Origin of the sequence: Novosphingobium sp. MBES04 (assembly GCF_000813185.1) — a bacterium.
GTDB classification, from domain to species: Bacteria; Pseudomonadota; Alphaproteobacteria; order Sphingomonadales; family Sphingomonadaceae; genus Novosphingobium; species Novosphingobium decolorationis.
This window is the reverse complement of record NZ_DF850488.1, coordinates 709,128-761,460: the sequence shown is the minus strand read 5'-3', so window position 1 is coordinate 761,460 and position 52,333 is coordinate 709,128. Positions and strand designations below refer to the sequence as shown.

Sequence of the window (52,333 nt, the reverse complement as noted above, 5' to 3'; positions counted from 1 at the left end):
GTATGTGTTCATCGACGACCCGGTGACGTCGCTGGATGAAAACCACCTGATCCAGCTCGCCGTCGATCTGGCCGCCCTGATCAAGCGGGCACCGGAAGCTCTGAAATTTGTCATCACGACGCACAGCCCGGTTTTCTATAATGTCATGCACAATGAGCTGGGAAACAAGTCGTGTTACCTGCTCGGGAGGCTGGACGATGGCAATTTTGAACTGGTGGAAAAGTCCGGCGATTCCAATCTGAGCTTTTCCTATCACCTGCATTTGAAGGGCCTGCTGGAACGTGCTGTCGCCGACGGCCGTATCGAACGCTTCCATTTCACGCTTCTGCGGAACCTGTACGAGAAAACCGCGAGTTTCCTGGGCTATCCACGTTGGGCAGAGCTATTGCCGGATGACAAGCAAGCCTACATGAATCGTGTCATACAATTCACCAGCCACAGTACCGTTTCAAATGATGCAATCGCCGAGCCCTCGCTTGAGGAAAAGCAGATCGTTCCGTTTCTGCTCGAGCATCTGATCGAGAACTACAGTTACCGGCAGCAAGGTCCGCAAAATGCTTGAAGTTACAACGCCCATCGCAGAGTCGAAGAACTTCATCGTTCTCGACAGATACGCCAGCGAATGGACGAGCAGCGACCGCTACCAGAGCGAAGACGAGCTAGAGCGCGAGCTGATCAAGGATTTGTGCAATCAGGGCTATGCGTTCCTACCCGATATCACATCGATGGATGCCATGTTCGCGAACGTCCGCGAATGTCTACAAGACCTGAACAACGTCGCTTTCACCGAACACGAGTGGTCGCGCTTCGTCGAAACCTTTCTCGACAAACCCAGCGATGGAATCATCGAGAAGACCCGCAAAGTTCACGATGACTACATCCACGACTTTGTGTTCGACAACGGGCGCATCCAGAACATCTACCTGTTCGACAAGACGAATATCCCTCGCAACAGGCTCCAGGTTATCCGGCAGTTCGAACTGACTGGCCTTCATGCCAACCGCTATGACGTGACCATCCTCGTCAACGGCCTGCCTTTGGTGCAGGTCGAACTCAAGAAGCGCGGTGTCGCCATTCGCGAGGCGTTCAACCAGATTCACCGTTACAGCAAAGAGAGCTTCAACAGCGATAATTCGCTTTATAAGTTCTTGCAGTTGTTCGTGATCTCGAACGGTACCGACACTCGCTATTTTGCCAACACCACGAAGCGCAACAAGCACAGCTTCGACTTCACGATGCACTGGGCAAAGGCCGATAACGGGTTGATCCGGGACCTCAAGGATTTCACGGCCACGTTCTTGCAGAAGCACACGCTGCTCAATATCCTACTGCACTATTCCGTCTTCGATGTCAGCGAAACACTGCTGATCATGCGGCCGTATCAGATCGCGGCAACCGAGCGCATCCTCTGGAAGATCAAGAGCTCGCATCATGCGAAGACATGGAGTAAGCCCGAAGGCGGCGGGTATATCTGGCACACCACCGGGTCCGGCAAGACGCTAACGAGCTTCAAGGCAGCTCGCATGGCCACTGAACTCGATTTCATCGATAAGGTGTTCTTCGTCGTGGACCGTAAGGACCTCGACTACCAGACAATGAAGGAATATCAGCGGTTTTCGCCGGACAGCGTCAACGGTTCTGAAAACACGGCGGCGCTCAAGCGCAATCTGGCCAAGGATGATAACAAGATCGTCGTCACCACGATTCAGAAGCTCAACAACCTGATGAAGAGCGAAGCCGACTTGCCTGTCTATGGCAAGGAAGTGGTGTTCATCTTCGACGAATGCCATCGCAGCCAGTTTGGTGAGGCACAGCGGAACCTGAAGAAGAAGTTCAAGCGCTTCTACCAGTTCGGGTTCACCGGAACTCCGATTTTCCCCGAAAATGCTTCAGGCGCTGAAACAACCGCCGGTGTATTTGGGCAGCAACTGCATTCCTACGTGATCACGGACGCGATCCGCGACGAGAAGGTGTTAAAATTCAAGGTTGACTACAACGACGTTCGGCCAAAGTTCAGGGCGATCGAACGGGAACAGGACGAGGACAAGCTCAGCGCCGCCGAGAACAGGAAGGCCCTGCTGCACCCGCAGCGAATTCGCGAGGTATCGCAATACATCCTGAACAACTTCCGCCAGAAAACCCACCGCTCGAACCTGGGCGGTGGCGGCTTCAACGCGATGTTTGCGGTAAGCAGCGTGGAGGCAGCAAAGCTGTATTATGACGCGCTGAACGACCTCCAGAGTGGAAGTAAGAAGTCGCTCAAGATCGCCACAATCTTTTCATTCGCCGCCAACGAAGAGCAGAACGCGATTGGTGAAATCCGGGACGAAAGCTTCGATGTTTCGGCACTGGAAAGCAGCGGCAAGGAGTTCCTGAACGCTGCAATCCGGGATTACAATTCGCTGTTTGCCACCAATTTCAGCACGGACGGAAATGGCTTTCAGAACTACTACCGCGATCTCGCCAATCGGGTGAAATCGAAAGAGGTTGACCTCCTGATTGTGGTCGGAATGTTCCTGACAGGTTTCGACGCGCCATCGCTCAACACGCTGTTTGTGGACAAGAACCTGCGTTTCCACGGCCTGATTCAGGCTTATTCCCGGACCAACCGTATTTTCGATGCTACCAAGACGTTCGGCAACATCGTCGCATTCCGCGATCTGGAAAAGGCAACGATTGATGCCATCACGCTGTTTGGGGACAGCAACACCAAGAACGTGGTCCTGGAGAAGAGTTTCCAAGAGTATATGGAAGGCTTCTCGGATGTCGCCTCCGGAAGGGCCTGCCGTGGCTTCCTCACCATCCTGGACGAACTGGAGCAACGCTTTCCTGATCCGACTGAGATATTCAAAGAATCGGACAAGAAAGACTTCGCCAAGCTGTTTGGCGAATTTCTCCGGGCAGAGAACGTGCTGCAAAACTTCGACGAGTTTGTTGCATTGAAGGCCTTTCAGGATTTGGACCAAAGTGATCCGGAAGCCGTGGCGGCGTTCAAGAAGTTCCATCAGCTTAGTGACGAGGACATGCAAAAAATTGTCGCCGTGAAACTTCCAGCCGAGCGAAAAGTCCAGGACTACAAATCAACCTACAACGACATTCGTGACTGGTTGCGGCAACAGAAGGTGGCGACAGAACGGGAGGAATCAAAGCTTGATTGGGATGATGTCGTATTTGAGGTTGATCTGCTGAAGTCGCAGGAGATCAATCTGGACTACATCCTGGAGCTCATTTTCGAGAAAAACCGCTATACAAAGAACAAGGGCGATTTGATTGATGAGGCTCGCCGCGCGATCAGGGCAAGCTTGGGCAATCGGGCAAAGGAAGACCTCATTGTTGATTTCATCAATCGAACCGACCTCGATGAAATCGAAGGCAAAGATGGCCTGATCGAGGCATTCTTTGCGTTTGCACAGGAACAGAAGCGCCGCGAATTTGAAAAACTTGTGGCCAAAGAAGATCTCAACCCCGACGCCGCAATTCGCTACATGACAAACGCCATCAAGCGCGAGTTTGCGAGTGAAAATGGCAATGATTTAAAAGACATGCTACCAAAAATGAGCCCTCTCAATCCGGAATACCTCAAAAAGAAGGGTGCTGTTTTTCAGAAGGTTTCGGACTTTGTAGAAAAGTTCAAAGGCGTAGGCGGGCACCTGTGAAGGCCTTGTCCGATTGCTTCTCCCAAATCGCTAGCGCTGCCGATAGGTAACACTCAAAATGCCTTCCAGCTTATCCCCCCGGCAGCAATAGACTGCAGTCCCCATAGAAGGGCAGCTATCCACCAGCTGCACCTTAATACCTGCCGTTCCGGATCGTCCAGAAGCTGACATGACGGTCGGCCAGGCAAGGATTCGGTGACGTGACCCCGACTTTAATCCCCACTGGAGGAAAGCTCGGGGTCACGTCACTGCCAGCTGAAAAAGAATTCCGGCGCGACTTGATCAGCCTCGGACGATATCCATCTCGTAGCGCCAGCGATGGAGCAAAGAATGATTCCAGGAGCCACTAACCGGATTTATCGCCGACCTCCGCAGCTGAAACTGGCCATGGACCTGACTCCTGAACAGACCTGTGCGATGCAGGCCTGGGCCGAGGCGGTTCCGACACTGCATTTTCTCGACATCTGTGTCGCCGCCATTCCCAAGCTCTCTCCCAAGGCGATTGCCCACAGCACTCGAAAGGCCACCTGGCGCAGGCGCCTGCGGAGACTCGATCGCCCTCACAACTCGGTGTCCTATCTTTTCGCCCTCATCGAGAGGGCTAGTGAGATACAAAGCAAGCTTGACGGCGCTGATCTGGAAAGGGAAATCCTGAAGGACGTTGCGGCGCTGCGATCGTTTTTCAAGCATGCCCGTGTCCTGGAGTCGGACGACTTTGTGATCGGCTATCTCCGGGAACTTCGAGGAGTGCCTCATGAGCTCTCTCGTCCCAGCTATCTGGCGTTTCTCGAGGAAATGAATGGGCACCACCAACTTTGGAATTCGGTCAAACCGAGCGAGCGGTTTCATAAGGCACAAGAAATCGTCGAGATGGCAGAGTCGCTGTCGATCGCCAAAAACCACCCGGTGGTGACGATTACGCTTGCGTGTCTTTATGGTAATGGGGCCGCAAAGCACATGATGAAGTTCAAACAGAACCCCGACAAATTCAACGTGCAGAATGCCCTGTCGGATATCATGGTCATATCTCGCTTTGCCCGTCACAAGCTGGAAATCGAGGAAGATGCGAGGAAAGGCTCGGGGCGCTACGCGCAGACCAGGTTCATGACCGACGACGATGGCCTGATCGAGGTTCTCAGTTGCTTCGAGGCGATTTCCGTCAGGTTTGAAGACGCGGACGACGCCCAGAACATCTCGACTGAGATGACGGTCCATCTGCAGCGGTTGCTCAGCGACCTCACGGTAGTAAATGATGATGTCGAAGGCGGCCTTAGTCCCGATGACCAAGACAAGGTCACGGAATATAACAGAATTTGCGAACTCGTGGGGCTCGCCTAGAGCGTTTTCCGATCATGTTGGATCGTAGCCGCACGAACTGAAGTAGTTGGCACATTCGTCGGGTTGGAAGGTCAAAATCGAGCCCTGAATGGCTGAGAAGGGTGATTTTGTCCGGCCCGAACCAAGCAGCCTTCATGTTTGATAACCGCGTATCAACATCAAACCACCTTGATGTAGGCAAGTCGCCTTTTCACGATCATCAAGAATGGGGCCCCCACGGCTTCATGTGGTCCGGAGAATGACCCGTGCCCGTCCTGTACCATGAAGGCCGCTTCCCTGATCTGCAAAAGGGAGCTGCCCGGCGGCTATAACTTGGTGTCGGTCATTTGCTCTCGATCACCTCTTTGTGACGGGCAAAGGCAGCGCGCAGTTTGTCGGTCGGCGCTGGGGGGCGATCCAGCGCGGCAAAAAAGGCTTCGTGATCGACTGCGCTTAGCGTCGTGCGTTCATGGGTCGAGATCGTCTCCATTGCGGCGCGATACGCGGCGTTCATCGTGAAGACGCAATCATCCACCCCCGAAAGCGTGGCGGCTTTTTGGATGGCGTCCTTGATGCACAGCTTGGTTCGAAAATACATGCGTTCGGTGCTGCGTTCGTCGATTGAGCTCGTCGCGTCGTGGTGCGGCAGCATGGCGACCTCCTTTGAGAAGGTTTATCTACGCTGATGTGCTACAGATGCCAATATTGTAGGCTGCAGCGGCCTACATCATGCTGAAAATTGGCGGTCAGATGTGGTGCTGAGAGGTCGTTGGCGAATGGCTCTGGACATGTTCATGAACAATCTACATACTCACTAAGTCACCGGAAAAATTAGATGTTCTGGCTGCGTGAGGTAATAAATGTGGGAAATCTGCGCGAGGTAATTTGAATAGGCGAAAGCTTTCAGGACCTTATATTTTGTCCTGCAAATCCCTCCCGCTCCGCCATTTCCCTGATCGTCGATGTTCGCGATTGCCCGCCAAAGGGCAGGTTTGTGCGAGCTTTTCCCTTGTTCGATTGCCGCGCGCGCGAGCGCGGCGGCAGGCGGTCTCCACTTCGTTGCCGACCTCATGGGGGCGTGATCTCGGCGATGGTCGGGGCGTCTGGCGTGTCCCCTCAGTTTGCGGAGAGGGGATCAAGGACGAAGGCGACCCGTTCGGCCAGCGTCTCGATCTGTGCCAGATAGTCCTGGAAATGCGCAGTTGCGCGGTGGGCGCCAACCGCATCCTGTCCGGTGTAGAGCTCGTCCAGCACGAAGCGGGCCGGCTCGCCCTGGTCTTGCCAGAGATCGTAGCGCAGATTTCCCGCTTCGGCCCGGCTCGGCGCGAGCATGCCTTCGAGAAGCTCGCGGAGCTGGTCGGTCGCGCCGGGGCGGGCGGTCAGGATGGCGATGATCTTTACGGGCGTGGTCATGGTGGTGGTCCTATCTGATGGGGTGGGGGCGGTGGTGCGCATGCGAAGCGCACCACCGGTCTTGCGCGTGGGCATCATGCGGCGCGCGAACCGCCAAGCGCTTCGATCATGGCCTTGGCAATGGCGTGATCGGAAGCCGGGTTCTGGCCCGTGATCAGTTCGCGGTCGACGACCACATGCGGGGCAAAGTCCTCGTTCGCGGCGCTGACCTCGCCGCCCGCGAGGCGCAGGGCCTTGGGCATGTCGAAGTGCAGCTCGCCCTTGAGCAGATGTTCTTCGGCAATCCTTTCCTCGCTCGCCGAGAACACCGTCATGCGATAGCCCGCGTAGATCCAGTCCTGCGCCAGGCGGCTTGCCCGGGCATCGTCGCCTTCGGTCAGGGCTGCCCGGTACGTGGGCGCGTCGCTGAGTGCCGCGATAGTCGCTACGGGGCCGTGGCAGAGCAGCCCGGTTGGCTTGGCTGCGGCATGGAAGTGGCTCAGAATCATGCCCACCTCGCGATCCTCCATGAGGTCGACTATCGGCGCATGTCCCCCGGGAACGAAGACACCGGCAAATCCATCCAGCCCCTCGGCAACGACCGAGGACAGCGAGCGCACCGCGTTCATCGCCGGGTGCTCGGCAAAGAACTGCCTGGCGCGTTCAAGCGCGGCCTGGTCGCCGCCAAAATGCTCGGCCGTGTCCGAGTCTGCGTCGATATGTGGCCGGGTGCCATTGGGCGTGGCGAGTACGACATCGTAGCCAGCCTCGATCAGCGCCATTGCGGGCACGACAGTCTCGTTGAGGTACTGGCCGGTCGCGGCCGAGCCTCCGCCGCGCAATTCGATCTGCGTGGCATTCGAGCCGAGAAAGAGCACTTTCGCCTGCGTCATCTGAACCTCCTTGGTCACGTGCAGCAGTTGCTGCGGATGCCTGCAAGGTGGTCTCTTTTTACATATTCGAGAAATTTATTATGTTGATCCTGGATATACTCCTGACAGTATGACTGGATGCGCTACGATCTCAACCTGCTTCCCATCTTCGTTGCCCTGATGGAGGAGCGCAATGTCACGCGGGCCGCCCAGCGGGTCGGGATGACGCAGCCCGCGCTGTCCAACGCGCTTTCGCGCCTGCGCGTGATGTTGCAGGACCAGCTCTTCATTCGCGAGCGCTATGGCATCCAGCCCACGCCCATTGCTCTTGAACTCGCGCCGACGATTGCGGAGTCGCTGGCCAAGCTCGATGATGCCGTGCTGGGCCAGCAGGCCTTTGATCCGGCGAAGGCCGAGCGGGTCTTCACCATAGCCCCCAACGGGTATGTCGAGTTCGTGCTGGTGCCCGCGGTGGTGGCCCGGCTGCAGAAGATCGCCCCGGGCATCAAGTTGCGGCTCACGCCCTATGGCAACGATCTGGCCGAGACGGGCGTCGTGTCCGGCACGACGGCACTGGTCCTGGGGCGTATCGTCGATCCGCCCGACAACCTTGTCGTCCAGCACCTCATGGAGGAAAGCCTTGCCTGCGCCGTGCGGGCAGACCATCCCACGGTGGCCGACACGATGACGCGTGCGCAGTTCGAGGCGCTCAAGCACGTCAACATCATGCCTCCGGGGCGAATGCGTGCGGGTCTGTTCCAGGCGCTCGCCCAGCAGGACCTCAAGCGCGAGGTGGCCATCTCCGTGACCAACTTCTTCGCGGTTGCCGAAATGGTGGCCGCCACCGACTATTGCGCAACGCTGCCCTCGCTGATCTGCCAGCGGCTGAGGCAGGATCCGCGTCTGAAAGTCCTGCCGACCCCAGTGGACCTTGGCACGTTTCCCGTCGAAATGGCCTGGCATGTCCGGTACCGGCAGGACCCGGCTCATCGCTGGCTGCGGGGATTGATCGCCGATGTGGTTCGGGACCTGTCTGCTTCCGCGTGAAGCGCGCCGTGCCACCCAGGTCGGCCGTGAGGCCTATGCCTGAGACAAGATCGCCCCGGAGAGATCAAGCTTTCCGGGGCGATCCCGGTTGGGAGCTCGTGGAAGGGGGCAAGGTGCCCCGGTGCCGCGCGGATCAGGCCGCAGTGGGGACCTTGGCGAAGTAGGTCTCGACCAGCATCTTGGAGGCGTGCCGCGCCAGCGCCTGCGTGGGGGCGTTGGTGTTGCCGCTGATGATCTGGGGCATGATCGAGGCGTCGATGACGTGAAGGTTGTCGATCCCCTTCACCTTGAGGCGGGCATCGACGACGCTCATCGGGTCCTCGGGCTTGCCCATCGCGCAGGTGCCGACCGGATGCCACATGGTGGTGGCGACCTGCTTGACGAACCCGCCGATGTCCTCATCGCTCTGGACGGCCGCGCCGGGGACGAATTCCTCCTCGATGACTTCGGCGAGCGAGCGCTGCGCCATGACCTTGCGCAGGGCCTTGACCGCGGCGATGCCGACCTTGAGATCGTAGGGGTCGCCGATGAAGTTGGGATTGATCAGTGGCATCGAAGTGGGATCGGCGTCGGCAAGGCGGACCCAGCCCCGGCTCCGGGGCTGAAGCACGACCGTGGCGAAGGTGACACCCGAGCGCGAGCCCGAGGGGTTGAGGCCGTCCTCCGAAATGATCGGCTCGTGGTAGCACTGGACCGTGGGTTCCTGGCTCTCCAGATCTTCGGGGTCGAAGTAGGACACGGTCTCGATGCCATTGCCCGAGGCCGGGCCATCGCGGGTGACGAGATAACGTGCGCCCGAGGCCAGCATCCCCACCCCTTGCGCGGCGGCCTGGTAGCCCATCTTGCCCTTCACGAAGGCGGCGATGGGGATGATCGGGTGGTCCTGCAGGTTCTCACCGACGCCGGGCAGGTCCTCGATCACGGGAATGCCGAACTTCTCGAGCTGCTCACGCGGCCCCACGCCCGAATGCATGAGCACCTTGGGGCTCTGCACGGCGCCGGCCGAGAGGATGACGAGATTGGCGCGGATCTCTTCCTCGTTCGACCCGTGGCGCACGCAGACGCCCACGGCCTTGCGATCCTCGATCAGGACCCGGGTCACGGTGCGCGAGGTCAGGAGGTCGACGCGGCCGGCATTCACCTGCGGGTGCAGGTAGGCGACCGCCGCACTGGCCCGCTTGCCATTGTCGGTGTTGGCCTGGACCGGAGAGACGCCAGTCTGGGTCTTGCCGTTATAGTCCGCGTTGTACTCCAGGCCGAACTCCTGAAACGCCTTCATGCAGCGCTGGTTGAGCTCGTTGATGCCCTTGGGCAGTTCAACCGAGAGAGGGCCGTCGATGCCGTGATGCTCGTTGTGGAAGGTGTCGTTGCGCTCCTGCTCGATGTAGGTCTTGCGCATCGTGTCCCACGACCAGTCGCCGGTTTCGCCCACGGCCTCCTGCCAGGCGTCGAAATCCTGCTTCTGGCCGCGCACGTAGCACATCGCGTTGACCGAGGTGCCGCCACCCACGACCTTGCCCATGCGGAAGCGGCGGCGCTGGCCGTTCACGGGCACGGTGTCGTAAGGCCAGACCGCAGTATCCTTGGCGAGAAGCTTGGAATAGCCCGCCGGAATGTGGATCATCGGGTTGCGATCCATCGGCCCGGCTTCCAGCACGGCAATCGATTTGTCGGTGTGCTGCGCGAGGTAGTCGGCAACGACGCAGCCTGCCGCGCCGCTGCCCACGATGAGAACGTCGTAGTGCTTTCCAGACATCAGGTGACCTTTCTTTTTGTTATGTCGTGCACCGGCCTCAGAACGGGTAAGCCGGTGCCTCTCCCTTGATCGTGACCCACTGCCACTCGGTGAATTCTTCCCAGTTCGCCGGGCCGCCGATGGCGCTGCCGTTGCCCGAGGCGCCGACCCCGCCAAAGGGATTGACCACCTCGTCGTTGACCGTCTGGTCGTTGATGTGGAGGAGGCCGGTCTGGAGCTGCTCGCCGATCGCCATGGCCCGCGACACATTGCGCGACTGGATCGCGGCCGAGAGGCCATACTCGGTCTGGTTGGCAAGCTTCACCGCCTCGGCATCGTCGGCAAAGGTGGTGACGACCGCAACGGGCCCGAAGATCTCTTCGCGAAAGGCGCTCATCTCGGGGGTGACGCCTGCAAGGACGGTGGGCGTGTAGAACAGCTTCTCACCCTGGCCGCCCGTGACCAGCGTGGCGCCCGCATCGAGGCTTTCCTGGACGACCTTGGCGACGTGGTCGGCCTGGCGCTGGTTGATCAGCGGGCCGATGGCGACGTTCTCGTCGGTGGGGTCGCCCATCGGGAGTGCTGCGGCCTTCTCGCCCAGGGCCTTCACGAAGTCCTCGGCAATCGCTTCGTGGACGAGCACACGGCCCGCCGACATGCAGATCTGCCCCTGGTGCAGGAACACGCCCCAGGCGACGTTGCGAAGTGCAAGGTCGATATCGGCGTCGTCGAGCACGATGATCGAGTTCTTGCCGCCCAGTTCCAGGCTGACCTTCTTGAGATGGCGGCTCGCGTTCTGGCCGACCATGCGGCCCGCGCCGGTCGAGCCGGTGAACTGGATCATGCCGACCTCGGGGTCCGAGCACAGCGCTTCGCCCGCTTCGCTGCCGCCGGGAAGGACGTGCAGGAGGCCGGAGGGCAGGCCCGCCAGTTCGAACAGGCGCGCAATGACAAGGCCGCCGCAGATCGCGGTGCGCGGGTCGGGCTTGAGGATCACCGCATTGCCGACGGCCAGCGCGGGCGCGACCGCGCGCATGGCGAGGTAGAGCGGGAAGTTGAAGGGGGAGATGATGCCCACAACGCCAATCGGGCGGCGCCGCGCCATGTTGATGCGCCCGGGCGTGGTGGGCAGGACGAGGCCCTGCGCCTGGTGGGGCATCGCGGCGGCAAGTTGGATGGACTTCAGCGTGACAGTCAGCTCGAAGGCCCCTTGGCACGGGCTGAGCCGCTTTCGCGGACCAGCCAGGTGACGATATCTTCAAAGTGCGTCTGGCCGATGGAAAGCGCCTTCAGGAACACCTCGGCGCGAGCGTCGGGGGTGAGGGCGGCCCATTCGCGCTGGGTGCGGCGCGCGGACTTGGCCGCTTCGGCAACGTCTTCGGCGTTGGCAAGCGCGATCTGGCCCAATTCCTTGCCGGTCGCGGGCTCGATCGCCTGCGTGGTGTCCTCGCCGGCGGTCCAGCCATTGCCGTAGAACATACCGGAAAGATACTTTTCGGGGAGAAATCCGGCTGCGTCCTGCGCGCTGGTCTTCGTCATGCCCATCTCCGTTCTCTTGTTTTTTATCGCGTATTGGCGACCTGAATGGAGCCGGAGGTAAGTTTTCTCCCCGAGGATGCAAAGACCATATAGGTTCCCTCACATATCAGTTTGGTATATCGGGCGTCGGGGCGCAAAGAGAGGAACCATGGCGGACATTCGGCGTTTGCGTTATTTCGTGGCGGTTGCCTCCGAGCAGAGCTTCACCCGCGCGGCGGCGCGTCTCAACATCGCGCAGCCCCCGTTGAGCCGCCGTATCCAGGAAATCGAGGAAGAGCTTGGCACGAAGTTGATCGAGCGTTCCTCGCGCCCGCTCACGCTGACCCCCGCAGGCCAGCTGTTCTACGCCCACGCCCTTCAGGTGCTGGAGCGGCACGATACCATGGAGCGGGCGATGGAGCGCTTCATCAAGGCGGAGCGGCCGCGCTTCACGCTGGGGGTGCAACCGTCCGAGTTCTACGTCCGCCTCCCGCAGATCGTGCGGCGCTTCCGCACGCAGGACCCGGGTACGGACCTGGTCCTCACCGAAATGAGCAGTTCCGAGCAGATCGCGGCCCTGAAGGAAGGTCGGATCGATGCGGGACTGGGGCGCGTGCGCATCGATGATCCTGCCATCGAGCGCGAAGTGCTGCGCGAAGAACGCCTTGTCGCCGCGCTGCCACCGGGGGCGGGACCTGCGAACGAGCCCATTGGCCTCGACCGTCTGGCGCGCATGCCCCTGCTGCTCTATCCCCGTGAGCCACGGCCCAGCCACGCCGACGTGGTCCTGTCCGTCTTTCGCGATTCCGGCCTGGCTCCTGAGGAGGTGATCGAGGTGCGCGAACTGGAGACGGCGCTCATCATGGTCTCGGCCGGGGTCGGGGCCTGCCTCATACCGGCTTCCTCGCAGTGGCTGGCCCATCCCGAGGTTATCTGTCGCCCGGTGCAGCCGCGGGCCGTGTCCCCGATCATTCTTTATCACCGTCCCGGCGAGGCTTCGCCCCAGTTCGCCACGCTCCTGCGGACATTCGCCTCCCTGTTCCAGGAATGGGGCTATCCGCTCTCGGCGCGCCTGTTGCAGGCGTGACAGCTACAGGGGCGCGGGAAGGCCGCTTGCAGGTAGACGGATCGGACGCTTGACCCGTGCGCGCCTCGCCTATCATAACAGGTGGTAAGGTGGCGTCCTGAAGGGCGCGGGGCGACAGATTTCGGGGGAGAGAGACATGTCACGTGCCATATTCGGGCTGACCGCGCTGCTGTGCGCGGGGATCGCAACACCGGCCCTGGCCAGGGCGGAAGGGGCCGCGTCCAAGGCGGATGAAGCGCGCTGCACACGCATCGCGCACGAGCGTTTCGGAGAGGATGTCACCCTGACTCGGGTCGTGCATCTGGACGTGACCCCTGCGGCGGCCGGTGACGCGCAAGGCACGCCGCGCATGTCTGCGCTGCCCGCCCACTGCCGGATCGAAGGCATCGTCAACACGCGCAAGGGCGCCGATGGCAAGGACTACGGCATCGGCTTTGCCATGGCGCTGCCCGATGACTGGACGGGGCGCTTCCTGCTCCAGGGCGGCGGCGGGCTCAACGGCAGTGTGAAGCCTCCGGTGGGGCCTGTCGCGAGCGATGGCACGCCGGCACTGGCGCGCGGCTTTGCCGTCATCAGCCACGATAGCGGGCACAAGGGCGCTGTCTTCGACGACAGCTTCCTGGCCGACCAGCGGGCTGCGCTCGACTTTGCGGAGGCTTCGGTGGAACGGGTCGCGCTGCTCGGCAAGGCGATCGCGACACGCTATTACGGCACGCCCATCGCGCACAGCTACATGACCGGCTGCTCGACGGGCGGGCGCGAGGGCATGCTCGCCTTCCAGCGCTATCCCGAACTGTTCGACGGCATCGTGGTCGGAGCTCCGGCGATGCGTTCGGCGGATTCGAACCTCGGGGTCGAATATACCCAGGTCCTGTTCAACCAGGCCGCGCCCCAGGACGAAGATGGCCTGCCCATCCTCAGCCAGGTCCTGACCGACGCCAATCGCAAGGCGATCCTGGCGGGTATCCTCAACCAGTGCGATGGCCTGGATGGCCTCAAGGACGGCATGGTGGAGAACGTCGCGCAGTGCCGCTTCCAACCGGCCCGTATCGGCTGCGAGGAGGCGCCGGGCGAGGGATGTCTTTCGGCTGGGCAGGTGCGCGCGCTGGAACTGGGTCTGGCGGGGCCGAAGGACAGCGCGGGCTATCCGCTCTACGCGCGCATGGCGGCCGATACCGGCATCGTGGCAAGCCCGATGGGCTATCTGCCGACCGGACTTCCTGGCCCCTTCGGCCCGCCCAACCGCGCGACGAAGATCGACCTTGATGCGCGCATCCACGCGATCCGCAACACCGCCTGGCAGCGCCTGACCGACACCAACTACTGGACCAATCTCAGCACCTATCTGGGCCGCGGGGGCAAGATCCTGTTCTACCACGGCGTCTCGGACTTCTGGTTCTCGCCCTTTGCGACCTGGGACTATTATCAGCGCGCGGCCGAGGCGAACGGTGCCGCCTTCACGCAGGCAAGCCGGTTCTACATGGTGCCCGGAATGCTGCACTGCTCGGGCGGCAACAGCTTCGAGGAGTTCGATCTCCTCTCCGCAATCGTCGCCTTCGTGGAAGAGGGCAAGGCGCCCGAGGCCGTGACCGCCTTTCGCAAGCGAGAGGGGGAGGACGAGGTGCGTGAGAGCAGGCCCCTATGTCCCTATCCCGCGCACGCGGCCTACCAGGGCGGCGATCCGAAACGCGCGGAAAGCTTTACCTGCGAGCCGCCTGCCGAGGCCGACTGATCCGCCGCCTTCAGCGCGGGAAGCGGAATTCGGCGAGGGTCTCCACGATCTGTCCGTCTGCATCGACCCGGCCGATGCCGATCCCCTCGACCATTCCCTCTGCGTGCGGGGGATCGGCCTTCGCCTGCGCCATGAAGGTATCGAGCTCGGGGCTCGTCTCGCGGGCAAGCAGGGTCAGGTGCGGATCGAACTGGGCAAAGACGTTGGGTGATCCGTAGCGCTCGAAGACGGGCAGTTTGTCGGGATAGGCCTCCATCCATTCGGGCGGCTCCACTGCGTGGTCGCGCAAGGGTTCGGCCGCGCGCGTGACGAGGTCGGCGAGGCGCTGGAGTGCGGCGCTGCGCTCCAGAGTCAGGAACAGCCAGTCCGAGGGTGTGCGCTCGGCTCCCGAGATGACAAGCGGGATGCGCGTCTGCTCGCGGGCGAGCGCGGCGATGGCGGCGATCAGCCGCTCTTCCGAGCCTTGTGGGTACTGCGTCAGGTAAAGCGTTGCGTGCACCGCGTGCCCCCGCGCCTGGAAGCTGGTCATGCCGCGCGCGGCAAGATCCGCGCTCGCCTTCGTGACGGCCTTTTCGATCGCGGCGGAGGGAATGGCGTAGACGTTCAGGCGCACCGGCTCCTGGGCATGGGCGCCAAGCGCGAGCGTCATGCCGACAAGACCGAGCATGGCGGCAAGGAGGCGGGCGAAGCCGTGGTGCAGCGCCCCACGCTCAGCCGCCCGGGTGGTAGCGTTTCTCGACATGGCCGGTGAGTTCCTCGGGGTAGAAGTAGACGGGGCGCAAGGCGCCTTGGGCATAGAGTTCGGCCTGGTCGGCGAAGTGCGGCGAGGCCGGATCGCCGCTTTCGCCGCCCGCCGTGACGGCGAGCGCGCGGACCTTCGGGCCGAATTCGACCACGGCGACGAAGCTGTTGCCGCTCGTGCCATAGTACTTGGCCGTGTTGGGGTAAGGCTTCGCGCCAAAGGACGCGAGCGAACCCCACACGGCCGAGGTGAAGGGCACCGGAAGGCTGGGCGCATCATCGTCGAAGTGGGGCGTGAGCGTGTTGTCGAGGCGCTGGAAGCGGTTGATGTCGCCCCAGGCCACGCGCCAGGTGCCAAAGTCACGGGTGAGGCGTACTACGGTGTCCTCCAGCGCGGCCAGCCGCGTGTCGGCATCGAGGTCGCGGGCGATGTAGTCGGGCAGTTGCAGGTGCGCGGCCTTGGCTTGGGCGCGGTACGTCGCGCCCAGGGTGTCCCCCCAGACGACCGCTAGCGAGGTTGCCTGTGAGGCATAGCCCCAGCGGTGGTCCCAGCGGCGAAGGAGCGAGATCGGCTCGGCCAGCGCGGCGCGGCGGGGATCCTCTTCGGGAAGGGCGTCGTAGTCGGCCAGCAGCTGCGGGATCAGCATCGCGAAGGCGGGCAGGTGGCTGTCAAAGGCCGCCCCGACCAGCGTTTCCAGCGTGAAGTCGGCGCGTCCGTCCAGCACCGCATCGGCATGGACGCCGCGGTAGTTGGGACCGAACTGGTCCATGTACTTCGGGAAGTCTTCCGGCCTGGGGCTGTCCGGGCCTGCCGCGTCCCAGGGCCAGTCGTTGGTGTTGTGGACCCAGCCTACACCGGGGTCGATGGCGCTGGGCAGGCTCTCCAGCGTGTGGAGGCCCTGCCAATCGGTCGCGGGATCGGCTCCGTCGACGACCTCGGTATAGTCGAATGTGTCGTCGCGCACGGGCACGAACTGGGGGTGGAGATAGGCGATCTCACCCTTGCTATCGGCAAAGATCGTGTCGTTCGAGGAATTGGCGCGCCGCTCGGCTACGTCCAAGTAGCTGGCCAGATCCTCGGTCTTGGTGCGCAGCCAGGACTGTTCCAGCGCTAGGATCGGCTTCCACATGAGCGCCTGCGCGATCCATTTGCCGCCGTGGTCGGCAACGACGGGCCCGTGGTGGGTGCGGTAGACCGGGAAAGTGCGCGTGCCCTTCGTTCCGTCCTCGCGGCGGTAGGCGAGGGTGAGGCTTTCCTCTGTCACCGGGCGCAGTTCGTCCCCATAGCGGGTGAAGTGCGCGCCGTCCTTCTCGACCACGGTCTCGGCGAAGCTGTCGATGTTGTCGACGCCCGAGGAGGTGTGCATCCAGCCGGTCCTGGTGTTGAAGCCCTGGTAGATGAAGAACTGGCCCCAGGTGCTGGCGCCATAGGCGTTGAGGCCTTCCTCGCTCGTCATCTGCAATTCGGAGCGGAAGTAGAAGCTGGTGTGCGGATTGATGAGGAGGAGCGCGTGGCCGTTCTTCGTGTGGCCTGGCGCAATGGCGATACCGTTGGAGCCGCTCGGTTCGCGCGGGGCCGCGCCCGTCTCCAGCGCGGTCAGCGCAATCTCGCGCTTTTCATAGAAGGCCTGGAGCTGGCTGAGCGGGATCGACCGCTCGATGTCGCCGCCGATGCTGCCTTCGGTAAAGGAGAGCGCCATCCACGGCTCGAACCGGGTCAGGACGCGGGGGCGTACCTCGGGGTGGGTGGCAAGGTAGTAGTTGAGCCCGTCCGCCCAGGCGTCCATCAGCGCGCGCAGCCAAGCCGGACTTTCGCTGTACTGGGCCTTGAGCCTGGTGGGATCGACGAAGAGGCGCTGGCGCAGGTCCTGCCAGATCGCGCTTTCCCCTTCCGCCTCGGCAACGCGGCCCAGCGCGGTCAGGTAGTTCATCTCGATGCGCGCGAAGTCGTCCTCGGCCTGTGCGTAGATTGCGCCGAAGACGGCATCGGCGTCGGTCGTGCCGTGGACGTGGGCGATGCCCCAGTCGTCGCGCGTGATCGTCACGTCCCGGGCGTGAGCGGACCAGCGCGCGGTTTCGGAGGCCGGGGCGGCGCTGGCCTGAACGGGCGCAAGGCTGGAGGCGAAGAGGGCGGCAAGGAGGAGAGCGGGGCGTGTCATCGTCTGCTGGTGCTATGCGCGCGGTCTGCACGAGGCAAGCGCGGTGAGGGCGGGACGCGCCGGAGGGGATCGCCGGGGCCTCTCGGGCCTGCCCCTCGTTGCAATTCCTGCACAATCGAACGCAATAACCGTACAGCGCGGTATATTGACGAATTGTGTCTGAGGGGTCACTGGCCGACCGTTCTGTACGGTTATGGAGTGTCCGTTGTTGTCCATGTTTTCGCCGCTTGCGGGAAATGCCCCCCGATCCGCACGGCGCTCGCGCACCAGGGGCGCCGCCTGTGGCGCTGCGCTGGCCCTGATCCTCACGCTGGGCGCCTGCGCCGGTGAACCCGAAGCCAAGGCTCCCGAGCCCGCGCGGGTCGATGTCATGGTCATGCAGCCGCGCGACTTGCCGCGCGACATGGACTTCTCCGGGCGCACCAGCGCCTATCGCGTCGCCGAGATCCGTCCGCAGGTGAACGGCATCCTGCAGCGCCGCTTCTTCACCGAGGGCGTGGATGTCGCCAAGGGGCAGACGCTCTACCAGATCGATCCCTCGGTCTATCAGGCGACCTACAACCGCGCTGTGGCGAACCTGGCCTCGGCCCGCAATCTGGCCCGCCGCTACGAGGATCTCGTCGCCGACAAGGTCGTCTCGCGCCAGCAGCGCGACGATGCCGTGGCCGCCTGGCACCAGGCCGAGGCCGAAGTGCAAGCCGCCCACATCGACCTGCAGCGCACGCACCTGTCCTCTCCGATCACCGGGCGCATCGGCCGTTCGCTCACGACCGAGGGCGCGCTTGTCTCGGCTGATCAGGCGGTGGCGCTGACCACGGTGACGCAGCTCGATCCCATCTTCGTCGACATCCAGCAGTCGAGCGATGAACTCCTGCGCCTGCGCCGCCACCTCACCGACAAGAACCTCACGGCGGGGAGCGGCGCGAACATCCCGGTCGAACTCACGCTGGAGGACGGCAAGCCCTATGAAATCAAGGGCAAGCTTTCGTTCTCCGAAGTGAATGTCGATCCGGGCACGGGCATGACCACGCTGCGCGCGATCTTCCCCAATCCCGAACACCTGCTGCTGCCGGGCATGTACGTGCGCGCCAAGGTGCGCGCCTCGGTCGCACACAGTGCCTTCCTGGTGCCCCAGAACGCGATCTTGCGCGACCTTCACGCCGATCCCTTCGTCTACGTGGTGGCCAAGGACGGCAGCGCCAAGGAGGTCCACGTCACCCTCGATGGATCGAGCGACAATTCCTGGATTGTCACGCAGGGCCTCCATGCCGGGGACCGGGTGATCACCAACGGCCTCGAAGCCGTGCGCCCCGGCGCCAAGGTTGCGGTCGAGGAGGTCTCCGGCGGCGCCGCTGCCAAGCGCGTGGCGAGCGCGGAGGCCCACTGACATGGCCCGCTATTTCATCGACCGGCCCGTCTTCGCATGGGTCATCGCGCTCATCATCATGCTGGTGGGCGCGATCTTCGTGGTCTCGCTGCCGATCGCGCAGTATCCCAATATCGCGCCGCCCCCGATCACGGTCTCGGTCACCTATCCCGGCGCTTCGGCCGAAACGGTGCGCGATACGGTGATCCAGCCCATCGAGCAGCAGATGTACGGCCTCGATGGCCTGGAATACATGTCGGCCAACGCGCAGGCCGATGGGTCGGCGCAGATCGTGCTGACCTTCATCCAGGGCACCGATCCGAACATCGCGCAGGTGCAGGTCCAGAACAAGCTCTCGCTTGCCCAGCCCATGTTGCCCGCCGAAGTGGTCGCGCAGGGGCTCTCGGTGACCAAGGCCACGCGCAACTTCATGCTGGTTGCCTCCTTCACTTCGAAGGACCACTCGATGGACCGCGCGGCCATCGGCGACTACCTCGCCTCGAACGTGACCAACCCGCTGGCGCGTATCTCGGGCGTGGGCGACTACATCCTCTTCGGGTCCGAATATGCGATGCGCATCTGGGTCAAGCCGGAACGCCTGCAGAGCTATGGCCTCACCATCAGCGACGTTCAGAACGCGATTGCCAGCCAGAACGTGCAGGTCTCTTCAGGCGAAATCGGCGGCTTGCCGGCGCGCAAGGGGCAGTTGCTGGACGCCACCGTGGTCGGTCCGACGCGTTTCACCGATCCCGAACAGTTCCGCAACGTCCTCCTCAAGGTCAACACCGACGGCTCGCAGGTGCGCCTCAAGGACGTAGCCGATGTCGAACTCAACAGTCAGAACATGCAGCCGCGCGGCCTGATGAATGGTAGCGACACCGCCGCGATCGGCATCAACCTCGCGCCCGGTGCCAACCAGATGGAAGTCGCCGCCGCGATCAAGAGCGAACTGACCCGGCTGGAGCAGTATTTCCCGGAAGGCCTCACGGTCAATTTCCCCTACGACACGACGCCTGTCGTCAAGCTCTCGCTGGAGGAAGTGGTCGAGACCCTGATCGTCGCGATCCTTTTGGTGGTGGGCGTGATGTACCTCTTCCTCCAGAACGTGCGCGCGACGCTGATCCCCACCATCGCGGTGCCGGTCGTGCTCCTGGGCACCTTCGCCGTGCTCGGCTTCTTCGGCTTTACCATCAACACCCTGAGCATGCTGGGGATGGTGCTCGCCATTGGCCTCCTCGTCGATGACGCCATCGTCGTGGTCGAGAACGTCGAGCGCCTCATGGTCGAGGAGCATCTCAGCCCGCTCGAGGCCACGCGCAAGTCGATGGACCAGATCACCGGCGCGCTGGTGGGCATCGCCCTTGTCATCTCCACGGTGTTCCTGCCGATGGCCTTCTTCGGCGGCTCGGCGGGCGTGGTCTATCGCCAGTTCTCGATCACCATCATCTCCTCGATGCTGCTTTCGGCCTTCGTGGCGATCACCTTCACTCCGGCGCTGTGCGCCACGATCCTGAAACCCCATGACCCGTCCAAGGCCAAGAAGGGGGGCTTCTTCCACGGCTTCAATACGCGCTACGATGCCATGGTGACGCGCTATGGCGGCGGGGTCGCAGGGGTCCTGCGCCACATGCGTCCGGCGGCCATCGTCTATGTCGCGCTGACCGCGGGCACGCTCTACCTGCTGCAGGTCCTGCCCTCGGGCTTCATGCCCGAGGAGGACCAGAGCACCGTCTTCGTGCAGGTCCAGCTCAAGCCCGGATCGACCGCGGAGATGACCGAGAAGGTCAACAACGACATTCGCGCCTACTTCCAGGACCACGAGAAGGAGGCCGTGAACAGCGTGCTTTCGGTCATGGGCTTCAACTTTGGCGGGCGCGCGCAGGATGCCGGCATCGTCATCGTGGGCCTCAAGGACTTCGAGACACGCGAGGGCGCCGAGAACACCGCGATGGCGGTGGTCGAGCGGGCCATGGCGCACTTCCACGACTACAAGGGCGCGACCGTGACCCCGTTCCTGCCGCCTGCGGTCATGGAACTGGGCAACGCCAGCGGCTTCGACCTGGAACTGGAGGACCGCGGACACCTGGGCCATGAGGCGCTGATTGCGGCACGCAACCAGCTTCTGCAAAAGGCCCGCAGCGATCCGCGTCTGGTCGCCGTGCGCCCTAACGGCCTCGACGACATTCCCCAGGCCCACTTCGTGATCGACCGCGAGAAGGCCGAGGCACAGGGCGTCTCGATGGCCGAGATCAACACGACGCTGCAAGGCTCGTTCGGCCAGCTCTACGTCAACCAGTTCACCCGGTCGGGGCGCACCAAGCGCGTCTTCATCCAGGGTGAGATCGACAAGCGCATGCAGCCCGAGGACCTCGATTACTGGTACCTGCGCAACAACCAGGGCCAGATGGTCCCGCTCTCGGGCGTTGTGCGGATCGACTGGAAGGTCGGCGCGCAGAAGCTGGAACGCTTCAATGGCGTAGAATCGATCGAGATCCTGGGCGAACCGGCGCGCGGCGTCAGTTCGGGCGAAGCGATGGCGATCATGGAAGGCTACATCGACGAACTGCCCGAGGGCATCAGCCATGAATGGACCTCGGTCTCCTTCGAGCAGGAGCAGTCGTCCGGGCAGGCGGGCAAGCTCTATGTGGTCTCGATTGTCGCGGTGCTGCTGTGCCTGGCCGCGCTTTATGAAAGCTCGGCGATCCCCGTCGCGGTGATCCTGGCGGTGCCGCTGGGCGTGCTGGGGGCGGTGGCGGCCTCGCTGATGCGTGGCCTGCAGAACGACATCTATTTCCAGGTCGGTCTGCTCACCACCGTGGGCCTTGCCACCAAGAACTCGATCCTCATCGTCGAGTTCGCGCGCGAGGGTTACGACCAGGGCATGGAGCTGGTCGAGGCGGCCATCCACGCTGCCAAGGAACGTCTGCGTCCGATCCTGATGACCTCCTTCGCCTTCATCCTGGGGACGCTGCCGCTGGCGGTCGCCTCGGGCGCAGGTGCGGGATCGCACGTCGCCATCGGCACGGCGGTCGTGGGCGGCATGATCGGGGCGACGATCCTCGTCATCTTCCTCGTGCCAGCCTTCTTCGTGGGCGTGATGAAGCTCTTCAAGGTGCCGCGTCAGGACTACTCCAAGCCGCATTCGGGCCCCACGCCCTATATCCCCGAGCATACCGGACAGGAGGCATGATCATGCGCAAGGCACCCCTGACCAGCCTTCTGGCCCTGACCTTTGCAGGTGCCCTCGCGGGCTGTTCGTTCACCCCCAAGTACGACGCCCGGACCTTCCGGCGGCGCAGGACTGGCCCCAGGACCTGCAAGCCGCCGCCGGAGAACCGGGCTTGGGAGAGGATGCGGAAAAGACCCTGCGCTGGGAGGAGTTCTACCGCTCCGCCCCCTTGCGCGAGGTCATCCGGCTTGGCCTTGAGAACAACCGCGACCTGCGCCAGGCCGTGCTCAACGTTCAGGCGTATCGCGCGCGTTACCGGATCCAGCACGCGGACCTGTTCCCGACGCTGGAGGCGGGCGCGGACGGATCGCTCCAGCGCTCGCCCGCCGACCTCTCGCAGACCGGGCAGGGCCATGTCTTTGAACAGTATGGCCTGGACGTGGGCACGACGTCCTACGAACTCGATCTGTTCGGACGCATCCGCAGCCTCAATTCCGAGGCCATGCAGACCTACCTCGCCAGCGAGCAGGCGCGCCGCGCAAGCCAGATCACGCTCGTCGCCAACATCGCCATCGCCTTCCTGACGCTGGAGATCGACCGGCAGCGCCTCGACCTCAGCCAGCGCACGCTCTCCAACTACGAGGAGGCACTCGGCCTTGTCGAACGGGGGGTGGAAGTTGGCACGGCGACCGAACTGGACCGGCGCCAGGCGGCAACGCTGGTGGCGCAGACCCAGGCCGAAGTGCAGCGCGGCACGCGCCTTGTGGCGACCGACACCAACGCGCTGCGCCTGCTGGTCGGCACCACGCTGCCCGAAGGGTTCGATAGAGGCTTCATTGCCGATGACACGATCCTCGCCCGCGTGCCCGCCGGGCTTCCCGCCGCGCTCCTCCAGCGCCGCCCCGACATCATGGAGGCGGAGCATCAGCTGATGGCGGCCAACGCCGACATCGGCGCGGCGCGCGCCGCCTTCTTCCCGCAGGTGACCCTGACAGGCTCGGGCGGGACGGTCAGCGACGGCGTCTCGGGCCTGTTCGGAAATGGGCAGGGGACCTGGTCGTTTCTGCCGCACATCAGCCTGCCGATCTTCACCGGCGGGCGGCTGAAGGGCAACTTGCGCTACGCCGAACTGACCCGCGACATGCGCGTGGCGGCTTACGAGAAGTCGATCCAGACGGCCTTTCGTGAAGTCTCCGATGGCCTTGCCGCACGCGCGACGTTCGGGCGGCAGCTGGCGGCGCAGCAGCGCGAGGTGGCTTCCTCGCAAGGCTATCTCGACCTCGCCGACAAGGCCTACCGGGGCGGGGTGCGCGACTACCTCGTCGTGCTCGATGCGCAGCGCACGGTCTTCTCCGCGCAGCAGCAGTACCTTGTCGATCACCTCGCGCAGCTGACCGGCGAGATCCAGCTCTACCAGGCGCTGGGCGGTGGCTGGTCGCCGCAGGACGACGCGACGTCCCTCTAGGACGCGAGAGGCCCGGTCCACGCCGCCGTGTGTGGGCCGGGCTCTGCCGTTAGCGGGACAGGGCGTCTTGCGAAGGGAGGATGTTCGCTCCTATTGCGAACGTACCGTATGGTATCTGAAAAGGGGGAGGACGCGGTGCGAAAGAAGACGCAGAGCAAGCGCGAGGAGATCGTCGCGATTGCCCGCGCAGCCTTCCTGGACGGGGGCTACAGCGCGACCTCGATGGCGACCATCGCGGCGCTCGTCGGAGGATCGAAGGGCACCCTCTACGGCTATTTCTCCAGCAAGGAAGAGCTGTTCGGCGCGGTCGTGCGCGATGTCAGCGAAGAGCATGGGCTGCCCGTGCTGGCGCTGCTCGACGATCCGCGGGCCGACCTTGCCGAGACCATCTTCGCGCTTGCGCGCGCGCTCACCCGCTTCTTCGTGATGCCCGAGGCCATTGCCCACTACCGTCTGGCGGTGGGGGAATCGGGACGCTTTCCCAAGCTGGGCCAGATCTTCTTCGAGCAGGGGCAGAAAGAGGGGGAGGACATGGTGACCGCCTGGCTGGAGGAGCGCATCGCGCGCGGCGAACTCGCGGCGCGGCCCCCGCGGCTCCTTGCCCAGCAGTTCGTGGCGCTGTGCCGGGCTGGGCCCTGGAACGCCCTCTTGATGGGCGCGCCCGAGCAGCCGGGCGAGGCGCAGCTGGAGGAACTGGCCACACTGGCGGCACAGACCTTCCTCGCCGCGCACGCGCGGCCCCATCCAGAGTGATTCTGGGAGTGATTCCGGGAGTGGTGCCAGGAAGGGGCCGATGCGCCTGCACCGGCCCGTTCTATCGTCTCAGAACCAGGCCCTGAGGCCCGCGACCGCAACCACCCGGTCGGGATCGTCTCCCACCGCGCGGGCATAGTCGGCGGTGGAGCCAAACTTCTTCTGCCATTCCACGCCCACGTAGGGCGCGAACTGGCGCGCGAACTCGTAGCGCAGGCGCACGCCCGCCTCGAGCGAGGTGAGCCCGCGTCCGGTGCCGCGCTCGGCGATCCGCTGGGCCGAGAACAGCGCTTCGGCGCGCGGTTGCAGGATCAGCCGCTGGGTCAGGCGCTGGTCGGTCTCGGCCTCCAGGCGCGCGGTCAGTTCGCCCTTGGTCGACAGAAATGCCTGCGCGGACACGTCGAACATGTAGGGCGCGAGCCCCTCGACACCCAGGCTCACCTGTGTGCGGTCGGGATCCGGGCCCAGTTCCTGCCGCACGCCGGCCTGAAGATCGAACCAGGCGCCGATGGCGTGGCCCCACAGGACTTCGACTTCCGCGTCCTCGATGCCCTCACCAAAGGCCGCTTCGCCCTCGCTCTTGATCCACAGCCGATCGATGTCGCCGCCGGTGCGCAGCGCGCCTTCCCATGAGAGGCCGTCGCTGCCCTTGCCCAGTTTCGCCTCCAGCCGGTCGAGCATCACGATGGTGGTGCCCATGCCGCCCATCTCGTGCCGGACCATGTGCCGGGCGTGGGCCATGTCTTCGCCGGGGAAGTACGCATCGGCGGCATGCTCCGGCCCGGAGAACGCCTCGGGCGGGGGCGGGCCTTGCGGAATGTCCTGCGCCATCGATGGCGCGCCCGGGGCCATGGGCATGGCATGGCCCTGATGCGCGTCGTGCGAGTCATGCGCCTCGTGCGAGTCATGCGCCTCGTGGGAAGGCATCGCCATACCCTCGTCGTGCTGCGAATGGTCCATGGCGTGGCTGGACATGTCATGACCGGACATATCATGACCGGACATATCATGACCGGAATGGTCCTGGGCCAGCAAGGGAGCCGGGATCAGCAGGGCGCCGGTGAGGGCGCCGATCAGGAAACGGGCCTTTGTCATGCCGCACCTCCTTCCAGCGGGCGCACGGTGACGACGTTGAACATGCCGGACATCATGTGCAGCAGGAGGTGGCAGTGAAACGCCCAGTCGCCCGGCGCATCGGCGGTCACGTCGAAGGAGACCTTGCCCGCGGGGAGCACGCTCACCGTGTGCTTGCGGGGCCGCCGCTTGCCCGCGCCGTTGACGAGATCGAAGAAGAAACCGTGCAGGTGGATCGGGTGCGTCATCATCGTCTCGTTGACGAGGGTGAAGCGCACGCGCTCGTTGTGGGCAAGTCGGATCGGCTCGACCATCTCGGAGAAACGCCGCCCGTCGAAGGACCACATGTAGCGTTCCATGTTGCCGGTGAGGTGGACCACGATCTCGCGCGTGGGCGGTGTGAGATCGTCGCGGTCTTCGGGCGTTTGCAGGTCGGTGTAGACGAGCACGCGGTGCTCCACGTCGTCAAGGCCCAGGCCCCGCTCGCCGGTGCGGTCGGTGGGCATGGGGGCAAGCATGTCGACGCCGGGTGTCAGTTCCACGCCGGGCGCGGTCGCGGGATCGCGCATCGAATGGTTCATCTCCATCCCGCCATTGCCGTGGTCCATGCCGTCCATGGCCGCCATGTCGTGGCCGGAATGGTCCGTTCCATCCATGTCTCCCATCCCCATGTCCTTCATGGTGAGACGCGGCGGTTTGCGTAAGGTAGGGACGGGCGCGACCATCCCGGCACGCGGTGCCAAGGTGGCGCGCGCAAAGCCCGAACGGTCGCTCGATTCCGCGATGACCGAGTAGGCACGCTCGTCCGGCGTCACGACCAGGTCGTAGGTCTCGGCGACGCCGATCTGGATCTCGTCGGTCTCGACCGGCGCGACGTCGCTGCCATCCGCCGCGATCACGGTGAAGGGGAGGCCGGGAATGCGCAGGTTGAAGATGGTCATGGCCGAAGCGTTGATGACGCGCAGGCGCACCCGCTCACCGGGGCGGAACAAGCCGGTCCAGTTCGCATCGGGGCCCTGACCGTTGATGAGATAGGTATAGGTCGCGCCGGTCACGTCGGCGATGTCCATGGGCGACATGCGCATGCGCCCCCAGGCGAGCTTCTGCTCGGGCGTCCAGGGCTTGCCCGAGGGGTTCTCGAACAGGGCCTGCTGCTGGAAGTTGTAGTAGTCCGGGCGAGCCTTCAGCTTGCGCCAGATCTCCATGGGCGGCGTGAAGCTCCAGTCCGAGAGCATGAGGATCATCTCGCGCTCGGTTTCCACGCGCTCGCCATGGGCAGGGGCGATCACCAGCGGGCCGAACAGCCCGGTCCCTTCCTGGCCGCCCGAATGGCTGTGGTACCAGTAGGTGCCCGACTGGCGCACGGGAAAGCGGTAAGTGAAGGTCTCGTGCGGGGCGATGCCGGGGAAGGTGACACCGGGCACGCCGTCCATCTGGAAGGGCAGCAGGATGCCGTGCCAGTGGATCGAGCTGTCGACATCGAGGTGGTTGGTGACGGCAAGCTCCACGTCCTGCCCTTCGCGCAGGCGGATGAGCGGGCCGGGCACCGTGCCGTTGACGGTGGTCGCGCTGGCGGTGCGCCCGCCCAGCGTGAAGGGCGTACGGGCAATATTGAGGGCGATGCGCTCACCGCTCAGTGCACCTTCAGTCGTGGGGCCGGTTGCGGCACCGGTCGCGGTGTGGGCGCCGTGGTGGTGGTGCGTCTGGGCGCGAGCCCAGTGGGGAAAGAGCAGCGAAGCCGCCGCGCCGCCGCCTGCGGTCAGCGCGCCGGCAAGCAGCGCGCGCCGGTCATGGGGTGTCTGAAACATGGGGTATCCTTCCGGCAGAGCCGGGTCTGAAATTCGAAATGCAAGGCAAGGTCCGGGCGCGCAGGTGCGGGCGGACTTCGAAGATCAGACAGCCCGCGGAGGCGGGGGATCGAGCGGCGAGGCGTGCGAGGCGAGCGCGGCCATCGCGCGCGGCTGCGGGCGCTCACGGTGGAGCGGGCGCAGCGCCGGGGGCGCGGGAAGGTCGGGCAGGGCAAGCCCGGTTGCCGCCAGGCACGAGGCCATGCAGTGCAGGTTCGCGAGCGGGGCCTTCCCATGGCCGGTGTCATGTCCCGCGCCGTGACCCGAGGTCTCGCAGCCGGTATGGGCCATGTCCATCGCGTGCGAAGGTGCGTGGTGGGCCTCTCCCGTGCCCGAAAGGACGGGCGACAGCGCAAGGCCAAGCGCGACCAGTGCAAACACCGCGATCCGGTGCGCAGAGGCGAGGCCTCCACGGGTGCCGGACAGGAGAAGGGTGAGGGCGCGGTGCATGATGCGTCCATCATATCCGCGAACGTGCTGCCTGCGCAATGTAAAGGGAGAAGGAAAAGAAGATTTCCGAGGGCCATCGCCCTCGGGCTCCCCATACCGGCGACCTCACCTTCCGCGCGCCAGGTTGGCCGAGAAAGGTGAGGTCTCCGGTATGGGGGCAAGGGGTGATGACCCCTTGAATCAATTGGTTATGATTCTTTAGCCTTGCCGTTTGCCTTCACGACATCGCCGCCCTTCATCACGAAGTCGACGTCCTCGAGCAGGGTGATGTCGGCGAAGGGATCGCCCTTGACCGCAACGAGGTCGGCGTAGTGGCCGGGGGTGAGAGAGCCGACCACGTCGCTCGCACCCAGGAGGTCCGCGGCGTTGACGGTGGCCGCGCGGATCGCGTCGCGCGGGGTCATCCCGGCCCGCACGAGGAGGGCGAACTCCTTGGCGTTGGTGCCGTGGGGCGCCAGGCTCTGGTCGGTGCCGAAGGCGATCTTGACGCCCGCCTTGTAGGCACGGCCCAGGTTGCTCATCACGATCGGGCCGACTTCCAGCGCCTTGGCCGCGGCCGAGGGGTTGAGCGTCTCGGGGTGGGTCTTGGCGATCTGCACCACCGTCTCGGCGACGAGCAGCGTGGGCACGAGGTAGGTGCCGTTGGCCTTCATCGCCTTGTCGGTCTCGGCATCGCCGAAGGAGCCGTGCTCGATGGAATCGACGCCCAGCTCGGATGCGTGGAGGATCGCGGTCTTGCCGTGGGCGTGCGCGGCGACCTTGATGCCCAGGCTATGGGCGGTGTCGACGACGGCCTTGATCTCGTCATCGGTCATGGTCTGGTGGTTGGGATCATCGCCGATCGAGAGGACGCCGCCGCTGGGCATGATCTTGATGAGGTTGACCCCGTCGCGGTGCATGCCGCGCACGATCTTGCGCGCTTCGATGGGCCCGTCGATGACACGGCCTTCGGAATGGAAGTCGAGCTCGGGGCTCATCCCGTTCTGCGGGTCGCCGTGGCCGCCGGTGGGGCCGAGCGGATAGCCCGAGACCCACATGCGCGGGCCTTCGATCTCGCCCGCGGCGATAGCCTTCTTGAGGCCGACGACGATGGATGTCTCGCCGCCCACGTCGCGGATGCTGGTGAAGCCGCCGAGCAGCGTGGCGCGCGCGTAGGCAACTGCTTCCAGCGCGGTGTCGATGTCGGTCTTCTGCGCACGTTCGGCAACCGGGTTCTTGCCGCTGTAGCCCATCGTCACGTGGTCGTGGGTGTCGATGAAGCCGGGGAGCACGGTCTCCCCCGAAAGGTCGATGACTTCGGCGCCCTCGCGGGTGACGAAACCGTCCTCGACCGCCACGATGCGGTCATCGGCAATGACGATGGAGACGTTGGAACGGGTCGCCTCGCCATCGAACAGGGTGCCGGCGTGGACAACGGTGTCGCGGGCCAGTGCGCTCTGGCCAAGCGGGGCCAGGGCCAGGGCAACGAAGGGAAGGGCACAAAGAAGAGAGGTACGCGTGGGTCGCATGGGGGTGGGAAAACTCCGGTTGGTCGCAGGAGGAAGGCGGCGGGGAGAAGGAGCTCTCCCCGCCGCGCCAATCCAAAGGTCTGGGATCAGAACTTCTGGCGCACGTTGACGCCGATGGTGCGCGGGGTGGCGCTGCTCACCAGCGTGCGCCCTTGCGCGATCGCGCTCGAGGTGGCGCGGGTGATCGCGGTCGCGTCGAGCAGATTGGTCACGTAGAGGTAGGCCCCCACGACTGGCCGGGGCCTTCCACGCCCAGGCGCGCGTTGACCAAGGCATAGTCCTCGACCTCGCGCGCGAAGGTGTAGTTGCGGCGGAAGTCCGACCACGAACCGCCCACGTAGTTGAAATCGACGCGGGCCATGCCGCCAAGGCTATCGGTCAGCGACCAGTCGTACTGCGCCGAGGCGCCGCCCATCCACTTGGGCACGTAAGGGATGCGGTCGCCCTTGAGGCCCGAGGTCGCCGTCGCGCCGGTGTTCTGATCCTCGGCCAGGGTTGCGTCGGTGTAGGTCACGTTGCCCTGAAGCGAGAGGCCATCGAGCAGCATCGCGTTCACTTCGGCCTCGACGCCCTTGACCGTCGCCTTGCCCGCATTGCCGAGGTAGGAGAACGCGCCGTTGGGCGTGCGCTGGGTGACCTGCATGTCGCTCCAGTCGATCCAGTAGGCATCGATGTTGAAGAGCACCGCGCGGTTGAACCAGCTGGTCTTGAGACCGACCTCGTAGTTCCAGAGGCTGTCCGAATTGTAGCCGGTGAGCGCGGCGTCGAGGCCGAGCACCTGGTTCGCACCGCCCGGGCGGTAGCCCTGCGAGGCTTCGGCGTAGAGCATCACGTCGGGCGTGAACTCGTACGAGCCGTTGAAGCGGAACACCCAGCCGTTCTCGGTCGAATTCACCGCAGTGGGCGGGGTGATGCGCGCACCCACGAGGATCGAGGGCACATCGGTGTAGCCCACGATGTCCTTGTCGTAGTGGAAGTAGCGCGCACCGCCGGTCAGCTGCGCACCTTCGAAGGGATGCAGCGTCACTTCGCCGTAGCCTGCAAGCTGGGTCAGCGAATCGTCGATGTGGCGCCCGGTCACGACCTGCAGCGGACGCACGATCTCACCCGAGGCGGGATCGGTGTTCACCTGGGGGTTCCAGACCGCGATGCTGCGGTCCGACCAGAAGCCGCCGATGGTCCAGTCGAGGATGCCGGTGGTGTTGGAGCTCAGGCGCAGCTCCCCGGTCCAGGCGTCCATTTCCTGCTGGGGATAGAGCACCGAGTAGGACTGCCAGTCGACGTAGTCGTAGTAATCGGAAAGCTGGGTGTCGCTGCACGGGCTGCCCCCGCCCACGAGCGCGGCGCAGCGGCCTTCGCTGCGCTGGGCCTGCATGAAGCGCGAGACGTCGCTTGCCGAGGACAGTTCGCGGTGCATGTACGAACCCGAGGCCACGAACGTCGCGAAGTCGAGCTCGTAGGTCGACGCGATCGAGTAGAGCTCGGTGTCATCGACGATCGGCTGGCGGGTGTAGGCGTCGGAATTGAACTTGCCCGCTTCCTGGGTCCACAGCGGCGTGTCGGTGCGCGTGCGGTTGAGGAAGGTGGTGACATCGAAGGTCCAGCGCTCGGACGGCTGCATGCGCAGCATCAGGCGTCCGCCATAGCTCTTGAGGACGTTGATGTCGTCGATGCCGAGCGCGGTGTTGTCGATGTAACCGTCCTGGCGCTTGTAGAAGCCGACCACGCGCACGCCGACCTTGTCGGTGGCGAGCGGCACGTTGAGCATGGCGCTGGCATCATAGTTCCAGCCGCCGTAGCGGGTGTTCGAAAGGCTGGCATCGACCGCGCTGCCAAGGCCGGTAAGGTCGGGCTTGTTGTAGATGATGCGAAGGGTGCCGCCCATCGAGCCTGCGCCGTAGAGCGTGCCCTGGGGGCCGCGCAGGACCTCGACGCGCTCGACGTCGAAGAGCTTGAGTTCGGGCGTCGAGCCACCCGCGTCGTTGCCCGCGCCGATCATGCCGGTCACCGGCGTCTCATCGTAGTAGGTGCCGATCATCGGCTCGCCCGAGCCTGGATGCCGCGGATGACGACGCGGCGCTGCGAGGGGCCGCCGTCCACGAAGCTGAGGCCCGGCGCGCTTGCGGCCAGGTCGGCGATGTCCTGCACGCCCGAGTTGGCCATGGTCTCGCCGGTGACGGCCGAGATCGAGATCGGCGTTTCCTGGATCGAGGTCGAACGCTTGAGCGCGGTCACCACGATGTCGGCGCCGACGACGGTGTCGCCGTTCGTCGCGGCCTGCTCCTGGGCGCTGGCTTGCGGTGCCCAGGCCAGTGCGATCAGGCTGGCAGCAGTGAAGAGGCTCCGGCCCATGGCGCGGGCCGACAATGTCGTGGTAGTATTCGTGAACACGGTATTCCCCCTGAATCCTCGGCGCGCGCTTTCTTTTGTTGCACGCGCGAAACCTGTTGACCGCACAGCGCTGTGCGGCCGCCCTCATCCGGCGCTTTCGCTCTCCCCGCCCATGTATGTTGTCCCTTGAAGCGGCTTTGCCCCCGCAACCATGATGACAGGACGTACATCGCTGGTTCCGATTGCACGGCTGAAGCCGGAATGGAAGAGGGGGTGGCGCAATAAAATATGGGCATGATCGCGTGTCGACATGTTGCAGGGTGTTGCGATCACGGTGTTTTACGCAACAAACGTGCATGGAGCCGCACATGGGCACATGGCTTCTCCTCATCAGGCGAGAAATCGCCCGATCTGAGGTGGTCCGGCGTCCGGAAGGCGGACAAGTTTCGGGAAACGGGGTGAAAACCGGTTGCATTGAGGGCGATCCGGCCCAAGGATACGCGCCGGGGGTGCAGACAGATCGCGGGGCCATGGCCCGGCCGCTTCCCGGCGGCCTGCCCACCGTCTGCACGACAGGGACAACAGGAGGCTTCATGTTCCGCAAGAGTCACGTGGGCGCGCTCGGCGCCCTGCTGCTGTGCAGTGCAGCGCAAATCCATGCGCAGGCTGGTAGCACACCGGCCATGGACAGCGATTACGCTGCGGCGGTGAAGTCCTGGACCACAAAGCCCGAGTTCATGAGCCCGCTGGTCGATCACCTGCCGGTCTCCTCGACGATTCCCTCGCCCAAGGAGGTGCTGGGCGATCACATTGGTGCGCCCAACAAGCTGCACTACTACCAGCAAATCGTGGGCTACTACCGCGCGCTGGCACAGGCCGCGCCCGACCGGGTCAAGATCGTCGAGATCGGCAAGACCGAAGAGGGCCGCGAGAATATCATCGTGATGATCTCTTCGGCGCAGAACATGGCCGACATCGAGAACACGCGCCTGGGCCTTGCCAAGCTGGCCGACCCGCGCGGCGTGTCCGAAGAAGAAGCAAAGGCGGTCATCGCCGAGACGCCGCCGATCTACCACATCTCCGCAGGCCTCCACAGCGCCGAGACCGGCCCGCCCGAAATGCTCATGGAGCTGGCCTATCGCCTGCTCGCCGATGACAGCGAGACCTTCCAGCGCATCCGCGACAACGTCATCGTCTCGCTCAGCCCCGTGCTCGAGGCGGACGGGCGCGACCGCTATGTCGACTGGTACTACCGCAACCTCATCGACGAGCGCGACGACCGCAACAAGCCGGGCGGCCCGCCGTACTGGGGCAAGTATATCTACCATGACAACAATCGCGACATCAATCTGTCGGACACGAGCGCCAAGGAACTGATGAAGTGGTACCTGGAATGGCACCCTCCGATCATGCACGAGCTGCATGAATCGGTGCCCTTCCTCTACATCTATTCGGGCATGGCGCCGCAGAATCCAGACCTCGATCCGCTGCTCTTCGCCGAGCTGCCGTGGTTCTCCAACTACGAGATGGCGCAGCTCACCAAGTACGGCATGCCGGGCGTGTGGACGCACGGTTACGTCGATGCCTGGACGCCGGGCTACCTCGCCTTCATGTCGTCCAACCACAACGGCATGCTGCGCATGTACGAGACCTTCGGCAATGGCGGGGCAACGACGATGTACCGCCATGTCGCGCCCGATCCGGCCTCGGGCCTTGGCCGCGACCAGACCACGCGCAAGTGGTACCGCCCCAATCCTCCCTACAAGGAGGTCATGTGGTCGCTGCGTAACAACACCAACTTCATGGAGACGGGCGTCCTCACCGCGCTCGACATGACCTCGCGCTTCCCGAAGGAAATCCTCGAGAACTTCTACAAGAAGAGCCGCGATGCCATCAAGGTCGGCGCGGGTGAAGCGCCCTACGGCTTCATCATTCCCGCAGGCCAGGCCGATCCCACGCGCGTCAAGTTCGTGACCGACATCCTGCAGCTTCAGGGCATCGAGATCGGCCAGGCCGAGCGCGAGGTGAAGCTGAAGGAGGGCACCTACCCGGCGGGCTCGCTGATCGTGAAGTTGGACCAGCCCTACGGCCGGCTCGCCAAGATCCTGCTGCGCGTCCAGGACAACTACCCCGACGAGAACGTGGGCACCTACGACGACGCGGCCTGGACCATGGGGCTGATGGCGCACGCCAGGATCGTGGAGAGCGCGGACGAGGAGATCCTCTCGGTGCCCACGCGCGCGGTGGACAGCTACACCCCGCGCGGCTCGATCACCGGATCGGGCGCGAAGACCTATGCGGTGCTCGATACAGGCGCTGTGGGCATGGCGACGCTGCGCTACAAGTTGGCGGACGTGGACGGTGTCGAGATCGTCGAGGATGCCTTCAAGTCAGGCGGCACCACCATTCCGGCAGGCTCCTTCCTCGTTCCGGGCAGCGCCTATGACACCTTGAAGCCGCTGGTTGAGACCCTCGCGCTTGACGCGGTGGGGATCGGCAGCGCGGCCGACAAGGCGCAGACCCACGCCAGCGAACTGCCCCGTCTCGGCGTCTTCAGCACCTGGGGCTCGACGCAGGATGTGGGTTGGCTGCGCTACGGGCTCGACCAGCAGGAGATCGACTACGACCTCCTGTTCAAGGAGCGTGTCCGCCAGGGCAACCTGCGCGCCGACTACGACGTCATCATCCTGCCCCAGCAGGGCCGCTCGACCAAGGACATCGTCTTCGACATCCCGATGACGGGCAAGCCGCTGCCCTACACCAAGACCGACCAGTACCGCTTCTCGGGCGACTACGGCTCCTCGCCCGACATCCGCGGCGGCATGGGGCTGGAGGGCCTCGCAGAACTCAAGAAGTTCGTGGACGCAGGCGGCACGCTCATCACCACGGGCCGCGCCAGCGAGGTGCCGATCGAGTACGGCTTTGTCAGCGAGATCGCGACCAAGGCTCCGCCGGCGAACTTCTACGCGCCCGGCCCGATCGTGAAGGGCAAGGTGGTGAAGCCCCAAAGCCCGATCTTCTACGGCTATGCTGGAGAACTGAAGGGCGGCAAGGTGCAGGGCGGCGAACTGGCGCAAGGTGAACTGCCGCTGCGCTGGGCCCAGAGCACGACCTACTACGTGCCCGAGCGCCTCAAGGCGGACGTCCTGATGACCTATCCGGGCGGCAAGGGCAGCATCCTCAGTGGCTTCATTCGCGATGGGGACAAGCTCAAGGACAACGCGGCGATCATCAACGTGCCCTCGGGCGAGGGACGCATCCTGATGTTCGCGACCAACCCGGTCTGGCGCTGGCAGAACTGGGGCGAATTCCGCATGCTCTACAACGCGGTGCTCAACTGGAAGCAGCTGGGCGCGACCGACGAAACGCCTCCCCCGCCGCCCGAGGTCCCCGCTGCGCAGCAGTGAGCTTCAAAGTGATCTGATACGAAAAAGGCCCGCAGGAAGCGCTCTTCCTGCGGGCCTTTCTCATGTCGGTGCGGGAGCTGCTCAGGCGCGGGCCAGTTCGCGCTCGGAGAGGAAGCCGCAGATGTCGGCAACGGTCCGGGTGGTGTCCATTGCCACGCCTTCCTCGGCCGCGAGTTCGAGGGCCGAGTGGGCAATCGCGCCCATTTCGAGTTCCGCCCCGCGCGCATAGTCCTGCGCCATCGAGGTGTAATAGGCGCCCATGCGCCGCCCGATGGCGACCATTTCCTCGAGCGTCAGGCTGGGCTCGACGCCGAGCGCGCGGGCAAGCGCAATGCACTCCTCCAGCATCGGGATCGTGATGCGGGCGAGATGTGGCGAGGTGAACTGTTCGCCCACGGTTGCATTGGCGACCACCGAGAGCGGGTTGCTGGCGAGGTTGAGCGCGACCTTGGACCAGACCTCGCGGCGGATCTCGCGGATCGGCTGGATGGCGATCGCACAGCCCTCGAACAGGGCGGCAAGAAGCGTCTCGGTCTGTGCATGCGCATCCGCGATGCTGCCGAGCACCAGGCGCTCACGGCCGTTCGACGTGAGGTCGCCGCTCACGCTGTCGAGCGAGCAGCCAACGTAGACGACCGCGCCGATGATGCGCGCGGGATCGAAGGCGTCCACCAGCGCGCCTGCCGGATCGACACTGCGCACGGCGCGCGCGGTCTCGGGCTGGAAATACCACCAGGGTACGCCGTTCACGAGCGGAACGATGCGCGTGGCGGGGCCGATGAGCGGGCGGATCTCCTCCAGCGAGGCGGCAATGGCCTGCGCCTTGAGCGCGAGGAAGACGACGTCCCAGCCCCCCTCCATCGCGGCCGTCTGCGCGTCGAGCGCGGTGACCGGGATGGGCGCGCAGGCCGGATCGGCAAAAGTGATGCCCTGACGTTCCAACTGCTCGAGGCGGCTCCCGCGCGCGATCACGGTCGGGGCCTTGCCCGCGCTCTGGAGACGAGCCGCGACAAGCGAGCCGACCGCGCCGCCACCGAAGATGCAGGTGCGCAGCGGGCGGCTCACAGCGCCATCTCCGGCTCGGCTTGCGCAGCGCGGCACGCGGCGGCAAGGCCGGTGACGAAATCGTCGACGCGCGCAAGCGGCAGTCCTGCAAGGTTCACGCGGCCATCGGGCGCGACGTAGATCGCGCTCTCATCCTTGAGGCGCTGCACGACCCGGTGACCGGCGCCGAGCAGGCAGAACATGCCCTTCTGGTCGACAAGGCCGGTGAGGCCGAGTTCGCTCGCAAGGGGATGTTCGGCAATGGCCGCGCGTGTCTGGATCAGGCGCGTGCGCATGGCGTCCAGTTCGTCCGACCACAGGGCGGTCAGTTCCGCGCTCTCCAGGACCGTGCGCACGACCGCCGCGCCGTGGTCGGGCGGCATCGAGTACTCGCCGCGCGCCAGCGCCTTGGCCATGGCCATGCCCTTGGCAAGCGGGGCGGCCTGCGTGCCCGTCATCAGCAGCGCACCGACCCGGTCGCGGTAGAGCCCGAAGGTCTTGTTGCACGAGACCGCGATCAGCGTCTCGGGCACGCGTTCGACGAGCGTGCGCACCCCGGCGGCGTCCTCTTCCAGCCCGAGGCCGAAACCCTGGTAGGCCAGATCGACGAGGGGAAAGAGGCCCTTGTCGGCCATGCGCGCGGCGAGCGTGGCCCACTGCTGGGCCGTGAAGTCGATCCCCGTGGGGTTGTGGCCGCAGCCCTGGAGCAGGACGGCATCGCCCGGCTCTGCGCGCTCTGCCATCTCCATCCAGGCCGCGAAATCGAGCGCAGTGCCCAGGGCATCGATATGCGCAAAGGTGCGGATGCGAAGCCCGGCTCCTGCGAAGACGGGCACATGGTTGCCCCAGGTCGGCGTCGCCAGCCAGATCGTCGCGGGCCCGGCGCCGTGGGGGCGCGGATTGACCGCCAGCAGACGCGCGGCAAGGCGCAGCGCGCCGGTCCCGCCCACGCTCTGCAGCCCCGCGACCTGGCAGCCGGCGTGCGCGCCCAGTACGAGATCGGCGATGTGCGCGCAGAAGTCTGCGTCGCCTGTGGGCCCGAGGTAGGCCTTGCTCGCCTGCCCTACGACAAGCTGTGCCTCGGCGGCCTTCACCGCCTGCATGACGGGCGTCTGCCCCTCTTCATCGCGGTAGACACCGACCGAAAGATCGAGGCGGTGGTGGCGCTGATCGGCGCGCACTTCACCGATGAGGGTAAGCAGGGGATCGTCGGGTTGCAGGTCGAAGCGGTCGAAGAGCACGTCACATTCCGGTTGTTGGTGAAGCGGGGTGGAGAACGTGCTTCTAGCGGGAGGCGCGCGCGCTGGGGTTGCCTATTGCGCGCGTTTTTCTGGAAATATGCACAAGATCGCCGTAATGTTGAGTTTGTATGCATGTTCTGCGCAACCGCCGCGTTCGCGCCACACGTCCTGTGGCCCGTGCACCGTGATCTGGAAGGGAGAGAAACCATGGCCAAGGAGCGGCTCGATTCCTTTGACCGGCGTATCCTGGAAATCCTGCAGCTGAATGGGGAACTGGGCCCCAGCGAACTGAGTGCTCGCATCCACCTCTCGGCCTCGCAGTGCTCGCGCCGCCTCCAGCGCCTGCGCGAGGAAGGGTACATCCAGCGCACCGCGGCGATCCTCGATCCCGAGAAGCTGAACCTGGGTATCTCGGCCTATGTCTCGGTGCGGCTGCGTTCGCAGTCGACCGAGATCGTCAGCGCCTTTCGCGAGCGGGTGGAGGCGCTGCCCGAAGTGGTTTCGTGCGACTACACGACCGGCGAGATCGACTTCATGCTCAAGGTCCACACCCACGATCTGGCGTCGTACAGCGAGTTCGTGAACGCCAAGCTCTTTGACGGCGATCTCATCGACAACATGCGCACGTTCGTCATCATGCAGCAGCTCAAGCGCACGACCAGCCTGACGCTCGACTACTGCTGAGTTGTCGAGGTAGGGCGTTCAGTTCCAGTGGGGCAGGGGCTCGTCCTGGAACAGGCGTTCGGCCACCAGCGCGATGGCGCCCAGGCCATGGGTCGAGCGGTCGTCCTGGCTCAAGGTGAGGGGGAAGTCTTCACTCAGGAAGCTGAGCAGGTTCTGGGAAAAGGCGTGGGTCAGGGCTGGACCGGCCAGCTCGATCCAGGCTGGTTCCTCGACGATGACCCGGACCGCGTCGGGATTGGACAGGTTGACGAGGTTGGCAAGCGAGAGGCCGAGCGCCGTACCGGCATCTTCGAACAGGGCGCGCGCCTTGTTCTCCCCGGCGCGAGCGCGCTGCGCGATCTCGGGGAAATGGGCCGCGAGCGCATGGACTTCGTCGTGGGAGGGGGCGGCCATTGCCGCATCGCGAAGGGCGATGCCGCCAACCGAGGCCACCGTGCCCAGACAGCCGCTGCCACCGCACCAGCACGGGAGGCCCTCGGCCAGGCTGGTCTTCATGTGGCCGAACTCCGGGTTCACTCCGCGCCCGCCCATGAGCACGGCCCCGTCACGCGTGGTCGCGAGGCTGAGGTCGAGGCCGACCTGTAGGAAATGGCGAAGACCGATGCCCTCTTCCGGGGTGCGCCAGCATTCCGCGCGGGCGATCACGTTGGCCTGATTGTCGATGAAGACGGGAATGCCGAGGCGGCGCTCCAGCATGTCCTGTATGGGCACCGCCTGCGGGATGGCAGGGGGGAGCCAGTGCAGAATACCGGCGGCCGCCTGAACCGTTCCGAAGAAGCCGACGCCTGCGGCATGCGGGCGCGGCAAGTCCCAGCGCAGGTTTGCCACCGTGCTGCGCAGGCACTCGGCGAGGGTATCGGCCAGCGCGCCTCCGGCCAGCGCGGGGGGCAGGGGATAGTCTGCCTCCGCGAGGACGTCCCCCATGAGATTGGTGATCTGTACGTGCAGGCAACCGGAGGGATAGAGCAGCATGCCGGCCATCGTTGCGGCTTCGGAATTGATCGAGAGCGCGAGACGCGGACGCCCCCGGCCTTCGGCGGGTTCGCGGATCTCGCGTACGATGCCATGGTCTACGAGTTCGCGGGTGATGTTCGAAATGGACCCTGCCGAAAGTCCGCTCTCCGTGACAAGCTCGACACGCGAGATGGCCTTGTGACGGCGAATGCAGTTGAGGACGTGGAGTCGGCTATTTACGGCAGATGAGGACACGACCAACGTCTTTCTGCATTGCGATCATTATCTTGCCTAGATTTTGCACAAGGAGTCTTTGTCGGCAAGAAGTATTGTGGGTAATAATGAGTATTCTGGTCTATTTTGATTATGATTATTTTAGATTGGATGTATCTTTATTTTGAGATGCTGCCTTGGCGGGGCAGGGCGTGCCAGAGCCCAGAATGGCATTGGGCAGGGCCGCATCGTCCCAGTTCACATACATCCCGCCGGTGCGCACGATGACCGTATCCGCCTCGCGCGAAATGTAGACGCGCTGGCCGCCAAATCCGTCGAGATAGACCATGTCCTTGGCGACAAAGGGGGCCGAATGGCGGGCCTGGAATGCGACATAGGGGCCATAGGAGCGCCCCTCGCCTTCGGGAGAGCCAAGCCAGGTCAGCCAGCCATAGTTGGCGTTGCGCGGGCTCGGCCTGGTCATAGCATTGATCCAGCCGGTGGGAACGAGGCGCTTGCCTTGCCACATTCCCCGCTCCTTGATGAGGAGGCCAAGGCGCATCCAGTCACGGGCGCGGGCGTAGATGGAGGGCGTGGCGTGCCCGCTGGCATCGCCCGCGATCAGCGCGTCGGCCGCGCCAAGCGGTTGCCACAGACGGGTGGAGACGAAGCGGGCAAAGGGCTCTGCGCTCGCCCGGTGGATCGCCTCGATCAGCAAGGTGACGTTGACGGTATGGTAATCGAAGGTGGACCCCGGCGGGTTGACCACCGGCAGCGCGAGGGCGGCGGCCATTGCGTCCTCGCCGCCGACGAGCGCGCTTGCTCCCGCGCTTCCCGGTGCGGGATGGTCCAGTCCGCTCGTCATCTCGAGCAGGTGTCGGTAGGTAATTGCACGGTGGGCCGTATCGTCCCACTCGGTCAGGACCTCGGACACCGGGGTGTCGACAGAGGCGATCGCCCCTTCTTCGATGGCGATGCCCAGAGCCAGGGCGGTGAGCGTCTTGGCCATCGAGGCGGACCAGCTGCGTGCGTTCGCGGTGTGCGGGGCAAAATCGTGGGCGAGTTCGAGTTGCCCGTCCCGCCAGACCAGCAGGGCATCGGAATCGGTGTGCGCGGCGTAGTCGATGGCCGCGCAATAGCGCGTGGCGGCGAGCGCGCGGGTGGCGGCATCCGCCAGGGGGAGCCCTGTCCGGTCCTTGGTGCCGGCAATCCCGTAAAGGGCAGGGTAGCCTGTGATCTGTCGCGCTGGGTTGGTCGCCAGCGGCGCCTCCTCCGGCGCGCTCGCGGCCGGGGCCATGGGGGCTAGTGCCAGGGCCGCCGCAAGAGCGAACACGATGGGCCGTCGGGCGACCAGGCGTTGGGATGTGCGGCGCGCAGTTGGCATGCTGGTTCGACCCTCGCGAAATCCACCCCGCAAAAGGCGTGGGGGCAGGCCAAGCATAGGCGCAAATCCACCCCTACGAAGACCTGGCGCGGTGTGCTTTCATGCAGTGAACAGGAGCGGGGCGCCCCGGCCGAAGGGAAGAGAGCGGCTCGCGAACCGGGTCAGTGGTGCGTGTGGGCCGAAGGCATCGGGGTCGCCAGCCAGTTCTCGGTATCCATGCCCTCGAACCAGGGCCGCGGAACCGGGCCGGAGCGGGGCCAGATCTCCTGCAGGTTCGCCGCATCATAGAGGAAGCCGCCCCGCATGACCGAAGTGATGGCGCGCGCTTGGCAATGTCCGAGCGCGGATCGGCGCCGAGCACGAGAAGATCGGCCAGCTTGCCCGGCTCGATCGTGCCCAGATCGGAAAGGCGACCGATGGTCTGCGCCGAGCCCGCCGTCGCTGCGTGCAGCACGGCCTGCGGGCTCATTCCGCCCAGCACATGGGCTTCCATTTCCCAGTGATAGCCGATCCCCGGCATTTCTCCGTGCGAGCCGATGCCGACCAGCACGCCGGCCTTGGCAAGGCGGACCAGGTCCTGCGCGATCACCGGGAAGCGCTCGCGCGAAAGGGGCTGGAACGTCCGGCTCAGCGTAAGCCTCTGGCGGATCGCGTTGCCCGGCCAGTAGTGGCGGATCCTGGCATCGACCACGGGGTCCTCGTGGGCGATGAACCAGTCCAGCGCCGGGCCTCCCGAATTGGTGATCGAAAGCGTGGTGTCGTAGCTTGTGCCCATCGCCTTCATCACCGCGATGAGGTCGTCCCCCAGGGGCGGGGCGGCCAGCGCGTGTTCGTTGCCGGCATAGCCATCGAGGATCTGCGTCAGATCCAGCTTGAGTGCGAGCGCCCCCTCGGTCGTGGCGAGGAGATGCTGCTCGCGCGCGGCCATTGCCACCCACTGGCGCACTTCGCGATCGCCTGTGCGGTACTCCTTGAGATTGGAGATGCGATAGCCGTCCGAATAGCGCTCCAGCACGCGCTGGGCATCGTCGAGCGAGCCTATGCGGACTTTGGAAAAGACCGCCGTACCCGTTGAACGCAGGCGCGGCGCCAGCAGCAGCCCGGCATCGACCATCCCCTGGTATCCCATGTGGTCGATCGTGAGTGTGGAGGGATCGAAACTGGTCGTCACCCCGTAGGCCAGCCGCGCGCGCAGGCCCCAGGATTCGCTGGCCCAGTTGGTGCGGCGGATCTCGCCGATATGATCGTGAACATCGATGAAGCCGGGCAGGATCGTCTTTCCGGTCACGTCGCGCACGCTGGTCCCGGCAGGCACATCGAGCGTGCCGCCCGGCCCCACGGCGGCAATGCGATCCCCCGTCACCAGGACATCGGCATTCTCGATCACCCGGTCACCGTCCGCCATTGTCAGGACCCTTGCCCCGCGCAGGAGGAGCGAGCCTTCCGGCTTGGCCCGCGGCAGCCGGGCGACGAGGCGCATTTCGGCAGATGGCGTGCCTGCGCTGATGTCATGACGGGTCCACCTGGTCCCCAGCACTGCATCCAGCCGATGCGGTCCCGTCCACTCGAACCAGTCCGCCCCCGACCCGGCAAGCGCCCGGGCCGGACTGTCCTTTGCCGTGAGGTCGACCGCGTGCGCGGGGGCGGCCGGGCGCGGCAGGACGTAGAGCCTGTCACCGATGGTCGCGGCCAGCGTTGTCCCGTCAGGGCTGATGCGCATGTCGTCGACCGGGGAATTTCCCTCCATGAAGTAGTACGATGGTCCGGTCACTCTGGCGACCGGCGCAGTTGCTCCCGTGGCAAGATCCACGCGCTCGAGCGCGCTCCCCGTATAGTAAAAGGCGGCCCCGGCCTCCTGCGTGAACTGCGCATGCCCGCCGAAGTTGCCGTGCGCGATGATCTGGTCTGCACCGCTCGTGGGATCAAGGGCGACAAGGTCGCCTTCGCGTTCCATGCCGATCTCGAAATAGTTCTGTCGGCGCTGGTCGGTCGCGGAGCGCAAGACCAGGATCCGGCGGCCATCGGGCGTGAAGACCGGGGCCCGGTAATAGGCCGGGACCACATCCAGCTTGCGCGCGCCCGAACCGTCGGCGGACGACGTCCAGACCGCTCCACCTTCGGCTTCGGACCAGGTCACGAAGACAAGGCGCGTGCCATCCGGGCTCCAGGCGGGCTCGCTCGGCAGGTCGAGGTCGATGGGCAGGCGCCGTGCCGCACCGCCACCAAGCTCCTGCACCCAGAGCCCGCCAAGGGCGGCGAAGGCGATGTGCGTGCCATCGGGCGAGGTCATCGGCTCCATCGCCAGCCTGGATTCGACCGGGCCTGTCGGCTCGTGAATGGCAAAGCGGTTGGATGGGGCCAGCGCGATGCGTGCATCGATCGTGCGCGTCAGGACGCGTGCGGCGCTGCCATCTGTGGGCTGGCGGACGAACCGCCCATCCCGGCTGAGAAGCACGGCCGAGGCATCGGGGGTGAATGCCATACCCGGCACCATGCCCTGCCACGAGGAGGCCTGCATGGCATCGAGCTGCGTCGTGCCAAGCGCTCGATCCTCGCCCGTCGAAAGGTCCCGCAGGCGCAGCATCGAGGTGCCCTCCCGGCGGGTCACGTAGGCCAGGTGCCTGCCGTCCGGCGCCGCGCGCGGCGCAAAATAGGCATCTTCCCCGGTTCCCCGCCCGGAAGGGCCCGCGATGATCGTGTCCTCTTCGCCGGTCTGCAAATCGCGGCGCACGATCGTCCAGCGCGTGGGAACGTCAAATTCGAGCCCGCCCACCCGGCGCGCATAGTAGAGCCAGCGTCCATCCGGCGAGGCCGAGGCATCGAGCGTGGAGTGCCAGGTGCTGCGCGGGGCATCAGGAGAGGTCTTGACCGGCGCGAGCCGTTCCGCCGTGCCGTTCAGGGGAAAGCGCCAGAGCTCGTAATTGTTGAGATCAGGCCGGAAGCGGCTGGCGAAGACGGCGTCGCCGCTGGCGCTCCAGGTGGGCGAGACCATCACCGTCTCGTCGTCGAAATCCGAGATCACGCGCGCCTCCGAACCATCGGGGTGCGCGATCCAGATGTTCTCCGAACCGTTGCGATCGCTGGTGAAGGTGATCCAGCGCCCGTTGGGGGAGAAGCGCGGCTGGCTGTCGAAGGCAAGCCCTTCGCTCACCTGGCTCGCCACGCCGCCTGTCGCGGGCATGGTGTACAGATCACCCATGACATCGAAGACGAGGGTGTGGCCATCGGGGGAGACATCGAGCGAGGACCAGGTCGTGCGATCGGGGCGCACCTCGAGCACCCGCTCCGGCGTGATCGGCAGGTCGGCCCGAACCGGGTTCGCGGCCAGTCCAACCCCGGCCAGCAGCAGCGCCCTTGCAATTCTACGCGTCACGTCCTTGCTCCCTTGCGCGCGCGGCGTTGGACGATGCGCCCCGGCCGCTTCTTCCACCACAGGTAGATCCCCGTCACGCACATCGCGAAGACCACGAGCCCCAGCACCACGATCGCCAGTTCGCTCGGTATCCCGGCGATGTGGCCGCTGTGCAGCGGATAGAGCCAGCGGTACATCGCGAGGTTGGTGTTGCCGTGATAGGGATCGATGACTTCGGCCAGCTTTCCGCTCGCCCGGTCGAAATAGAGATAGATCGGCCCGAGGTCGTTGTAGCGGAGCACGCCGCTGTCGGTGAGGGTGACACCGATGCGATCCTCTTCGCGGTCGCGGATCGCGGTCGCGGGCAACCAGCTCTCTTCCATGCCCTTTGCGACGCGGCGCGCCTGATCGAGCGCTGCTGTGAAATCCAGAGGTCCGCGGCCCTCGTCCTGTGGCAAGGCGATCTCGTGTTCGGGCACGAAGCGCTCGACCACGGGCGCATAGAGTTCGTTGAAGAAATTGAGGCACATCGAGGTGAAGGCCAGCACCGTGAGCGGGAGCAGCAGCCAGAGCCCGGAAGCTCGGTGCAGGTCGAGCATCTGGCGCGAGAAGACACTCTTGAAACTGAAGCGCCAGGTCCGCTTCCACTGCTTCCAGAAGGCGCCGCGCGCCGGGAAGGTCAGGTAGGCGCCGACGATATTGCTGATGAGCCATGCCAGCGCCATCCCCCCCATGAACCAGCGCCCATAAGTGCCCAGCATCAAGGTGTAATGCGCATCGTGCAGGAGTTCAGCCGCGCCATGCCGGTTGAAGGCAGGATGGGTCAGGCGACGGCCTTCGACTTCGCCGCTCACCCGATCAAGGAAGACCTGGTCGACCGGATGCGCGCCCTTCGTCGGGTAGACCATGACCGGGATCCGCGCATCCCGCGCGACGGCAAGAGGGAACGAGCGCACCGTGAACTCGGGATGCTCCCGGGCAAAGCGATCGACGAGCGGGGCGACGTCGGGAGCCGAGGCCGCAGGCGCATCACGAAACAGGTCGGCGTTGAGCCAGGCATCGAGCGGGCGCATGTAGACAAGCAGGCAACCGCTGAGCGCCGCAAAGCCAAGAAAGGCCAATATGGCGAGGCCGGAATAGCGGTGCACCGCCATCCAGAAGTCTCGTGCAGTCATTCCCTTCACCCCCACGAAACCTCCTTATTCCGTGCCCTTGTCGAGCGTGCCGCCAGGCCCGAGACGATCGGCATTAAGGCGGCGGATCCAATCGCGCAGGGCCGGATCCGGATGGCCGCTGGCCAGGTTTCCAAGCACCTCGTCATCCTCGTCCTGCGCCAGTTTGAACGTCGCGTCGAGCCCGGTCACCGTCACTTCGAAACCGATGATGGCGCCTAGCATCGCCTCGTAGCGCGCGCCCAGTTCGTCCGGGGCCCACGGTGCGCTGCGACCGCCTTCGCAGTGGTCGACAAGCTGCGTGATCGCCGGGCCCGAGAGCGCCTCGTCGAAATGCACCTCGCCCTCGATCTGGAGCGTCGCGTAGTTCCAGGTCGGCCCCCAGCTGCGCCGCCCACTGTGTTCGGGCGAGACATAGCCCTGGGGCCCTGTGAACAGGAAATGGGCCTGCGGATCGGCTTGCAGCAGGGCGTGGAGTTCACGCCGGCGCGACATGTGCCCGACAAGCCCGACAAGGCGTCCATCCGCATCGTAGCGGCCGAGAAGGGGCAGCACGGTCGCGGTCGCGACGGGCGCTCCGGGTGAAAGCACCCAGGCCAGCGGATAGTCGGCAATGAGGCGGCGCACGTCCTCGCTCCCATAACGGGCAAACTTGGGGTTCAGCATGACGCGCTCCGGCTGGTGGCGATCCGACCCTGGCGAACGCGCGCCGGATCTCCTTGGGGTGGCTTCGAGTTGGCAGGATGATCGCGAGCGCATGGTCCCTGGACAAGTACCAATTGGCGTTAATAACATGGTCCAATCCGAAGCGGCCTCCCACGCCCTTTCCACGCTGCGAAGGTACCAAGCCATGTTACGACCCTGGCAGATATCGCTCGGCGCGCAGATCGACGCCGGACGCAACACGCCCATGTACATGCAGATCATTCATGCGCTGATCCGCGACATCGAGACGGGCCGGCTCACCTCCGGCACGTTCCTGCCCAGCAGCCGGGAACTCGCCAGCGCTCTTGGCGTCAACCGCAAGACCGTCGTCCTCGCCTATGAGGACCTCATTGCGCAAGGCTGGCTTTCCACCGAGGGAACGCGCGGAACGGTCGTCTCGCGCTCGCTGCCCAAGTCGCTTGGCCCGTTCGATGCCACAGGTCTGGCTAGGAGCGATCCCGCTACCAGGGGCGTCCCACTCGACGATGAACCTCAGTACCGCTTCAGCGCGCCGCCCGAACGCCCGCTTGCACTGCCCGGCGGGGTGGGGATCAAGCTTGACGAAGGTGCCCCCGATGGCCGGCTCTTTCCTGCCGACCAGCTTGCCCGGGCCTATCGCTCCGCCGTCCAGCGGGCCTCGCGGGCGAACCGTCTGCAGTACCGCGACCCGCGCGGCACCGAGCGCCTGCGCGAACAGATCGCCGACATGCTACGCTCGCAGCGCGGGCTGAACTTCACCGCCGACAACATCTGCATCACCCGCGGCAGCCAGAATGGCCTCTTCCTCGCCCTCCAGGTCCTGATCCATCCCGGCGATGCCGTGATCGTCGAGGAGCTGACCTACGAGCCTGCCCTTGCCGCGATCCGCGCACTTGGTGGCAAGGTCATTCCCGTCGGCATCGACGCGGACGGGATCGACATCGCCGAAATGGAAGCTGCCTGCCGCCGCCATTCGGTGCGCGCCGTCTTCCTCACGCCCCATCACCAGTTCCCGACGACAATCGCCATGCGCCCCGAGCGGCGGCTGCAGGTGCTCGACATCGCCCGCCAGTTCGGGGTGGCCATCATCGAGGACGACTACGACCACGAATTCCACTTCCAGTCCCAGCCGCTCCTGCCGATGGCGGGCTACGCACCAAGCCAGGTGCTTTATCTCGGCTCGATGTCCAAACTGCTGCTGCCGGCCCTGCGCATCGGCTATCTTGCGGCCCCCAGGCCGGTCATCGAGGCCATCGCCCACCGCGTTTCGCTGACCGATGGCATGGGCAACACGATCACCGAGGAGACCTGCGCGGACCTGATCGAGAGCGGCGAGGTGCGCCGCCATGCCCGCAAGGCCTGGCGTATCTATGCCGAGCGCCGAAGCGCCTTTGCCGAACTGCTGGAGAGCGAACTTGCCGGCCACGCGCAGTTCACCATGCCCGATGGGGGGCTGGCTTTCTGGGTTCGCTTCGAGGGCGATCTCGAGGCCATCGAGGAGAGGGCCCTGGCCGCGGGCCTGCGCTTTGCCAGCCACCGCTCCTTCATGAGCCGCAGCAGCGCCGAGAAGGGGCTCCGACTTGGCTTTGCCAGTCTCGATCCCACGGAAGCGGGGCTTGCCATTGCGGCCCTTGCCCGCGCCACGAAGGCCTGAGGGGGCCTGCTGGACCCTGCAATTTGTGAGGAATTGGAACTTTGAGGCTCCAGGAAATCTGGCACATTGCACAAGAATGCACTCAGGCCAGCTATTCGGGGCGCACCCACGATGACCAGATTTGACCGTCGGACCTTCCTCGCCCGAACGGCCACGGCGGGGGCTTTGGCGGTTGGTCTGGATTGGACGACGCAGGCCGCTTTTGCCGCAAGCGAACCTGTCGACACGATTTTCACCAATGCACGCATCTGGACCGGGGAAGGGCGCCGGGTCTTCACCGATGCCCTGGGCGTCGTGAACGGACGCGTGGCCGCTCTCGGCCGCGAGGCGGCACAGAGCCTTGCCAGTCCCCGGACCCCGTGGATCAACCTCGAAGGCGCGCTGGTCACCCCCGGGCTGACCGACGGCCATGTCCACTTCACGCTCGCCTCCGGCACCCTCGACCAGCCATCGCTGCGCACCGCGCGCAGCCGCGACGCCTTCACCGCGGTCCTGGCCCGGGCTGCAGAGGACGCGGCGCCTCGACAATGGCTCCAGGGGGGCAACTGGGACAACGATGGCTGGGGCGGCGAACTGCCGACGCGCGACTGGATCGATGCCGTCACGCCGCATACACCCGTCGCGGTCGTTCGCTATGACTTGCACATGGTCCTGATGAACAGCGCCGCGCTCCAGGCGATCGGTATTGCCGATGGCTTGGCCGACATTCCGGGCGGCGTCGTCGTACGGGATGCGACAGGTCGTCTCACCGGCGTGTTCAAGGACGCGGCCAAGGACTTCGTGCTCGCGCGCATCCCTGTTCCCACCGAGGCCGCCATCGACGCGGCCAACCGCAAGGGTATCGCGCTCGGTCTCTCGAAAGGCATCACCCAGGTTCACGAGCCTGGCATCAGCTGGGACACGTTCCATTCGGCCCGGCGCATGAAGGCCGCAGGTGGGCTCGACATGCGTTTCTATGCCATGACCCCGCTCTCCGATTGGGAAAAGCTCGCCGCAATCGTCGCCGAGGAAGGGCGCGGCGATAGGCTGGTACGCTGGGGCGGCTGCAAGGTTGTCTTCGACGGCTCGCTCGGATCGCGCACCGCGCTGTTCTACGCCCCCTATTTCGATGATCCCTCGACCCGGGGCATCACCGTCACCGACGAGGCGGATATGCGCCGCTGGGCGCGCGAGGCGGACAAGGCCGGCTTCCAGTTGTCCGCCCATGCCATCGGCGATGAAGCGAACGACATCGTCCTGGCGATGCTGGCCGATACCGCCGCGGCGAATGGTCCGCGCGACCGGCGCAGCCGCATCGAACACGCCCAGCACCTTTCGCCCGGCGCCATTGGACGTTTTGCCGAACAGGGTGTCATCGCGTCGGTCCAGCCCTACCACGCCATCGACGATGGCCGCTGGGCGGTGCGCCGGATCGGTACAAAGCGCCTCGAGACGACCTATGCCTTCCAATCGCTGCTCGCGAGCGGGGCGCAGATGTGTTTCGGCTCGGACTGGCCCGTGGCTCCGCTGGACCCCTTGACCGGCCTGAAAGCGGCAACCCTTCGCGAAACGCTCGACGGCAAGAATCCCGATGGCTGGTTCCCACGCCAGCGGATGGGCATCCACGATGCCCTCCTGCGCTACGGCAAGGGAGCTGGCTGGGCCGGTGGCAGTGAACAGGACACCGGGTCTCTCGCCCCCGGGCGGCTCGCCGATTTCGTGGTCTGGGATAGCGATCTGACCACGATGCCCCTGGAAAAGCTCGACACCGCAAGGGTCCTTGGCACCTGGCTGGAGGGCCGTCAGGTCTACGGCTGAGCGCCTTGGCCCCTTGAAGTAGGTAGAATTGGATGTTTTGCAGGGACTAGAGGAGCCGCACTCTTCGCAACACAACGGGACTTCAGGGGCATGTCCCGGGCATAACCAGTTTGCACCTTAGGGGGGTGCTCTTAGTGAGGGATCAAACAATGCCGACCAAATCCACGCGCCTTCGCCTGAGCCGCACGAGCCGCGCCAGCGCCAGCTCGCTCGTCCTTGCGGCCGCGCTTGCCGCGCTCACCACGCCCGCCTTCGCGCAGGACGGCCGGACGACGCAGGAAATCGTCGTCATCGCGCAGCGCGAAAACGCCACGCACGTTGGCAACGGCGGCTCTGCCGGTGTCCTGGGCGACAAGGCGGCCGAGGACCTGCCTTTCAACGTGCGCAGCTTCGACGAGACCTTGATCCTCAACCAGCAGCCGCGCTCGCTGGGCGAAGTGCTTGAGAATGATCCCACCGTGCGTACCACGTACGGTTACGGCAACGCGGCCGAGAGCTTCATCATTCGCGGCTTTGAACTCTACGGCGACGATGTGGGCCTCAACGGTCTGTACGGCATCACCCCGCGCCAGTTGATCGCGCCCGAACTCTTCGAACAGGTGCAGGTCCTCAACGGCTCTTCGGCCTTCCTCAACGGCGCCGCGCCGGGCGGTTCGGGGCTGGGCGGCAGCGTCAACCTGCTGCTCAAGCATGCAGGGGACCAGAACCTCAACCGGGTGACCCTGGGCTACACCTCGGACGCACATTTCGGCGGCAGCTTCGACGTCTCGCGCCGCTTCGGCAACTTCGGCATCCGCATCAACGGCAACTACCAGGACGGCGAGACCGGCATCGACCGCGAGGACCGCAAGACCCAGGTCCTGGGCGTCGGCCTCGACTGGGATTCAGGCCCTGTGCGCATGAGCCTCGATGTCGCCTACCAGAAGGTGCGCGTCGATCACCTGCGCCCGAAGCTCACGCTGTCCACCAGCGAACTTCCCGAGATTCCCTCGGCCAGTTACAACTTTGCCCAGGACTACACCTATACCGACCTGCGCGACGTCTTTGGCGTCTTCAATTTCGAGTACGACTTCGCGCCCAACGCCACGATGTGGGTCAAGGCCGGTGCTCGTGACGGTTCGGAAGAGGGCATCTACGGCGGTTTCAACCTCTATGACGCCCAGACCGGCGACGGCTACCTGACCGCGCTTTACGTCCCGCGCACCGACAACAACGAAGCGGTCGAAACCGGCGCGCGCGTCACGCTCGGCAGCGCGATTACCCAGGAGATCGTGATCGGCGCCAATGCCAGCTGGCAGGTCAACCGTAACGCCTACGATTTCCGCTACGGCACCGACTTCACGGGCGTCGCCAGCAACTATTATGATGCCGTGCAGATCGACCTTCCGGATTCGGTCTATGTCGGCGGCGACCTCGACGATCCCTATCCCATTTCGAAGATCAACACCTTCTCGACCTTCGCCTCGGACACGGTGGGTTTCTGGGACGACCGCATCCTCGTCACCGGAGGGCTGCGCCTCCAGAAGCTGGAAACGAAGAGCTACTCGGCCTTCGGCGGCGAGCTCACCGGGACCCAGGAGCTCAACAAGATCACCCCGGTCGCCGGTGTCGTGGTGAAGCCGGTCGCGGGTCTTTCGTTCTATGCCAACCGGATCGAATCGCTGCAGCAGGGGCCGACCGCCGGGTTCGGCGCCAGCAACTTCGGCGAGGTCTTCCAGCCCTATGTCTCGACCCAGTACGAAGTGGGCGGCAAGCTGCAGATCGGAGCGATGTTCGCCAGCCTTGCCTGGTACCAGATCGACAAGCCCTACGGCTACACCGACGTCGATACGCTGGTCTATGCGATCGCCGGAACGCAGCGCAACCAGGGCGTGGAGTTCACTCTCAACGGTGAAATCCTGCCCGGCCTGCGTCTGATCTCGGGCGTTAGCCACGTGGACGCCAAGCTGCTGGAATCCACCGATCCCAGCGCCGGAACCACGCCCAAGGGCGTGCCCGACTGGACCGCGAACGCCAATGTCGAATGGGACACGCCGCTGCCGGGCTTCACCCTGACCGGCCGCGTGACCTATACCGGCAAGCAGTGGGTCGACGTGGCGAACACGTTCAAGCTCCCGAGCTGGACCATCTTCAACGCCGGCGCACGCTACGTCTTCGCGGCGGGCGAGGTCCCTGTCACCCTGCGCTTCAACGTCGATAACATTGCCGACAGGAAGTACTGGGCCTCGGCCTACGACAGCTTCTCGTCCGCTGTCCTCCAGGGCCAGCCCCGTACCTTCAAGGCGTCGATCTCCGCCGACTTCTGATCGAGGAGTCCCCCAAGGGGCGAGGCCGGTTTCCTCACGGGCCTCGCCCCTTCGCGCGGGACTTGCCATTTTCTCGATCTCCACTGCCAAGGACGCTCCCGATGCCCGCCACCTTCTTCCAGGACGACGATGTCGATCCCGAGATCCGGGACTGGCTCACGCAGATGTTTGCGGCCTCGGCCGCCTTGGGATCGCGGCCGGGCATGGAGGTCGCGCAGATGCGCGCCATTGCCGAGCAGCAGCGTGAACCCTGGCGTCGCGGAGGCCCTGGGATGTACGCGAGCGAGGAACTGCACGTCGGTCCCCATGCGCTGCGCGTGCGCATCCACCGGCCGGTGGCGGAGGATGTCCTCCCCGTTCTTGTCTATCTTCATGGGGGGGGCTGGTCGCTCTTCAGCATCGACACCCATGACCGGCTGATGCGCGAGTACGCCGCGCGCGCCGGGATCGCCGTGCTTGGCCTCGATTACAGGCTGGCCCCGGAAAACCCTTTCCCCGCCGCGATCGAGGACGTCGCCGAAGTTCTCGCCTGGCTTGATGAGGAAGGGCCTGCCCACGGTCTCGACCCTGCCCGCTACGCGCTTGGCGGAGACAGCGCGGGTGCCAACCTGGCCTTGTGTGGAACGCTCGAACGCCGCGCGGCGGGCAAGCCGCTTCCGCGCGCGATGCTCCTCAACTACGGGGCCTACGATCGCGCCGAGCGGCCCAGTTACGAACGCTACGGCGATGGCGAACGCTACATGCTTACCGCCCCGGAAATGGCTGATTTCTGGACCACCTATCTTGGAGGAGAAGCGGTTCAGGACCCACGCGCCCTTCCTTTCCGTGCCGATCTTGGCAGGCTCGCTCCAGCCTGGCTGTGCATCGCGCAATGCGATGTCCTGCTGGACGAAAACCTGGAAATGGCCCGGAGGCTTGCCGAAGCCGGAAACCCCGTGGAAAGCCGTGTCTACCAAGGCGCGACGCACAGCTTCCTCGAAGCGGTCGCGGCCTCCTCCCTCGCCGACCGCGCGATAGCCGAGGCTTCGGAATGGCTCGCCAAGCAGATGAAGTAGAGTTGGCACCGGCGGGCCTGGGCCGTTTGCGGTCTGGCAGGTTTGGAGAAGACAGTCCGCCAAAGGCGACATTGTCGCTTCGGCCTAGCCCAGTTAGAAGGTCCTGCCAGCGTGACGGAATTGGTAGACTTATCGCAACAGCGATCCCGGAAGCGGGTGCGGGTTCG

The 52,333-nt window shown here is 64.8% G+C and carries 36 protein-coding genes and 2 pseudogenes; 16 read left to right on the top strand and 22 right to left on the bottom strand.

The genetic code is table 11. The features are described 5' to 3' along the window. The 3 genes and pseudogenes from MBENS4_RS03385 to MBENS4_RS03375 form a co-directional block, all read left to right on the top strand. Positions 1–562, top strand: a pseudogene (locus MBENS4_RS03385) (hypothetical protein); the annotation flags it as partial. Next, the gene (locus tag MBENS4_RS03380; protein WP_039388763.1) at positions 555–3,656 is read left to right on the top strand and encodes a type I restriction endonuclease subunit R; all 3,102 of its coding nucleotides are present in this window, start codon (positions 555–557) and stop codon (positions 3,654–3,656) included. The pseudogene MBENS4_RS03385 and the gene MBENS4_RS03380, both read left to right, overlap by 8 nt. Positions 3,657–3,986: 330 nt before the next feature. Beyond that, entirely contained in the window at positions 3,987–4,994 is a 1,008-nt protein-coding gene (locus MBENS4_RS03375; RefSeq protein WP_052321979.1) for a hypothetical protein, read from the top strand. Between the two features lie 322 nt (positions 4,995–5,316). On the opposite strand, the gene MBENS4_RS03370 is transcribed toward MBENS4_RS03375, so the two are convergent. The 3 genes from MBENS4_RS03370 to MBENS4_RS03360 form a co-directional block, all read right to left on the bottom strand. Further along, a complete protein-coding gene (locus MBENS4_RS03370; protein WP_039388761.1) occupies positions 5,317–5,625 on the bottom strand; it encodes a type II toxin-antitoxin system TacA family antitoxin in 309 nt (102 codons plus the stop codon). 464 nt (positions 5,626–6,089) lie between these two features. After that, the gene (locus tag MBENS4_RS03365; protein ID WP_039391681.1) at positions 6,090–6,386 is read right to left on the bottom strand and encodes a putative quinol monooxygenase; all 297 of its coding nucleotides are present in this window, start codon (positions 6,384–6,386) and stop codon (positions 6,090–6,092) included. A gap of 74 nt (positions 6,387–6,460) precedes the next feature. Beyond that, positions 6,461–7,258 (bottom strand): type 1 glutamine amidotransferase domain-containing protein, encoded by a 798-nt coding sequence (locus tag MBENS4_RS03360; protein WP_039388758.1) that lies wholly within the window; start codon positions 7,256–7,258, stop codon positions 6,461–6,463. 117 nt (positions 7,259–7,375) lie between these two features. Here MBENS4_RS03360 and MBENS4_RS03355 point away from each other — a divergent pair, with 117 nt between their 5' ends. Beyond that, complete coding sequence (locus tag MBENS4_RS03355; protein ID WP_039388755.1) at positions 7,376–8,284, top strand: LysR family transcriptional regulator; 909 nt, start codon at positions 7,376–7,378, stop codon at positions 8,282–8,284. A gap of 133 nt (positions 8,285–8,417) precedes the next feature. On the opposite strand, the gene MBENS4_RS03350 is transcribed toward MBENS4_RS03355, so the two are convergent. The 3 genes from MBENS4_RS03350 to MBENS4_RS27130 are packed head-to-tail and all read right to left on the bottom strand — an operon-like array spanning position 8,418 to position 11,558. Continuing rightward, a complete protein-coding gene (locus MBENS4_RS03350; protein WP_039388754.1) occupies positions 8,418–10,040 on the bottom strand; it encodes a GMC family oxidoreductase in 1,623 nt (540 codons plus the stop codon). A gap of 37 nt (positions 10,041–10,077) precedes the next feature. Further along, positions 10,078–11,178: a benzaldehyde dehydrogenase gene (locus tag MBENS4_RS03345; protein WP_255352636.1), complete on the bottom strand. Its 1,101-nt coding sequence runs from the start codon at positions 11,176–11,178 to the stop codon at positions 10,078–10,080. Positions 11,179–11,213: 35 nt separating this feature from the next. Beyond that, positions 11,214–11,558 carry an aldehyde dehydrogenase family protein gene (locus MBENS4_RS27130; RefSeq protein ID WP_255352635.1) on the bottom strand — a complete coding sequence of 115 codons (345 nt, stop codon included), beginning with the start codon at positions 11,556–11,558 and terminating at the stop codon, positions 11,214–11,216. A 148-nt stretch (positions 11,559–11,706) separates the two neighbouring features. Between MBENS4_RS27130 and MBENS4_RS03340 the strand changes: the two genes are divergently transcribed. Then, positions 11,707–12,624, top strand: a complete 918-nt coding sequence (locus MBENS4_RS03340; protein WP_039388752.1) for a LysR family transcriptional regulator — start codon at positions 11,707–11,709, stop codon at positions 12,622–12,624. A 136-nt stretch (positions 12,625–12,760) separates the two neighbouring features. Beyond that, a complete protein-coding gene (locus MBENS4_RS03335; protein WP_039388749.1) occupies positions 12,761–14,356 on the top strand; it encodes a tannase/feruloyl esterase family alpha/beta hydrolase in 1,596 nt (531 codons plus the stop codon). Positions 14,357–14,366: 10 nt separating this feature from the next. On the opposite strand, the gene MBENS4_RS03330 is transcribed toward MBENS4_RS03335, so the two are convergent. Together MBENS4_RS03330 and MBENS4_RS03325 are read right to left on the bottom strand one after the other, a co-directional pair. Beyond that, positions 14,367–15,098: a 2'-5' RNA ligase family protein gene (locus MBENS4_RS03330; RefSeq protein WP_242404760.1), complete on the bottom strand. Its 732-nt coding sequence runs from the start codon at positions 15,096–15,098 to the stop codon at positions 14,367–14,369. Continuing rightward, complete coding sequence (locus tag MBENS4_RS03325) at positions 15,067–17,256, bottom strand: penicillin acylase family protein (RefSeq protein ID WP_039388747.1); 2,190 nt, start codon at positions 17,254–17,256, stop codon at positions 15,067–15,069. Before MBENS4_RS03325 ends, MBENS4_RS03330 begins: the two co-directional genes overlap by 32 nt. A 214-nt stretch (positions 17,257–17,470) precedes the next feature. Here MBENS4_RS03325 and MBENS4_RS03320 point away from each other — a divergent pair, with 214 nt between their 5' ends. The 4 genes from MBENS4_RS03320 (at position 17,471) to MBENS4_RS03305 (ending at position 24,009) form a co-directional block, all read left to right on the top strand. Continuing rightward, positions 17,471–18,643, top strand: coding sequence for an efflux RND transporter periplasmic adaptor subunit (locus MBENS4_RS03320; protein ID WP_084591935.1), 1,173 nt, complete (start codon positions 17,471–17,473; stop codon positions 18,641–18,643). Position 18,644: 1 nt separating this feature from the next. Then, positions 18,645–21,812, top strand: a complete 3,168-nt coding sequence (locus MBENS4_RS03315; RefSeq protein ID WP_039388745.1) for an efflux RND transporter permease subunit — start codon at positions 18,645–18,647, stop codon at positions 21,810–21,812. After that, positions 21,763–23,256, top strand: a complete 1,494-nt coding sequence (locus tag MBENS4_RS03310; RefSeq protein ID WP_340140828.1) for an efflux transporter outer membrane subunit — start codon at positions 21,763–21,765, stop codon at positions 23,254–23,256. The genes MBENS4_RS03315 and MBENS4_RS03310 overlap by 50 nt, the downstream gene beginning before the upstream one ends. 135 nt (positions 23,257–23,391) lie before the next feature. Then, entirely contained in the window at positions 23,392–24,009 is a 618-nt protein-coding gene (locus tag MBENS4_RS03305; protein WP_159108011.1) for a TetR/AcrR family transcriptional regulator, read from the top strand. A 69-nt stretch (positions 24,010–24,078) separates the two neighbouring features. On the opposite strand, the gene MBENS4_RS03300 is transcribed toward MBENS4_RS03305, so the two are convergent. The 7 genes and pseudogenes from MBENS4_RS03300 to MBENS4_RS26340 all read right to left on the bottom strand — a co-directional run. Next, positions 24,079–25,104 (bottom strand): copper resistance protein B, encoded by a 1,026-nt coding sequence (locus tag MBENS4_RS03300; protein WP_084591934.1) that lies wholly within the window; start codon positions 25,102–25,104, stop codon positions 24,079–24,081. Continuing rightward, positions 25,101–26,891, bottom strand: coding sequence for a copper resistance system multicopper oxidase (locus tag MBENS4_RS03295; protein ID WP_039388743.1), 1,791 nt, complete (start codon positions 26,889–26,891; stop codon positions 25,101–25,103). Before MBENS4_RS03295 ends, MBENS4_RS03300 begins: the two co-directional genes overlap by 4 nt. A gap of 84 nt (positions 26,892–26,975) precedes the next feature. Further along, complete coding sequence (locus MBENS4_RS03290) at positions 26,976–27,380, bottom strand: DUF2946 family protein (protein WP_039388742.1); 405 nt, start codon at positions 27,378–27,380, stop codon at positions 26,976–26,978. A gap of 188 nt (positions 27,381–27,568) precedes the next feature. Then, positions 27,569–28,888 carry a metal-dependent hydrolase family protein gene (locus MBENS4_RS03285; protein ID WP_039388740.1) on the bottom strand — a complete coding sequence of 440 codons (1,320 nt, stop codon included), beginning with the start codon at positions 28,886–28,888 and terminating at the stop codon, positions 27,569–27,571. 86 nt (positions 28,889–28,974) lie between these two features. Further along, complete coding sequence (locus MBENS4_RS26350; RefSeq protein WP_242404759.1) at positions 28,975–29,118, bottom strand: hypothetical protein; 144 nt, start codon at positions 29,116–29,118, stop codon at positions 28,975–28,977. Next, positions 29,097–30,509, bottom strand: a complete 1,413-nt coding sequence (locus MBENS4_RS26345) for a TonB-dependent receptor (RefSeq protein ID WP_242404915.1) — start codon at positions 30,507–30,509, stop codon at positions 29,097–29,099. Before MBENS4_RS26345 ends, MBENS4_RS26350 begins: the two co-directional genes overlap by 22 nt. A 312-nt stretch (positions 30,510–30,821) precedes the next feature. Beyond that, positions 30,822–31,051: pseudogene (locus MBENS4_RS26340) on the bottom strand (TonB-dependent receptor); the annotation flags it as partial. 761 nt (positions 31,052–31,812) lie between these two features. Here MBENS4_RS26340 and MBENS4_RS03275 point away from each other — a divergent pair. Further along, positions 31,813–34,626: a M14 family zinc carboxypeptidase gene (locus MBENS4_RS03275; protein WP_039388739.1), complete on the top strand. Its 2,814-nt coding sequence runs from the start codon at positions 31,813–31,815 to the stop codon at positions 34,624–34,626. An 81-nt stretch (positions 34,627–34,707) separates the two neighbouring features. Here the strand turns inward: MBENS4_RS03275 and MBENS4_RS03270 are convergent, their stop codons facing one another. Both MBENS4_RS03270 and MBENS4_RS03265 read right to left on the bottom strand, forming a co-directional pair. Then, positions 34,708–35,691: a ketopantoate reductase family protein gene (locus MBENS4_RS03270; protein WP_052321977.1), complete on the bottom strand. Its 984-nt coding sequence runs from the start codon at positions 35,689–35,691 to the stop codon at positions 34,708–34,710. After that, positions 35,688–36,911: an aromatic amino acid transaminase gene (locus MBENS4_RS03265; protein WP_052321976.1), complete on the bottom strand. Its 1,224-nt coding sequence runs from the start codon at positions 36,909–36,911 to the stop codon at positions 35,688–35,690. Before MBENS4_RS03265 ends, MBENS4_RS03270 begins: the two co-directional genes overlap by 4 nt. 207 nt (positions 36,912–37,118) lie before the next feature. Here MBENS4_RS03265 and MBENS4_RS03260 point away from each other — a divergent pair, with 207 nt between their 5' ends. Beyond that, on the top strand, positions 37,119–37,595 hold the full coding sequence (locus tag MBENS4_RS03260; protein ID WP_039388737.1) for an Lrp/AsnC family transcriptional regulator: 477 nt from the start codon (positions 37,119–37,121) through the stop codon (positions 37,593–37,595). Between the two features lie 18 nt (positions 37,596–37,613). Here the strand turns inward: MBENS4_RS03260 and MBENS4_RS03255 are convergent, their stop codons facing one another. From MBENS4_RS03255 to MBENS4_RS03235, 5 genes are all read right to left on the bottom strand, one after another. Further along, positions 37,614–38,804, bottom strand: a complete 1,191-nt coding sequence (locus tag MBENS4_RS03255) for an ROK family transcriptional regulator (protein ID WP_039388736.1) — start codon at positions 38,802–38,804, stop codon at positions 37,614–37,616. A 115-nt stretch (positions 38,805–38,919) separates the two neighbouring features. Further along, a complete protein-coding gene (locus MBENS4_RS03250) occupies positions 38,920–40,146 on the bottom strand; it encodes a serine hydrolase domain-containing protein (protein WP_159108010.1) in 1,227 nt (408 codons plus the stop codon). 73 nt (positions 40,147–40,219) lie between these two features. Then, complete coding sequence (locus tag MBENS4_RS03245; RefSeq protein WP_242404758.1) at positions 40,220–43,519, bottom strand: amidohydrolase family protein; 3,300 nt, start codon at positions 43,517–43,519, stop codon at positions 40,220–40,222. After that, the gene (locus MBENS4_RS03240; RefSeq protein ID WP_084591931.1) at positions 43,516–44,673 is read right to left on the bottom strand and encodes a PepSY-associated TM helix domain-containing protein; all 1,158 of its coding nucleotides are present in this window, start codon (positions 44,671–44,673) and stop codon (positions 43,516–43,518) included. The genes MBENS4_RS03245 and MBENS4_RS03240 overlap by 4 nt, the downstream gene beginning before the upstream one ends. A 24-nt stretch (positions 44,674–44,697) precedes the next feature. Then, complete coding sequence (locus MBENS4_RS03235; RefSeq protein ID WP_052321974.1) at positions 44,698–45,336, bottom strand: FMN-binding negative transcriptional regulator; 639 nt, start codon at positions 45,334–45,336, stop codon at positions 44,698–44,700. Positions 45,337–45,520: 184 nt separating this feature from the next. Here MBENS4_RS03235 and pdxR point away from each other — a divergent pair, with 184 nt between their 5' ends. From pdxR to MBENS4_RS03215, 4 genes are all read left to right on the top strand, one after another. Continuing rightward, entirely contained in the window at positions 45,521–47,008 is a 1,488-nt protein-coding gene (pdxR, locus tag MBENS4_RS03230; RefSeq protein WP_039388734.1) for a MocR-like pyridoxine biosynthesis transcription factor PdxR, read from the top strand. Positions 47,009–47,119: 111 nt separating this feature from the next. After that, complete coding sequence (locus MBENS4_RS03225) at positions 47,120–48,805, top strand: amidohydrolase (RefSeq protein WP_039388733.1); 1,686 nt, start codon at positions 47,120–47,122, stop codon at positions 48,803–48,805. 149 nt (positions 48,806–48,954) lie between these two features. After that, on the top strand, positions 48,955–51,111 hold the full coding sequence (locus MBENS4_RS03220) for a TonB-dependent receptor (protein WP_084591930.1): 2,157 nt from the start codon (positions 48,955–48,957) through the stop codon (positions 51,109–51,111). 101 nt (positions 51,112–51,212) lie between these two features. Further along, positions 51,213–52,166: an alpha/beta hydrolase gene (locus tag MBENS4_RS03215; RefSeq protein WP_039388731.1), complete on the top strand. Its 954-nt coding sequence runs from the start codon at positions 51,213–51,215 to the stop codon at positions 52,164–52,166. Positions 52,167–52,333: the final 167 nt, after the last annotated feature.

Coding starts and splice junctions, on each gene's coding strand:
- MBENS4_RS03290 (WP_039388742.1), bottom strand. CDS start 27,380: ATGCACCGCGCCCTCACCCTTCTCCTGTCCGGCACCCGTGGAGGCCTC.
- MBENS4_RS03340 (WP_039388752.1), top strand. CDS start 11,707: ATGGCGGACATTCGGCGTTTGCGTTATTTCGTGGCGGTTGCCTCCGAG.
- MBENS4_RS03325 (WP_039388747.1), bottom strand. CDS start 17,256: ATGACACGCCCCGCTCTCCTCCTTGCCGCCCTCTTCGCCTCCAGCCTT.
- MBENS4_RS27130 (WP_255352635.1), bottom strand. CDS start 11,558: ATGACGAAGACCAGCGCGCAGGACGCAGCCGGATTTCTCCCCGAAAAG.
- MBENS4_RS03350 (WP_039388754.1), bottom strand. CDS start 10,040: ATGTCTGGAAAGCACTACGACGTTCTCATCGTGGGCAGCGGCGCGGCA.
- MBENS4_RS26345 (WP_242404915.1), bottom strand. CDS start 30,509: ATGCAGCCGTCCGAGCGCTGGACCTTCGATGTCACCACCTTCCTCAAC.
- MBENS4_RS03375 (WP_052321979.1), top strand. CDS start 3,987: ATGATTCCAGGAGCCACTAACCGGATTTATCGCCGACCTCCGCAGCTG.
- MBENS4_RS03220 (WP_084591930.1), top strand. CDS start 48,955: ATGCCGACCAAATCCACGCGCCTTCGCCTGAGCCGCACGAGCCGCGCC.
- MBENS4_RS03370 (WP_039388761.1), bottom strand. CDS start 5,625: ATGCTGCCGCACCACGACGCGACGAGCTCAATCGACGAACGCAGCACC.
- MBENS4_RS03365 (WP_039391681.1), bottom strand. CDS start 6,386: ATGACCACGCCCGTAAAGATCATCGCCATCCTGACCGCCCGCCCCGGC.
- MBENS4_RS03240 (WP_084591931.1), bottom strand. CDS start 44,673: ATGACTGCACGAGACTTCTGGATGGCGGTGCACCGCTATTCCGGCCTC.
- MBENS4_RS03300 (WP_084591934.1), bottom strand. CDS start 25,104: ATGACAAAGGCCCGTTTCCTGATCGGCGCCCTCACCGGCGCCCTGCTG.
- MBENS4_RS03225 (WP_039388733.1), top strand. CDS start 47,120: ATGACCAGATTTGACCGTCGGACCTTCCTCGCCCGAACGGCCACGGCG.
- MBENS4_RS03235 (WP_052321974.1), bottom strand. CDS start 45,336: ATGCTGAACCCCAAGTTTGCCCGTTATGGGAGCGAGGACGTGCGCCGC.
- MBENS4_RS03320 (WP_084591935.1), top strand. CDS start 17,471: ATGTTTTCGCCGCTTGCGGGAAATGCCCCCCGATCCGCACGGCGCTCG.
- MBENS4_RS03250 (WP_159108010.1), bottom strand. CDS start 40,146: ATGCCAACTGCGCGCCGCACATCCCAACGCCTGGTCGCCCGACGGCCC.
- MBENS4_RS03330 (WP_242404760.1), bottom strand. CDS start 15,098: ATGTCGAGAAACGCTACCACCCGGGCGGCTGAGCGTGGGGCGCTGCAC.
- MBENS4_RS03345 (WP_255352636.1), bottom strand. CDS start 11,178: ATGCCCCACCAGGCGCAGGGCCTCGTCCTGCCCACCACGCCCGGGCGC.
- MBENS4_RS03275 (WP_039388739.1), top strand. CDS start 31,813: ATGTTCCGCAAGAGTCACGTGGGCGCGCTCGGCGCCCTGCTGCTGTGC.
- MBENS4_RS03260 (WP_039388737.1), top strand. CDS start 37,119: ATGGCCAAGGAGCGGCTCGATTCCTTTGACCGGCGTATCCTGGAAATC.
- MBENS4_RS03335 (WP_039388749.1), top strand. CDS start 12,761: ATGTCACGTGCCATATTCGGGCTGACCGCGCTGCTGTGCGCGGGGATC.
- MBENS4_RS03285 (WP_039388740.1), bottom strand. CDS start 28,888: ATGCGACCCACGCGTACCTCTCTTCTTTGTGCCCTTCCCTTCGTTGCC.
- MBENS4_RS03380 (WP_039388763.1), top strand. CDS start 555: ATGCTTGAAGTTACAACGCCCATCGCAGAGTCGAAGAACTTCATCGTT.
- MBENS4_RS03360 (WP_039388758.1), bottom strand. CDS start 7,258: ATGACGCAGGCGAAAGTGCTCTTTCTCGGCTCGAATGCCACGCAGATC.
- MBENS4_RS03295 (WP_039388743.1), bottom strand. CDS start 26,891: ATGTTTCAGACACCCCATGACCGGCGCGCGCTGCTTGCCGGCGCGCTG.
- pdxR (WP_039388734.1), top strand. CDS start 45,521: ATGTTACGACCCTGGCAGATATCGCTCGGCGCGCAGATCGACGCCGGA.
- MBENS4_RS03315 (WP_039388745.1), top strand. CDS start 18,645: ATGGCCCGCTATTTCATCGACCGGCCCGTCTTCGCATGGGTCATCGCG.
- MBENS4_RS03355 (WP_039388755.1), top strand. CDS start 7,376: ATGCGCTACGATCTCAACCTGCTTCCCATCTTCGTTGCCCTGATGGAG.
- MBENS4_RS03215 (WP_039388731.1), top strand. CDS start 51,213: ATGCCCGCCACCTTCTTCCAGGACGACGATGTCGATCCCGAGATCCGG.